We start from the raw sequence: 57,326 nt of genomic DNA, 5'->3' as shown, positions 1-57,326 counted from the left end.
CGGTGGCGAGCACCGCATCAGCAATTTCCTGTTGTGGCAGCTGGCCTATGCCGAGCTGTACTTCTCCGACCTGTTCTGGCCGGACTTCAAACACGAGGCCATGCGCACTGCGCTGGCCGATTACGCTTCGCGCCAGCGCCGCTTCGGGAAAACCAGCGAGCAGGTCGAAGCTGGAGCCCGTGCTTAATGCTTAAACAACGCATCATCACTGCGCTGATCCTGCTGCCAATCGCCCTCGGGGGCTTCTTCCTGCTCGATGGTGGGGACTTTGCCCTGTTCATTGGCCTGGTCGTTACCCTGGGTGCCTGGGAGTGGGCACGCCTGGCAGGGCTGGTGGCACAAACCGTGCGTGTGGCCTACGCCGCCGTGGTAGCCGGGCTGCTGATGCTGCTCTACCTGATGCCGGACCTGGCACCCTGGGTGTTGGGCGCTGCAGTTTTGTGGTGGGGTGTGGCGACCTGGCTGGTACTGACCTACCCACGGACCAGCGAGTTGTGGTCCAGCGTCGCCTGCCGTTTGCTCATCGGTCTGCTGATCCTGCTGCCTGCCTGGCAAGGCCTGGTGCTGCTCAAGCATTGGCCATTGGGCAATTGGTTGATCATGGCCGTCATGGTCCTGGTTTGGGGGGCGGACATTGGAGCCTACTTCTCTGGCCGTGCTTTCGGTAAGCGCAAGTTGGCCCCACAGGTGAGCCCGGGCAAGAGCTGGGAGGGCGTGTACGGTGGCCTTGCGCTTAGTCTGGTCATTACCCTGGTGGTCGGCCTGAATCGTGACTGGAGTGTCGCGCAGTTGCTACTGGGCCTGCTGGGTGCCGCAGTTGTGGTATTGGTTTCGGTGGTGGGTGATCTGACCGAGAGCATGTTCAAGCGTCGTTCCGGGATCAAGGACAGCAGCAACCTGCTGCCAGGGCATGGTGGCGTGCTTGACCGTATCGACAGCCTGACCGCCGCCATTCCGCTGTTTGCTGTGCTGCTTTGGGCAGCCAACTGGGGCGTGATGTGAGCAGTGTGCAGCGTATTACCGTTCTCGGTGCGACCGGCTCCATTGGGCTGAGTACCCTGGATGTCATTGCTCGCCACCCCGAGCATTATCGAGTGTTTGCCCTGAGCGGCTATTCCCGTCTGGATGAGTTGCTGGCACTGTGCCTGCGTCATGCGCCAAAGTTCGCCGTGGTGCCGTCGGCACAGGCGGCCGAACAGTTGCGTGCAGGCCTGGCGGCAGCCGGCTCGGCAACCGAGGTGCTGGAAGGCGAGGCTGGTTTGTGTCAGGTCGCAGCCGCCTCCGAAGTCGACGCGGTGATGGCAGCGATTGTCGGCGCGGCAGGCTTGCGTCCTACCCTGGCCGCTGTCGAAGCCGGCAAGAAGGTCCTGCTGGCCAACAAAGAGGCGCTGGTTATGTCCGGCGCACTGTTCATGCAGGCGGTGCAGCGCAGTGGCGCGGTATTGCTGCCAATCGACAGCGAGCACAATGCAATTTTTCAGTGCCTGCCGGGCGATTATGCTCGCGGCCTGTCGCAGGTAGGCGTACGGCGCATTCTGCTCACTGCATCCGGTGGGCCGTTTCGCGAAACGCCAGCAGCTGAACTGGCGCAAGTCAGCCCCGAGCAGGCGTGCGCTCACCCGAATTGGTCGATGGGTCGCAAAATCTCGGTCGATTCGGCGAGCATGATGAACAAAGGGCTTGAACTGATTGAGGCGTGCTGGTTATTCGATGCGCGCCCGAGTCAGGTCGAGGTGGTCGTGCATCCGCAGAGTGTGATTCACTCGCTGGTCGACTATGTCGATGGTTCGGTGTTGGCCCAGTTGGGCAATCCGGATATGCGCACGCCGATTGCCAACGCCCTGGCCTGGCCGAAGCGGATCGACTCCGGAGTGGCCCCGCTTGATTTGTTCGCCATTGCCCGCCTGGACTTCCAGGCGCCCGATGAACAACGTTTTCCATGCTTGCGCCTGGCGCGTCAGGCAGCCGAGGCGGGTAACAGTGCACCGGCGATGCTCAACGCTGCCAATGAAGTGGCAGTGGAGGCATTTCTGCAGCGGCGCATTCGCTTCCCGCAGATCGCGAGTATGATCGAACAAGTGCTCGACCAGGAACCGGTCGTAGCGGTGCAGACGCTCGACGCGGTATTTGCCGCTGATCAGCGGGCCCGGCAGTTGGCTGGGCAGTGGTTGAACCAGCACGGGTGCTGATGCAGGGCGTCTGGTTGGGCTGAACGTCATTCGGAGAAAGATATGAGTGCGCTCTACATGATTATCGGCACCCTGGTGGCATTGGGTGTGCTGGTCACCTTTCACGAATTCGGTCACTTCTGGGTGGCCAGGCGTTGTGGCGTCAAGGTTTTGCGTTTTTCCGTAGGTTTCGGTATGCCCCTGTTGCGCTGGCATGACCGCCACGGCACCGAGTTCGTGGTCGCGGCGATTCCGCTGGGTGGCTACGTAAAGATGCTCGACGAGCGTGAGGGCGAAGTTCCGCATGATCAGATCGAGCAGTCTTTCAATCGCAAGTCAGTACGCCAGCGCATTGCTATCGTGGCAGCCGGACCTATCGCCAACTTCCTCTTGGCCATTTTGTTTTTCTGGGTGTTGGCGATGCTCGGCACTCAGCAGGAGCGACCGGTCATTGGTGGCGTTGAGGCGGGTAGCATTGCTGAGACCGCTGGCCTGAAGGCTGGCCAGGAAATTGTTTCCATTGATGGCAAGGCGACCAATGGCTGGTCTGCTGTCAATTTGCAGTTGATTCGCCGTTTGGGCGAGAGCGGTCAATTGCACATCAATGTACGGGAAGAGGGCGCTACGGTAGATAGCGCTCATGTATTGACCCTCGACAACTGGCTCAAGGGGGCTGACGAACCCGATCCAATTCGTTCGTTGGGCCTGCGTCTGTGGCGGCCGGCGTTGCCACCGGTTCTGGCCGAGTTGGACCCTAAAGGGCCGGCCAAGGCTGCGGGCCTGCAACCCGGTGATCGCTTGTTGACGCTTGACGGCACTGCACTCAATGACTGGCAGCAGGTTGTCGATACCGTGCGCGGACGAGCAGGCAGCAAGGTCCTGCTACAAATCGAGCGCAACGGCGCGACGCTGGATGTTCCGGTTACGCTGGCCAGTCGTGGCGAGGGCAAGTCGGCGAGTGGTTACCTTGGGGCTGGCGTAAAGCCAGTGAAGTGGCCTGATGCCATGCTTCGCGAGGTCAGTTATGGGCCACTGGAGGCCGTGGGAGAGGGGCTTTCACGGACCTGGAACATGAGCATCCTTACCTTGGAATCGCTGAAGAAAATGCTGTTCGGCGAGCTCTCGGTAAAAAACTTGAGCGGACCGATAACCATTGCTAAAGTGGCGGGCGCTTCAGCCCAGTCAGGCGTTGGGGATTTCCTGAATTTCCTCGCCTACCTGAGCATTAGCCTGGGGGTTCTTAATTTGCTGCCCATTCCTGTACTGGATGGGGGGCATTTGCTGTTTTACCTGATCGAATGGGCGCGTGGTCGTCCGCTTTCGGATCGGGTGCAGGGTTGGGGGATTCAAATCGGTATCAGTTTGGTAGTCGGGGTGATGTTGCTTGCCCTGATCAACGATTTGGGTCGACTGTAAAGCTTCGCTCAATTGCGAACCTGTCGCGTCCCGCGACGGGTCGTTTATTGCCAGTTGGAATAAGAAAGGACTTCATGAAACGTCTGTTGCTAACTGCGGTTCTCGCCGTACTGATGATCGCTGAAGTTCACGCCGAGTCCTTCACCATCTCCGATATTCGTGTAAACGGTCTGCAGCGGGTATCCGCGGGCAGCGTTTTCGGTGCTCTGCCATTGAACGTCGGAGATGAAGCTGACGACCGTCGCCTGGTGGATTCCACCCGCGCGCTGTTCAAGACCGGCTTCTTTCAGGACATCCAACTGGGTCGTGACGGCAACGTCCTGATCATCACCGTGGTCGAGCGTCCTTCGGTCTCTAGTATCGAAATTGAAGGTAACAAGGCAATCAGCACTGAAGACCTGATGAAAGGTCTGAAGCAGTCTGGCCTGGCCGAAGGCGAGATCTTCCAGCGCGCTACCCTTGAGGGCGTACGTAACGAGCTGCAACGTCAATACGTTGCCCAAGGTCGTTACTCGGCTGAGGTAGAGACCGAAGTCGTGCCACAGCCGCGCAACCGTGTTGGCCTTAAGATCAAGATCAACGAAGGTACCGTTGCTGCCATCCAGCACATCAACGTGGTTGGTAACACTGTCTTCCCAGAAGAAGACCTTGTCGGACTGTTCGAGCTCAAGACCACCAACTGGCTGTCGTTCTTCAAAAACGATGACAAGTACGCCCGCGAAAAACTCTCCGGTGACCTGGAACGTCTGCGCTCCTACTACCTGGACCGCGGCTACATCAACATGGACATCGCTTCTACCCAGGTGTCGATCACCCCGGACAAAAAGCACGTCTACATCACTGTCAACGTCAACGAAGGCGAGAAGTACACCGTTCGTGACGTGAAACTGTCCGGTGATCTCAAAGTGCCGGAAGACCAGGTCAAGTCGTTGATGCTGGTGCAGCCAGGCCAGGTGTTCTCGCGTAAGGTGATGACCACCACTTCCGAACTGATCACCCGTCGTCTGGGTAACGAAGGCTATACCTTCGCCAACGTCAACGGCGTACCGCAGCCAAACGACCAGGACCATACCGTCGACATCACTTTCGTTGTCGATCCGGGTAAGCGTGCTTACGTCAACCGTATCAACTTCCGCGGCAACACCAAGTCTGAAGACGAAGTGCTGCGTCGCGAAATGCGCCAGATGGAAGGCGGCTGGGCGTCGACCTACCTGATCGACCAATCCAAGACTCGTCTGGAGCGTCTGGGCTTCTTCAAGGAAGCCAACGTCGAGACCCCGGCAGTTCCAGGTACCGACGACCAGATCGACGTCAACTACAGCGTTGAAGAACAAGCTTCCGGTTCGATCACCGCCAGTGTCGGTTTCGCCCAAAGCGCCGGTCTGATCCTCGGTGGTTCCATCAGCCAGAGCAACTTCCTGGGTACCGGTAACAAGGTTTCCCTCGGCCTGACCCGCAGTGAATACCAGAGCCGCTACAACTTCGGCTTCGTGGACCCCTACTGGACTGCCGATGGCGTCAGCCTGGGTTACAACGCCTTCTATCGCACCACTGACTACGACGACCTTGACGTAGACGTTGCCAGCTATGCGGTCGACAGCCTGGGTGCGGGCGTAAGCGTCGGCTACCCAATCAGCGAAACTTCGCGTCTGACCTTCGGCCTGACCGTACAGCAGGACGAGATCAAGACCGGTAAGTACACCGTCGACGAGATCTTCGACTTCGTTAACGAAGAAGGTGACAAGTACCTGAACTTCAAGGCGTCCGCCGGCTGGTCCGAGTCGACCCTGAACAAAGGTGTGCTGGCGACCCGTGGCCATTCTCAGAGCCTGGTGCTCGAGGCGACCACCCCAGGCAGCGACCTGTCGTTCTTCAAGCTCGACTACCGTGGCCAACTGTTCAAGCCAATCACCAACGACTACACCCTGCGCCTGCACACCGAGTTGGGCTATGGTGATGGTTTCGGTGGCACTTCGGGCCTGCCGTTCTACGAGAACTACTATGCCGGTGGTTTCAACTCGGTACGTGGCTTCAAGGACAGCAGCCTGGGTCCACGCAGTACCCCAAGTGACGGTCACAACCCGGGCACCATTGCCGACCCGGATCAGGATCCACTGCCGTTCGGTGGTAACGTTCTCGTACAGGGTGGTGTAGAACTGCTGTTCCCGCTGCCGTTCGTCAAGGACCAACGCTCGCTGCGCACCTCGGTATTCTGGGATGTGGGTAACGTGTTCGATACCAACTGCGGCTCCAAGCCTGATTGTGAGAAGGTCGGCCTGTCGGGTCTGGCCAGCTCCGTCGGCCTGGGCGTCACCTGGATTACCGCGCTCGGTCCGTTGAGCTTCAGCCTGGCAATGCCGGTCAAGAAGCCGGACGAAGCCGATACCCAGGTGTTCCAATTCTCTCTGGGCCAGACCTTCTAAGGTCTGCCCCTTGCTAACGACATCGGATTCTGTAGGAGTGCATCGTGCGTAAGTTGACCCAACTGGCAGTACTGGCTGCGACCCTGATCGCAACCCCGGCTTTCGCCGAAATGAAGGTTGCTGTCCTGAACTATCAAATGGCATTGCTGGAATCGGACGCGGCGAAGAAATACGCTGTCGATGCCGAGAAGAAATTCGGCCCGCAGCTGACCAAACTTAAAAACCTGGAAAGCAGCGCCAAGGGCATCGCCGACCGTATCCGTGCCGGTGGCGACAAGATGGCTCAACCAGAACGCGAGCGCCTGGAGCTTGAGTACAAGCAAAAGGCCCGTGACTTCCAGTTCCAGTCCAAGGAGCTGAACGAGTCCAAGGCTGTTGCCGACCGTGAAATGCTCAAGCAGCTGAAGCCAAAACTCGATGGCGCTGTTGAAGAAGTGATCAAGAAGGGCGGATTCGACCTGGTGCTCGAGCGTGGCGCGGTGATTGATGTCAAGCCTCAGTACGACATCACTCGCCAAGTCATCGAGCGCATGAATCAGTCCCGTTGAACATGACTGTGACCATGAAACTCGGTCAGTTGGCCGAGTTCCTCGGTGCCACTTGCAGTGGTCCCGAGGAGCTGGAAATCACTGGCCTGGCGACGCTTCAGGAAGCCGGGCCGGGACAGTTGAGCTTTCTTGCCAACCCGCAGTACCGCAAGTACCTCGCAGACAGCAAGGCGGCGGCGATTCTGCTCAAGGCAGCCGATGCCGAGGGTTTTGCCGGTAGCGCGCTCATTGTTCCAGACCCGTACCTCGCTTACGCGCGCATATCCCACCTGTTCGATCCAAAGCCCAAGGCTGTAGCGGGAATTCATCCCAGCGCCGTGGTTGCCGACGATGCGCAGGTCGATGCCAGTGCAAGTATTGGTGCTTGTGCGGTGATCGAAAGTGGCGCGCAAATCGGTCCGGGTGTGACGGTCGGTGCCCATTGCTTCATCGGTGCGCGGTGCGTGATCGGCGAAGGGGGCTGGCTGGCCCCGCGAGTGACCCTGTATCACGACGTACGCATCGGTAAGCGGGTTGTGATTCAGTCGGGAGCGGTTATCGGTGGCGAAGGCTTCGGCTTTGCCAACGAGAAAGGTGTCTGGCAGAAGATCGCTCAGATCGGTGGCGTCAGTATTGGCGATGATGTCGAGATCGGTGTGAACACCGCGGTCGACCGTGGCGCGCTGGCGGATACCCGCATCGGAAACGGGGTTAAGCTCGACAACCAGATCCAGATCGCCCATAACGTACAGATCGGTGATCACACGGCGATGGCGGCTTGCGTCGGCATTTCCGGTAGCACCAAGATTGGCAAGCACTGCACTATCGCCGGCGGCGTCGGCATGGTGGGACATATTGATGTCTGCGACGGTGTTTTCGTATCCGGCATGACCATGGTCACACGCTCTATCACCGAGCCTGGGGCCTATTCTTCTGGTACGGCGATGCAGCCGCTGGGCGAATGGCGCAAGAGCGCCGCACGTATTCGCCAGCTCGACGAAATGGCGAAACGTCTTCAACAGTTGGAAAAGCGTGTCGAGGTCGTGACCTCGGGCAGCCAGCCTTCATCAGAAGGCTGATACCATTTCCTGATCGAGAGTGAATAGCCGCAGGCTGACTCTTTGATTTTGCAAAAGGAGCACCTGGCAAAAGCAGGCGCTCCCTATCTTTACTACAGGCTTCCCCCCGAAATGATGGACATCAACGAGATTCGCGAATATTTGCCTCACCGTTACCCGTTCCTGCTGGTGGACCGGGTAGTGGAACTGGACGTAGAGGCTCAGCGCATTCGTGCCTACAAGAATGTCAGCATCAACGAACCTTTCTTCAATGGTCACTTTCCGGCGCACCCGATCATGCCGGGCGTGCTGATCATCGAAGCGATGGCCCAGGCAGCTGGTATCCTCGGCTTCAAGATGCTGGATGTTAAGCCTGCGGACGGTACGCTGTACTATTTCGTCGGTTCCGACAAGCTGCGGTTCCGTCAACCAGTACTGCCGGGCGATCAGTTGATCCTGGAAGCCAAGTTCATCAGCTGCAAACGTCAGATCTGGAAGTTTGAATGCCAGGCGTCGGTCGACGGCAAGCCTGTGTGCTCGGCCGAGATCATCTGTGCGGAACGCAAGCTATGAGTTTGATTGACCCTCGGGCAATCATCGATCCTTCGGCGAAGATCGCCGATGGCGTCGAGGTTGGCCCTTGGTCTATCGTCGGTGCTGGTGTAGAGATCGGGGAGGGGACCGTCATCGGTCCGCATGTAATCCTCAAGGGGCCCACGCGCATTGGTCGGCACAACCGCATCTACCAGTTCTCATCGGTAGGCGAAGACACTCCCGATCTCAAGTACAAGGGTGAAGCTACACGCCTGGTAATCGGTGATCATAATGTCATTCGTGAAGGCGTGACCATCCATCGTGGAACCGTGCAGGATCGTTCGGAAACCACCTTGGGTGATCACAATCTGATCATGGCCTACGCTCATATCGGCCATGACAGCGTCATCGGCAATCACTGCATCCTGGTCAACAATACGGCGTTGGCCGGGCATGTTCATGTCGATGACTGGGCGATTCTTTCCGGGTTTACCCTGGTGCATCAGTTTTGCCATATCGGCGCTCACAGCTTTTCCGGTATGGGCACCGCCATCGGCAAGGATGTACCGGCTTATGTCACCGTATTCGGCAACCCGGCCGAAGCACGCAGCATGAATTTCGAGGGTATGCGCCGTCGTGGATTCACTGAAGAAGCCATTCATGCCCTGCGCCGTGCCTACAAAGTTGTCTATCGTCAGGGACTGACGGTCGAGCAAGCGATTACCGAGCTGGCCGAGCCTGCATCTCAGTTCCCTGAAGTCGACGTTTTTCTCAAGTCGATCCAGAACTCTACCCGCGGCATCACGCGCTGATCATGGCCGAGTTATGTGTTGCGCTGGTGGCCGGCGAGGCCAGCGGCGATATTCTTGGCGCTGGTTTGATGCGCGCGCTCAAGTCCCGCCATCCTCAGGTACGTTTCATTGGTGTCGGCGGACCGCTGATGCAGGCCGAAGGGCTGGTGTCGTACTTCCCCATGGAGCGCTTGGCCGTCATGGGCCTGGTCGAGGTGCTGGGTCGCCTGCGTGAGCTGCTCAAGCGACGCAAGGTTTTGATCCAGACGCTGATCGAGGAACGCCCAGACGTGTTCATCGGTATCGACGCGCCAGATTTCACCCTCAACATCGAAATGAACCTGCGTAAGGCCGGGATCAAGACTGTGCATTATGTCAGCCCTTCGGTCTGGGCTTGGCGTCAGAAGCGTGTGCTGAAGATTCGTGAAGGCTGCGATCTGATGCTGACGTTGTTCCCCTTCGAGGCGAAGTTCTACGAAGAGAAGGGCGTGCCGGTGCGTTTTGTCGGTCATCCGTTGGCTGACAGCATCCCGTTGGAAGCTGATCGGCATGCTGCTCGTGAACAGCTGGGGCTTGGCGAAGGGCCGCTGGTCGCCCTCATGCCGGGAAGCCGTGGTGGTGAAGTGGGACGCCTCGGTGCCCTGTTCCTGGAAGCCGCCGAGCGCTTGCGTGAGCGTGTGCCGGGCGTGCGCTTCGTTTCGCCGTGTGCCAACGCCGAGCGCCGAGCGCAGTTGGAGCAGATGCTTGAAGGCCGTGACTTGCCGCTGACCCTGCTTGATGGTCAGTCCCACCAGGCTCTGGCCGCATGCGATGCGGTGTTGATCGCCTCCGGCACAGCAACCCTGGAAGCATTGTTGTTCAAGCGGCCGATGGTGGTCGCATATCGCCTCGCTCCGCTGACCTACTGGATTCTCAAACGACTGGTCAAAAGCCCTTACGTGTCGCTGCCCAACCTGCTAGCCCAGCGCATGCTGGTGCCTGAGTTGCTACAAGAAGCCGCTACTCCCGAAGCCCTGGCCCAGACGCTGGCGCCCTTGGTCGAAGGTGGCGCCCAGCAGACTGAAGGTTTTGACCAGATTCACCGTACCCTGCGCCGCGATGCCTCCAATCAGGCAGCTGAAGCAGTGCTGGCTCTGCTGGAAACTCGATAGATGCAAATAGGACTGGACTTCAACCTGGTCGAAGACCTGGTCGCTGGCGTCGACGAAGTCGGCCGTGGCCCTCTGTGTGGCGCGGTGGTGACGGCTGCGGTAATTCTTGATCCAGAGCGGCCTATTCTCGGCCTGAATGATTCGAAGAAGCTGACCGAAGCACGTCGTGAAAAGCTGTTCGATGAAATCTGCGAGAAAGCCCTGAGCTTCTGCATCGCCCGTGCTGAAGTCGAGGAAATCGACCAGTTGAACATCCTGCACGCCACCATGTTGGCTATGCAGCGTGCGGTCGAAGGCTTGAGTGTTACGCCGAAGTTGGCCTTGATCGACGGCAATCGCTGTCCCAAGCTGTCAGTGCCTGCAGCGCCGGTGGTCAAAGGTGATAGCCAGGTTCCGGCGATTGCTGCTGCGTCGATCCTGGCCAAGGTTACCCGTGACCGGGAAATGGCTGCTTTGGAGCTGATTTATCCAGGTTATGGCATCGGTGGTCACAAGGGCTACCCGACGCCGGTGCATCTTGAAGCGCTGGCGCGCCTTGGGCCGACGCCGATTCATCGGCGCTCCTTTGCCCCGGTGCGTGCGGCGTTCGAAGCGCGTGATGCACTTGCCAGCGGATTTGGAGAGGTGTGATCGGGTGAGGTAAATGTCAGCAGTCTGGTTCACTCTTCACAGGCTGCTGTTTTGATCAAGGCCCGGTACAATCCGGGCCTTGTTGTTTTGTGTTGCTATAGGATCATCATGTCGGCTTCTTTCGTTCATCTTCGCCTGCACACTGAATTCTCCCTGGTCGACGGCCTGGTGCGGATCAAGCCGCTGGCCAAGGCATTGGCGTCGATGAACATGCCGGCCGTAGCGGTTACCGACCAGAGCAACATGTGCTCGTTGGTCAAATTCTACAAAAACGCCATGGGCTCAGGCATCAAGCCGATTTGTGGGGCTGATCTGTGGTTGGCCAATAGCGATCCGGATGCCCCGCTGTCGCGAATCTGTTTTTTGGCCATGGATGCCCAGGGCTATCGCAATCTCACCGAGTTGATTTCCCGCGGTTGGGTCGAAGGCCAGCGCAACGGCCTGGTGATCATCGAGCGTGACTGGATCGCCCCTGCCAGTGAAGGCCTGATTGCCTTGTCGGCAGCCAGGGAGGGCGATATCGGCATGGCGTTGCTCAATGGCAACCCCGATGAAGCGCAGGCGCTGCTGCAAGACTGGATGGCGATGTTCCCGGACCGCTTCTACGTCGAAGTGCAGCGCACCAACCGCGCAGGTGACGAAGAATACCTGCATGCGGCTGTCGCCCTGGCCGACAAGCTGAATGCTCCGCTGGTTGCGACCAACGATGTGCGCTTTATCAAGCAGTCGGATTACGACGCCCATGAAACGCGCGTATGTATCGGCGAAGGCCGTGCCCTGGACGACCCGCGCCGTTCACGCAACTACAGCGACCAGCAATACCTGAAAAGCCCGGAAGAGATGGCCGAGCTGTTCAGCGACCTGCCCGATGCGTTGGCGAACACGGTAGAAATTGCCAAGCGCTGCAACATCCAAGTGCAACTGGGCAAGCATTTTCTACCTGATTTCCCCACCCCCAATGGCATGGGCATCGATGACTACCTTCGCCACGTTTCCCATGAGGGGCTGGAAGAGCGCCTGGCGGTGTTGTGGCCGAAAGAGACCACGCCCAATTACGAGGAAAAGCGCCAGGTCTACCTCGATCGCCTGAAATTCGAGCTGGATATCATCATCCAGATGGGGTTCCCCGGCTACTTCCTGATCGTTATGGACTTCATCAAATGGGCCAAGAACAACGGCGTGCCCGTGGGGCCTGGTCGCGGCTCGGGTGCAGGTTCGCTGGTCGCCTATGTACTGAAGATCACCGATCTCGATCCGCTCGCCTACGACCTGCTGTTCGAACGTTTCCTCAACCCGGAACGGGTATCGATGCCCGACTTCGACGTCGACTTCTGCATGGACGGCCGCGACCGGGTAATCGAGTACGTGGCCGATGCCTATGGTCGTAACGCGGTAAGTCAAATCATTACCTTCGGTACCATGGCTGCCAAGGCGGTGGTGCGCGATGTGGCGCGGGTGCAGGGCAAGTCCTATGGCTTGGCTGATCGTTTGTCGAAGATGATTCCTTTCGAAGTAGGCATGACGCTGGATAAAGCCTACGAGCAGGAAGAAGTGTTGCGCGACTTCCTCAAGACCGACGAGGACGCCAAGGAAATCTGGGACATGGCCCTCAAGCTTGAGGGTGTCTGCCGTGGTACCGGTAAGCACGCAGGTGGTGTGGTAATCGCACCGACCAAGCTTACCGACTTCTCGCCGATTGCCTGTGATGAAGAAGGCGGCGGCCTGGTCACCCAGTTCGACAAGGATGACGTTGAAGCCGCTGGTCTGGTGAAGTTCGACTTCCTCGGCCTGCGCACGCTGACGATCATCAAGTGGGCGATGGAGACCATCAACCGCGAGCAGGCCAAGCAGGGGCTGGAAGACCTGAACATCGATTTCATCCCGCTGGATGACAAGAAAACGTTCGACCTGTTGCAAAAGGCGGAAACCACTGCGGTGTTCCAGCTTGAGTCCAGGGGCATGAAGGAGCTGATCAAAAAGCTCAAACCCGACTGCCTGGAAGACCTTATTGCACTTGTGGCGCTGTTTCGTCCCGGCCCGCTGCAATCGGGGATGGTTGATGACTTCATCAACCGCAAGCACGGTCGCGCAGAGCTTGCGTATCCGCATTCCGACTATCAGTACGAAGGCCTCAAACCGGTACTGGCGCCCACATACGGCATCATCCTGTATCAAGAACAGGTGATGCAGATTGCCCAGGTCATGGCTGGTTACACCCTCGGTGGTGCGGACATGCTGCGTCGGGCCATGGGTAAGAAAAAACCCGAGGAAATGGCCAAGCAGCGTGGCGGTTTCATCGAAGGTTGTGCATCCAACAATATCGACCCAGATCTGGCGGGTAACATCTTCGATCTGGTGGAGAAGTTCGCGGGCTACGGCTTCAACAAATCTCACTCTGCAGCCTATGGCTTGGTGTCTTACCAGACCGCATGGTTGAAAACCCACTTCCCGGCACCGTTCATGGCAGCAGTGCTGTCGGCGGATATGCATAACACCGACAAGGTCGTTACGCTGATCGAGGAAGTTCGCAGCATGAAGCTGCGCCTGGATGCCCCGGATGTTAACTCTTCCGACTTCAAGTTCACGGTCAACGACGACGGCCGAATTGTCTACGGGCTCGGCGCAATCAAGGGCGTGGGCGAGGGGCCGGTAGAGGCTATCGTCGAAGCGCGGCGCAACGGGCCGTTCAAGGACCTGTTCGACTTTTGCGAGCGTGTCGATCTCAAACGCATCAACAAGCGCACGCTCGATGCCCTGGTGCGCAGCGGCGCCCTGGATCGCTTGGGGCCGTATTTCCATGATGAGCTCAAGGCTTACCAGGCGAACGTCGACCGCAATCGCGCGGTGTTGCTGGCGACCATGGAAGAGGCGATCAAGTCTGCCGAGCAGACTGCCCGTACCGCCGATAGCGGCCACGCCGACTTGTTCGGCGGGTTGTTTGTGGAAGAAGACGCGGATGTCTACGCCAAGCACCGCAATACACGGGAGTTGACCCTCAAGGAGCGCTTGCGAGGCGAGAAGGACACCCTGGGCCTGTACCTGACCGGGCACCCGATCGACGAATACGAAGGCGAGATCCGTCGGTTTGCCCGCCAGCGCATCATTGATCTGAAACCGGCCCGCGACACGCAGACGGTAGCCGGCATGATCATTGCGCTGCGGGTGATGAAGAATAAAAAGGGTGACAAGATGGGCTTTGTCACTCTTGATGACCGCTCCGGGCGGATCGAGGCCTCGTTGTTCGCCGATGCGTTCATGGCTGCCCAGCCCCTGTTGCAGACCGATGCGATGGTCGTCGTCGAAGGTGAAGTCAGCAATGATGACTTCTCCGGTGGTTTGCGCCTGCGGGTAAAACGGGTCATGAGCATGGAAGATGCGCGGACCAATTTGGCCGAGAGCCTGCGCCTGAAAGTGCACAGCGATGCCCTCAAGGGCGATCGTCTCACCTGGCTGGGCGAGCTGTTCAAGCGCCATCGTGGTGCCTGCCCGATTACCATGGAGTACACCGGTAGCGATGCCAAGGCGATGCTGCAGTTTGGAGAAGGCTGGCGGATCGACCCGGCAGATGGCCTGATTCAAGCCCTGCGTGACCAGTTCGGGCGTGAGAACGTCTTTTTGCAATATCGATGAATTTTTAATCTCGACCTGAATGCGCCTGATCCCTTAAGGTAGGGCGCCAAACGGATCAACCGGCCGGCCGCCTGGCCGTAGACCCAAGACGGATGCCTATGAACCCGAATTTTCTGGATTTCGAACAGCCGATTGCTGACCTGCAAGCCAAGATTGAAGAGCTGCGCTTGGTGGGTAATGACAACTCGCTGAACATCGGCGATGAAATCGCCCGTCTGCAAGACAAAAGCAGCACCCTGACCGAAAGCATCTTCGGCAACCTGACCAGTTGGCAGATTGCCCGCCTGGCGCGTCATCCTCGTCGTCCGTACACCCTGGACTACATCGATCACCTGTTCACCGAGTTCGACGAACTGCACGGCGATCGGCACTTCTCCGATGACGCAGCAATCGTTGGTGGTATTGCGCGCCTGGACGACAAGCCAGTCATGGTCATTGGTCATCAGAAAGGTCGTGAAGTGCGCGAAAAAGTTCGCCGCAACTTCGGCATGCCACGTCCAGAGGGCTACCGCAAAGCTTGTCGCCTGATGGAAATGGCCGAGCGTTTCAAGATGCCAATCCTGACCTTCATCGACACCCCAGGTGCTTATCCGGGTATCGACGCTGAAGAGCGCAACCAGAGCGAAGCAATTGCCTGGAACCTGCGCGTCATGGCTCGCCTGAAAACCCCGATCATCGCCACCGTTATTGGTGAGGGTGGTTCCGGCGGTGCGTTGGCCATCGGCGTATGCGATCAGTTGAACATGCTGCAGTATTCGACCTATTCGGTCATTTCGCCGGAAGGTTGCGCATCGATTCTGTGGAAAACCGCTGAGAAGGCGCCTGATGCCGCCGAGGCCATGGGGATTACTGCCGAGCGCCTCAAGGGCCTGGGTATTGTCGATAAAGTCATTGCCGAGCCTTTGGGCGGTGCCCATCGCGATCCGGCGAAGATGTCCGCGAGCATCCGTGGCGAACTGATCGAGCAGTTGGACATGCTCAAGAAGCTCGACAACGAGACATTGCTCAAGCGCCGTTATGATCGTCTGATGAGCTACGGGCTCTGATCTGAGCGTTTCGCGGGGCTCCATGGCCCCGCGATCACTGCCGAGCCTGCGCCGATGATTGATCTGAGCAGCAAGCTTTCTCCCTGGCTAAGTGCCCCTTCCTGGTGTGTCGCCTTCTCCGGCGGCCTGGACTCCACTGTCCTTTTGCATCTGTTGGCGAACCTGCCGCATAAGCCCGTCATTCGCGCCATCCATGTTCACCACGGCCTGCAGGCTGTCGCTGAGGCGTGGCCAAGCCATTGCCAGCAGCTGTGCGAAGGGCTGGGCGTTAACTTGCAGGTCATCCATGTCGAGGTGAGCGCCGGTGCCAGTCTTGAGCAGGCTGCCCGAGACGCCCGTTATGCCGCCTTCAACGCTGCGTTGCGGCCTGGAGAAGTGTTGCTGACCGGCCAGCACCGTGAAGATCAGGCGGAAACCCTGCTGTTTCGTTTGCTGCGCGGGGCGGGGGTGCGAGGCTTGGCGGCAATGCCGATTCAGCGCGCGCTGGGGCAAGGCGTGCTGCTGCGACCTTTTCTCGATGTCTCGCGAAAAGCACTGGAGGCCTACGCCCGAGAACATCAGCTGACATGGGTCGAGGATCCGAGTAACAGCGATACGCAGTACTCACGCAACTACCTGCGTCACGCAGTGTTCCCGACCTTGCGTCAACGTTGGCCGCAAGTTGCGCAGAACCTTGCACGTACAGCGGAGCATTTGAGCGAGGCCCAAGGCTTGCTCGACGAGTTGGCGCGACAGGATCTGGCACTTGCCTCGACGGCGAACGCCTATGACTGGCTCGGATTGGCGTCTCTGGATCTGCGCGTCATGCGCAGTTTGTCTCCCGCTCGTCAGCGTAATGCATTGCAATACTGGATGGCGCAGCGCACACGCCTGCCGGATGCAAGGCATTGGGCAGGCTGGGAGGCGCTACGTGATGCAGCAGGCGATGGCCGCCCGGTGTGGCGGCTCACCGACGGGGAACTGCACCGCAGCAATGAACGTGTCTGGTGGCTTTCTGGAGACTGGCTCAAAGCGCCGCAGGGGCCGCAGGTGTGGAGCGCTCCGAACGAAGCGCTGGTGTTGAGTGGAAATGGCCAGGTCAGCCTCAGCGGCACGTTGCCGCAGGGTGTATTGCACATTGCCTACCGCCAGGGCGGTGAGTCATTGCTTGTACACGGGCGAGGTCGACGTGATCTGAAACGCTTGCTCAACGAGCTGGAGGTGCCGGCTTTTGTTCGTTCGCGGTTGCCGCTGCTCTATTGTGACGACCAATTGGTGGCTGTCGCCAACCTGCCGGTCTTGAGTCGGCAGGGCGCCGATTTGAATTGGTGTCTACCGACGAGCGAGCAAGGTTTGAGATGAAAGGGACATTCCGGTAGACTACGCTCCCTTCTTGATACAACTTCTGTGGCTTCCCTCAGAACCGCAGTAGTTGCCGATTACCAAGCAGTTTTTTGCTGGGCGATTCTAAAAATGTGTAGCGAGCTCCGTACCGGGTCTAAAGCCCCCGGTCTGTCCAGGCGCGGCAGTTTTTTAAGTGGCACTGTGATTGACGCAGGTGATCGGGGGCTTCGGCCTTCCTTCGCTTTCCCCGGCGGCACTGACCGCTTTAACGCAGACTTCTAGGGTTTTTCATGACGCGCTACATATTCGTCACGGGCGGTGTTGTTTCTTCATTGGGGAAAGGCATTGCCTCGGCTTCATTGGCGGCTATCCTGGAGGCGCGGGGGCTCAAGGTCACCATGCTCAAGCTGGATCCGTACATCAACGTCGACCCGGGCACCATGAGCCCGTTCCAGCACGGCGAAGTGTTCGTCACCCACGACGGTGCCGAAACCGACCTGGACCTGGGCCACTATGAGCGGTTCATCCGCACGACGATGACCCAGAACAACAACTTCACCACAGGCCGCGTCTACGAGCACGTGCTGCGCAAAGAGCGTCGTGGTGACTATCTGGGCGCCACCATCCAGGTGATCCCGCACATTACCGACGAAATCAAGCGCCGCATCATCAAGGGTGCTGGCGATGCCGACGTGGCAATGGTCGAAATCGGCGGTACCGTGGGCGACATCGAGTCGCAACCGTTCCTCGAAGCCATCCGTCAGTTGCGTTTCGAAGTAGGCGCCAAACGCGCAATGCTGATGCACCTGACACTGGTACCGTACATCGCCACTGCAGGTGAGACCAAAACCAAGCCTACCCAGCACTCGGTCAAGGAGCTGCGCTCCATTGGCCTGCAACCAGACGTGCTGGTTTGCCGTTCCGATCACCCGATCGACAGCTCGTCGCGTCGCAAGATCGCACAGTTCACCAACGTTGAAGAACGTGCGGTGATCGCGCTGGAAGACGCCGATACCATCTACAAAATCCCGGGCATCCTGCATTCTCAGGGCCTGGACGATTTCGTCGTCGAGCGTTTCGGCCTGCAGTGCGAAAGTGCAGACTTGTCCGAGTGGGACGCTGTAGTCGATGCCAAGCTCAATCCAGAGCACGAAGTCACCATCGCCATGGTCGGCAAGTACATGGAGCTGCTGGATGCCTACAAGTCGCTGATCGAAGCGATGAGTCACGCCGGTATCAGCAACCGTACCAAGGTCAACCTGCGCTACATCGATTCCGAAGACATCGAGAACCAGGGCACCAGCCTGCTTGAAGGCGCCGATGCCATCCTGGTACCAGGCGGCTTTGGCCTGCGTGGTGTCGAAGGCAAGATCACTGCCGTGCAGTACGCTCGCGAGAACAAGGTCCCTTATTTGGGGATCTGCCTCGGTATGCAGGTAGCTGTCATCGAGTTCGCCCGTAACGTAATGGGCTGGAAAGATGCCAACTCCACCGAGTTCGATCGCAACAGCGGTCACCCGGTCGTCGGTCTGATCACCGAGTGGGAAGATGCTACCGGCGCGGTCGAAACCCGTACCGAAGCCTCCGACCTGGGTGGCACCATGCGTCTGGGTGCCCAGGAATGCCAGCTGGAAAGCGGCTCCAAGGTTCATGACTGCTACGCCAAGGATGTGATTGTCGAACGTCATCGCCATCGTTACGAAGTGAACAACAAGTTGCTGCCGCAGTTGATTGACGCCGGCTTGAAAGTTTCCGGTCGCTCCGGTGACGGTGCACTGGTAGAAGTGGTCGAGTCCCAGGATCATCCTTGGTTCGTCGCTTGCCAGTTCCACCCTGAGTTCACCTCGACTCCGCGTGACGGGCACCCGCTGTTCAGCGGCTTCGTCAAAGCGGCATTGGCTCAAAAGAACAAGGCCTGATACATGACCCAGAAGATCATTCGCGTCGGTAACATCGAGATCGCCAACGACAAGCCGTTCGTCCTGTTCGGCGGCATGAACGTGCTGGAATCCCGTGACCTGGCCATGAAGGTCTGCGAAGAATACGTACGGGTTACCGAGAAACTGGGTATCCCTTATGTCTTCAAGGCCAGCTTCGACAAGGCCAACCGTTCGTCGATCAACTCCTACCGTGGCCCTGGCCTGGAAGAGGGGATGAAGATCTTCGAAGAGATCAAGCGCACCTTCAATGTTCCGATTATCACCGACGTTCACGAGCCGCATCAGGCGCAAGCCGTGGCGAACGTCTGTGACATCATTCAGCTGCCGGCTTTCCTGTCGCGCCAGACTGACCTGGTGGTGGCGATGGCCAAGACCGGCGCAGTGATCAACATCAAGAAGGCCCAGTTCCTCGCACCCCAGGAAATGAAACACATCCTGACCAAGTGCGAAGAGGCCGGAAACGATCAGTTGATTCTCTGTGAGCGTGGTTCGAGCTTCGGCTACAACAACCTTGTGGTAGACATGCTCGGCTTCGGTATCATGAAGCAGTTCCAATACCCGGTGTTCTTCGATGTGACCCATGCCCTGCAGATGCCGGGTGGTCGCTCCGATTCCGCTGGTGGTCGCCGTGCCCAGGTCACCGACCTGGCCAAGGCTGGCCTGAGCCAGGGTCTGGCCGGGCTTTTCCTCGAAGCCCACCCAGACCCGGACAACGCCAAGTGCGACGGTCCATGCGCCCTGCGCCTGGACAAACTGGAGCCATTCCTGGCCCAGCTCAAGCAACTGGACGATCTGGTGAAGAGTTTTCCGACGGTAGAAACCGCGTAATCCTCAATTCTCCGGTAAAGTACCGCTCGTTCAATCCCTGACCCACGGGTCAGGGGTGTGTCTTCGTCGGGCCTGCCCTTTTTCAACAGCCAGGCGAACGGCAAGGATTTTTCTCAGCTGCGTTGTTTTCGTCAATTCTGGAGTGCTTACAACAATGGCAAAAATCGTCGACATCAAAGGTCGTGAAGTTCTCGATTCGCGTGGCAACCCCACCGTAGAAGCGGACGTACTGCTCGACAACGGCATCATCGGCAGTGCTTGCGCGCCGTCCGGTGCTTCCACTGGCTCGCGCGAAGCGCTGGAGCTGCGTGATGGCGACAAAAGCCGTTACATGGGCAAGGGCGTGCTGAAGGCTGTTGCCAACATCAACGGTCCGATCCGCGACCTGCTGCTGGGCAAAGACCCGGTTGACCAGAAAGCCCTCGACCGCGCCATGATCGACCTGGACGGTACCGAGAACAAAGCCAATCTGGGCGCCAACGCCATTCTGGCTGTATCCCTGGCCGCTGCCAAAGCTGCTGCCCAGGATCAGGACCTGCCGTTGTACGCGCACATCGCCAACCTGAACGGCACCCCGGGCCAGTATTCGATGCCGGTTCCGATGATGAACATCATCAACGGTGGCGAGCACGCCGATAATAACGTCGATATTCAGGAGTTCATGGTTCAGCCGGTAGGCGCCAAGACTTTCTCTGACGCGCTGCGCATGGGCACCGAAATTTTCCATCACCTCAAAGCTGTGCTCAAGGCTCGCGGCCTGAACACTGCAGTGGGTGACGAAGGTGGTTTCGCACCGAACCTGGCTTCCAACGAAGACGCTCTGTCGGCTATCGCCGAAGCTGTGGCCAATGCTGGCTACAAGCTGGGCACCGATGTAACTTTGGCGTTGGACTGCGCTGCCAGCGAGTTCTTTGAAGATGGCAAGTACAACCTGTCCGGCGAAGGCAAGTCCTTCGACGCTGCTGGTTTTGCCGACTACCTCAAGGGTCTCAGTGAGCGCTTCCCGATCATCTCGATCGAAGATGGCCTGGACGAGTCCGACTGGGCTGGCTGGAAGATCCTCACCGACAAGATCGGCGACAAGGTGCAGTTGGTCGGTGACGACTTGTTCGTAACCAACACCAAGATCCTCAAGGAAGGCATCGACAAGAACATTGCCAACTCGATCCTGATCAAGTTCAACCAGATCGGTTCGCTGACCGAAACCCTTGAAGCCATTCAGATGGCCAAGGCTGCCGGTTACACTGCAGTGATCTCGCACCGTTCGGGCGAAACCGAAGACTCGACCATTGCCGACCTGGCCGTGGGTACCGCTGCCGGCCAGATCAAGACCGGTTCGCTGTGCCGTTCCGACCGCGTTTCCAAGTACAACCAGTTGCTGCGTATCGAAGAGCAACTGGGCAGCAAGGCTGTGTACCGTGGTCGTGCCGAGTTTCGCGGCTAAGCAAGAGATGGTAAAAAGACAGCAGCCAAGGTTAGCTGAGCAGCCATACTGACTGTTCAGCAACTTGTGCAGCAGGTCTGTGTACACAAAGCCTGGCTTCGGTCAGGCTTCGTGCCATCAGTGCCCTGTACAGGCGGCGGTCTTTTTCCACTGGATACCCTGATGCGCAGTCCTTATTGGTTGTTCCTCGTCCTGCTCCTACTGCTCGGTGGCCTGCAGTATCGCCTGTGGGTGGGCAATGGCAGCCTAGCCCATGTCACCGAACTCAAGCAGCAAATTGCGGAACAGCACGCCGAAAACGAGCGGTTGCTGGAACGTAATCGTGTGCTTGATGCTGAAGTACTGGAGTTGAAGAAAGGTATGGAAACCGTCGAAGAACGGGCTCGCCATGAACTGGGTATGGTCAAAGAGGGTGAAACCCTCTACCAGCTTGCCCAATGAACCAGACCTTGCCGGCTTTCTGGGCCGTGATTCCTGCCGCGGGCGTTGGTGCCCGCATGGCTGCCGACCGTCCCAAGCAGTACCTGCAATTGGGTGGGCAGACCATTCTCGAGCATAGCCTCGATTGTTTTCTCGACCATCCCTGCGTAAAAGGGGTGGTGGTCAGTGTTGCCGCTGACGATCCTTACTGGCCCGGCCTGCGCTGCGCGAGCGATCCGCGCATTCAGCGTGCCGCTGGTGGCCTGGAGCGCGCCGACTCGGTGCTCAATGCCTTGTTGCTGTTACATGCACAGGGTGCTGCCGACAGCGATTGGGTGTTGGTACACGATGCCGCTCGGCCGAACCTTGCGCGCAGCGACCTTGATCGGCTGCTGTTTGAACTTGCTGACGACCCGGTTGGCGGGCTGCTGGCGGTGCCCGCACGCGATACGCTCAAGCGCGCCGATGGTAAGGGCCGGGTCAGTTCCACCATTGATCGCAGCATTGTTTGGCAGGCGTACACCCCGCAGATGTTTCGTTTGGGCCCCTTGCATCGGGCGCTGGCTGACAGCCTGGTGGCGGATGTGGCGATCACCGATGAGTCCTCGGCCATCGAATGGGCCGGACAGGCACCGCGCTTGATCGAAGGGCGCAATGACAACATCAAGGTCACTCGACCGGAAGACCTGGAATGGTTGCGCCAGCGCTGGGCCAAACGCTGCTGAAAGCCCCCGTCTGTAGCAGCGGGCTTGCCTGCGATCGTAACAGCCCATAAGCGAAGTTTTCCCTGAATACGCGGGAGCTGCTTCAGCCCGCGCGATACTCGGGTAGACGCGCCAACCCCTCGCGTAAATAATCCACCAGCTTGCGTACTTTCGGTGACAGGTGCCGTTGCTGTGGATACAGCGCCCAGACCGCGGTGTTGGGTGGTTGCTGGGCCTCAAGCAGCGACACCAATGTGCCCGTCTTCAAGTGTTCCAATACGTAGTAATCCGGAAGCTGACACAACCCTATGCCTTGCAATGCAGCGTCCAGCACCGCCTGGCCGCTGTTGCAGCGCCAATTGCCCTGTACCCGCAGAGCATGCTCACGGCCGTCCTGTTGCAGGGTCCACACATCCGAGCTGCCGATCAGGCAATTATGCCGTGCCAACTCCGAAAGGCTGTGCGGACGCCCGTAACGCTCGAGGTAGGCAGGCGATGCGCACACATACATGCGTCGCGCAGCCAAGCGGCTGGCGACCAGGCGCGAGTCCTGCAAACGGCCCAGACGAATGGCCAGATCCATGCCTTCATGGACCAGGTCCAGGGTGCGGTTGCTCAGTTCGATATCGACTCGTAACTGTGGGTATAACGCCATGAATCGCGTTACCAACGGAACAATGAAGCGCTCGCCATAGGCCACCGCACAAGTCATGCGCAGCAACCCCTTGGGTTCACTGGTGAGGTCGCCGATGGCGCGCAGCGCTTCCTCACGGCCATCTTGCAGGCGCTGGCAGTGTTGAAGAAAGGTTTGTCCGGCCTCGCTCAAGGTCACTTTTCGTGTGCTGCGGTACAGCAAGCGAGTTTGCAGGCGATCTTCCAGTCGGGCGATCTGGCGGCTGATATGCGAGGACGAAACCCCCAAACGCTCGGCTGCTGCAGTGAACTGGCCTGACTCCGCCACCGCGACGAATTCATCGATCCCTTCCCAGCGACTGCTCATTGATTATCCCTGTATGGCAATAATGTTTTGTCTTTGCCCGGATTATTAAGCAAAACAGGATGAATTACACTTCGAGCTTGAACCAACCTCTTGCTGGAGAAGATTGATGATCAAGTCCCGTGCCGCTGTTGCCTTCGAGGCGAAGAAACCGCTGGAAATCGTCGAAGTCGATGTGGCAATGCCCCAGGCTGGCGAAGTGCTGCTTCGCGTTGTTGCCAGCGGTGTCTGCCATACCGATGCGTACACGCTGTCCGGTGCGGACCCTGAAGGTATCTTTCCATCGATTCTGGGTCATGAAGGCGGAGCTATCGTCGAGGCCGTGGGCGAGGGCGTCACTTCGGTAGCCGTGGGTGATCATGTTATCCCGCTGTATACACCCGAATGTGGCCAGTGCAAATTCTGCCGTTCCGGCAAGACCAACCTGTGTCAGGCCATCCGTGCGACCCAGGGCAAAGGCCTGATGCCAGATGGCACAACACGTTTTTCCTACAAAGGTCAGCAGTTGTTCCATTACATGGGTACTTCGACTTTTTCCGAGTACACCGTGCTGCCGGAAATTTCCGTGGCCAAGATCCAGAAAGAAGCGCCGCTGGAAAAGGTCTGCCTGCTCGGCTGCGGCGTCACTACTGGCATCGGCGCAGTGCTCAACACCGCCAAGGTAAAGCCGGGTGACACCGTGGCTGTATTCGGTCTTGGCGGTATTGGTCTCTCGGCGATCATTGGTGCAGTCAAAGCCAAGGCTTCTCGGATCATTGCCGTAGACATCAACCCGAGCAAATTTGAAATCGCCCGGCAGTTGGGTGCTACCGACTGCGTCAACCCAAAGGATTACGATCGTCCGATCCAGGAGGTGATTGTCGATCTCACCGATGGCGGCGTGGACTTCTCGTTCGAATGCGTGGGCAACGTGCAACTGATGCGCGCAGCGCTGGAATGCTGCCACAAGGGTTGGGGTGAATCGGTGATCATTGGCGTTGCCGGTGCCGGCCAGGAGATCTCGACGCGTCCGTTCCAACTGGTTACGGGTCGGGTATGGCGCGGTTCGGCCTTCGGTGGCGTGCGTGGCCGCAGCGAGTTGCCAAGCTACGTTGAAATGTCGGAAAAAGGTGAGATTCCGCTGGATACGTTCATTACCCATACCATGGGTCTGGAAGATATCAACAAGGCTTTCGACCTGATGCATGAAGGCAAGAGCATTCGCAGCGTCATTCATTTCTGAGGTTAGCCATGAGCCTGGAAAACATTTCCTGCCAGAAAAGCTTTGGTGGCTGGCACAAGCGCTACCGCCACCGGTCCGAAGTGCTGGGTTGCGACATGGTGTTTGCCGTTTACCTACCACCTCAGGCAGAGCATGGCGGCAAGCTACCCGTGCTGTATTGGCTTAGCGGCCTGACCTGCACGGACGAAAACTTCATGCAGAAGGCTGGGGCACAGAAGCTTGCCGCCGAGTTGGGGTTGATCATCGTTGCGCCTGACACCAGCCCTCGTGGGCCGCAAGTGCCGACAGATCCGGAGGGTGCCTGGGACTTTGGCCTGGGGGCCGGTTTCTACCTCAATGCCAGCGAGCAGCCCTGGGCGCAGAACTATCGCATGCACGACTATGTTGTGCAGGAACTGCCAAAATTGGTCGAGGCGCATTTTCCAGCCTCCGATCTGCGCGGGATCAGTGGGCATTCGATGGGTGGGCACGGAGCGTTGGTCTGTGCGCTGCGCAATCCTGGGCGTTATCGCTCTGTGTCGGCGTTCTCACCGATCAGTAATCCAATGGATTGCCCATGGGGACAGAAGGCATTTTCGCGCTTCCTGGGCGAAGATCGGGCGCGCTGGCGCGAGTGGGATGCCAGTGTGTTGATAGCCGAGGCTCAACAGCGTTTACCGCTGCTGGTGGACCAGGGGGATCGTGACGACTTTCTTGAAAACCAGCTCAAGCCACAGGCATTGATCCAGGCCGCGCAAGCGGCAGGCCATCCACTGGATCTGCGCATGCAGCCAGGCTATGACCATAGTTACTACTTCATCGCCAGCTTTATCGATGAGCATTTGCGCCATCATGGAGTGGCACTGGGTTTGTTGTAGGCACCGTCTTACAAATCAGCCTAATGCCCGGCAAAGCAGGTAGAATCACGCCCTGACTCAATCAGGGCGTTTTTTTATGCGTATTGGCCACGGCTACGATGTGCACCGCTTCGCGGAAGGCGATTTCATCACCTTGGGTGGGGTGCGCATTGCGCACAAGTTCGGGCTGCTGGCCCATTCCGATGGCGACGTCGTGTTGCACGCCCTGAGCGATGCCTTGCTTGGGGCTGCGGCGCTGGGTGACATCGGTAAGCACTTTCCCGATACCGACCCTCAGTTCAAAGGCGCCGACAGTCGTGTATTGCTGCGCCATGTGCTCAATATCGTTCAGGCCAAAGGCTGGAAGGTTGGCAATGTCGACGCCACTATTGTCGCCCAGGCACCCAAAATGGCGCCGCACATCGACACCATGCGTGAACTGATTGCTCTGGACCTGCAGGTCGAGCTCGATCAGGTCAACGTCAAGGCCACCACTACCGAGAAGCTTGGCTTCACCGGTCGCGAGGAGGGCATTGCCGTACACGCTGTCGCCTTGTTGCTGCCAGCATGAACGAACTGCAACTGTTAGGCCCGCGCGCATCGGGCCCGGTACTCGGCAACGCCATTCTCAAGGCCACCGCGGAAGATTTTCAGGTCGATGAGGTGCTGGACATCCCGCTGTCCGGTAACGGTGAGCACTTGTGGCTGTGGGTCGAGAAGCGCGATCTCAACACTGAGGAGGCCGCCCGCCGTTTGGCCCGAGCCGCAGGTGTCCCGCTGCGCAACATCAGCTACGCCGGCCTGAAGGATCGCCAGGCACTGACCCGTCAATGGTTCAGTCTGCACCTGCCAGGCAAGGCCGACCCGGATCTAGGCGCGGCCGAAAACGAGACCCTGAGCATCCTCAAGCGCACCCGCCATTCACGCAAGCTGCAGCGCGGTGCGCATTCAGCCAACGGCTTCACCTTGCGCCTGACGGGCCTGAACGCCGATCACCCAGCCCTGGATGCACGCCTGGAGCAATTGCGTAGTCAGGGCGTCCCCAACTATTTCGGTACCCAGCGTTTTGGTCACGAAGGCGGCAACATTCATGACGCCCGTGACTGGGCTGGGCGCCAGGCTTTGCCAGAACAGCGCAACGTGCGTTCGCGACTGCTTTCCAGCGCGCGCAGCTACCTGTTCAATCAGGTATTGGCGCAACGGGTGGCCGACGGAAGTTGGCAGCACGCTCAGATCGGTGATCTTCTGGCCTTTACTGACAGTCGCAGTTTTTTCCCGGCGGGCGAGGCGGAGTGTTCCGATCCGCGTCTGGCAATTCTTGACGTGCATCCCACCGGTCCGATGTGGGGCGAGGGGCTGCCAGCTACCAGTGGCGCCCCTGGCGAACTGGAACAACGTCTCGGCGAACAGCACGCTTCGCTGTGCCAATGGCTGGCGCGGGCGGGCATGGCTCAAGAACGTCGTATCCTGCGACTGCCCATTGGCGGTCTGACGTGGCATTATCCCGAGCCTGATGTTCTGCAACTGGAATTCGTCCTGCCGGCCGGATGCTTTGCCACCGTCGTGGTGCGCGAGCTTGTTGAGCTGGTGTCGGTAGGGCAGACGGACAGCTAATGCATATTCTGATTTCGAACGACGACGGGGTTACCGCACCGGGGCTCGCCGCGCTGCACGCTGCGCTGGCCGATTATGCCGAATGTGTGGTCATAGCTCCCGACCAAGACAAAAGCGGCGCCAGCAGCTCGCTGACGCTCGACCGTCCACTGTGCCCGCAGACTTTGCCCAACGGCTATATCAGTCTCAATGGCACGCCTACCGACTGTGTGCACCTGGGGCTCAACGGCTTGCTCGAGCAAACGCCGGACATGGTGGTGTCGGGGATCAACCTGGGCGCCAACCTGGGTGATGACGTATTGTATTCCGGGACTGTCGCGGCAGCGCTGGAGGGGCGTTTCCTGGGCGGGACGTCTTTCGCGTTCTCGCTGCTGTCGCGCCTTCCAGACAATCTGCCGACTGCTGCCTATTTTGCCCGTAAGCTGGTTGAGGCGCACAAGAGCCTGGAATTGCCGCCGCGAACAGTGCTCAATGTAAACATTCCCAACCTGCCGCTGGAGCATATCCGTGGCATCCAGTTGACGCGCCTGGGGCACCGTGCCCGCGCTGCGGCACCTACCAAGGTGGTCAACCCAAGGGGCAAGGAAGGTTACTGGATCGCGGTAGCGGGTGACGCTGAAGATGGCGGCCCGGGCACCGATTTTCATGCGGTGATGCAGGGTTTCGTCTCGATCACACCATTGCAGCTAGACCGCACTTTCAACGATGCATTCGAGCGTCTGGATGGTTGGCTGGAGGGGCTGCTCTGATGCGCGAACAGGAGGATCTGATGCGCCATGGTATCGGTTTTACCTCTGAGCGAACTCGTGAACGTCTGATCAAGCGCCTGATGGAAGAAGGGGTGTCCAACCCCAAGGTGCTCGACGTATTACGGCGTACGCCACGTCACTTGTTTGTCGACGAGGCCCTGGCTCATCGCGCCTATGAAGACACTGCGCTGCCAATCGGCAACAATCAGACGATCTCCCAGCCGTTCATGGTTGCGCACATGAGTGAACTGTTGCTCGAAGCAGGTCCTCTGGACAAGGTGCTGGAGATCGGCACCGGTTCTGGCTATCAGACTGCAATCCTCGCCCAGTTGGTCGAACGGGTTTTTTCGGTTGAACGCATCAAAGTGCTTCAGGATCGCGCCAAGGAGCGACTGACCGAGCTGAACTTGCGCAATGTGGTGTTCCGCTGGGGGGATGGTTGTGAAGGCTGGCCGGCGCTCGCACCGTACAACGGCATCATCGTTACCGCCGTTGCTCCGGAAGTTCCGCAAGCCTTGCTTGACCAGTTGGCACCTGGTGGACGCATGGTCATCCCCGTAGGGCCAACGGGTGAAACCCAGCAGTTGATGCTGATCGTGCGCGAAGAGCATGGTTTTTCGCGACGAGTATTGGGCGCCGTGCGCTTCGTCCCCCTGCTGACCGGGCCGTTGGCCTGATCAGCTTTTTTTCGTAGCGGGCGAATTACTCCGGTATTGCTCTGTCTATCTGCCTGGCTGCCCCTAATCTGTCAGGGTTCACATTTGCGAAGACCCGGTGTCCGCAAGGTGCATGTGCTCGGTTATAATTGAAACACTATTGCATTTTCACAGCGTTCACCAAGAGAGGGAGCGGCGGGTGGGTCACACAATCATTCAGCAGCGCAGGGGATTTTCGAGCTTCAAGCTTCTGGTGATTGCACTTGCCGTGGGTTCACTATTGTCCGGCTGCTCCAGCACCTCCTCCAACAGTGCCCGAGTGGTAGACCGCAATGCACCGGCGGTAGCCAAGCGCCCAGCCACTACTAGTGGTCAGTATGTGGTGCGCCCCGGCGATACCTTGTTCTCTATCGCCTTTCGTTACGGTTGGGATTACAAGGACCTGGCTGCGCGTAACGGTATTGCGCCGCCCTATACCATCCGCCCCGGACAGGCTATTCGATTTGATAACCGTACGGGGGGCGCTGTTGCAGGTGCAACCAAGGTCGTTACTTCCTCCTCCTCTTCTTCAAGCAAAACCACCGTCACCACCCGCCCGGCAGGTACGCCTGCGAAGCCGCCGACAACGGCGCCAACCACTCCAGCGCCAGTGGTGAGCGCCACTACGGCGGCCCCGGTGCAGGTGCCTGCAACGGAGCGTGTAGTGGGCGGCTGGGCCTGGCCGGCTAGCGGTGTGTTGATTGGAAAATTTGCTTCAAACGGTAGTTTGAATAAAGGCATTGATATCGCCGGTGATTTGGGACAGCCTGTTTTTGCTGCGTCTGATGGTTCAGTTGTCTACGCCGGGAGTGGCTTGCGGGGCTACGGCGAGTTGGTAATCATCAAACACAGCGATACCTACGTCAGTGCCTACGGTCACAACCGCAGGCTTTTGGTTCGGGAGGGTCAGCAGGTCAAAGTAGGGCAGACAATTGCCGAAATGGGTTCCACGGGCACAGACCGGGTGAAGCTGCATTTTGAGATTCGCCGCCAGGGCAAACCTGTTGATCCGCTGCAGTTCCTGCCGCGTCGTTGATTGCTAGAACCCGGCCTGTTCCTCGCGTAGAGGGGACAGGCTCCAGCGCTGCCAAGGATATCGGCGTCGCTTGAGTCTGAGTTCGAACTCAGCAAAGGACTATAACAATGGCTCTCAGTAAAGAAGTGCCGGAGTTTGACATCGACGATGAAGTTCTCCTGATGGAGACCGGCATTGTTTTGGAAACGGATGCGGTGTCAGACGAACCTGCTGTATCTACGGTTCGGACCAAGGCTAAACAAGGCTCCTCACTCAAGCAGCACAAGTATATCGACTATACGCGCGCGCTTGATGCAACCCAGTTGTACCTCAATGAAATCGGCTTTTCGCCTTTACTCTCACCCGAGGAAGAGGTTCATTTTGCGCGCCTGTCGCAAAGTGGCGATCCGGCCGGGCGCAAGCGCATGATTGAGAGCAACCTGCGTCTGGTGGTGAAAATCGCCCGACGCTATGTCAATCGTGGGCTGTCGTTGCTGGACCTGATCGAGGAAGGCAACCTGGGGTTGATTCGTGCAGTCGAGAAATTCGACCCTGAACGTGGTTTCCGTTTCTCTACCTATGCTACCTGGTGGATTCGGCAAACTATCGAACGGGCAATCATGAACCAGACCCGTACGATTCGCTTGCCCATTCATGTGGTCAAGGAGCTTAACGTTTACCTGCGCGCTGCTCGCGAACTGACCCAGAAGCTCGATCACGAACCGTCCCCGGAAGAGATCGCCAGCCTCCTGGAAAAACCAGTTGGTGAAGTTAAACGCATGCTCGGGCTCAACGAGCGGGTATCGTCAGTGGATGTGTCCCTGGGGCCAGACTCTGACAAGACCTTGCTTGATACCCTGACCGATGACCGCCCCACTGACCCTTGTGAGTTGCTCCAGGATGACGACCTGTCCCAGAGCATCGATCAATGGTTGAGTGAACTGACCGACAAGCAGCGGGAAGTGGTGATTCGTCGTTTTGGCCTGCGGGGGCATGAAAGCAGTACCCTGGAGGATGTTGGACTGGAGATAGGCTTGACCCGTGAACGGGTTCGCCAGATCCAGGTAGAGGGGCTCAAGCGCCTGCGTGAGATCCTTGAGAAGAATGGCTTGTCCAGTGAGTCGCTGTTCCAGTAAGCATTGCTTGCAGCAAAGAACGCCTCGACATGATCGAGGCGTTTTTGTTTGTAGCGTTGCCCTGGTTGTTGCTAATGCTTGTGCCGCAGCGTAAAGCGTCTAAGGGTAAATGTTTCCTTTCAATACCAGTGAAACATTTGGACTCGACGGATGATGCCTTCCAAGGGTGTCTGAGTGCGTTTCCGTGTAGGCGTTTGCTTACGTACGGTGTAAGCCATCAGTAAGAATTCAAGTAAATTTATGCCGATTATTTCGTGATCGTTTTTGTAAGTTATTGAAAAATAAAATTATTCTTTTTTATTTCAGCAATGTTTCTGCAGCTTTTTGAGAGCTTTAAGCAGTTGCTGTAAATATTGCGCACGCTAGTATCTGAACTGTGTCTACGGACTGACACAGGCTTTCAAGGATGACGGCCAAGGACATCGCAGGACGCGATTCATCAGGACGATGACAGGGAATAAAGGGACTACGGAAAAAATGTGGGCGGGTCAAACCGCCCCTTTTTTTGCCCGCGATAAACATGAAAAAAGGCCCTTGAAGGGCCTTTTTTTGATCCGGAGCGCTTAGCGCTCCAGGTCTGCGATCTTGCCTGGCTTGCCATCCCACTCTTCAGCGTCTGGCAGGGGATCCTTACGCTCGGTGATGTTTGGCCAGATTTCTGCCAGCTCGGCATTGATCTCGATAAAGTTCTCCATGCCGCTTGGCACTTCGTCTTCCGAGAAAATGGCTTGGGCAGGGCATTCAGGCTCACAAAGTGCACAGTCGATGCACTCATCCGGGTGAATGACCAGGAAGTTCGGGCCTTCGTAAAAGCAGTCCACCGGACAGACTTCTACGCAGTCGGTGTACTTGCACTTGATGCAGTTGTCGGTGACGACGAAGGTCATTTCTAATTCTCTCCTCAGGCGACGGCAGCGATACCCTTCCAGACAGGGTCGCTCGGTTTGATCATCTGGCTGCAGGCCAGGCTAGTAACCTGCAGCACCGTCAAACCGCGCGGGATTCTATCAGCTTGTGCGGGCTCGCGTTATAACAGAGTCTTTAGTGTATAGAGCATTTCGATAGCTTGACGCGGCGTCATGTTGTCCAGGTCGAGCTTCCCGAGCTTCTCAATGGCCGGGTGAGGCAGGCTGGCAAACAAGTCGCTCTGGTGCGGAACATCAGGCGCACCTTTGGGCACAACGGGCATTTCATGGGGCAAACTGGCGGTTTCCAGCCTGCCCAGGTGTTCGCGTGCACGCTGGATTACCGGCGTTGGAACGCCGGCCAGCTGGGCCACGGCCAGACCGTAGCTCTGACTGGCAGGCCCCGGCAGCACATGGTGAAGAAAGACAATACGTTCGTTGTGCTCGGTTGCATTCAGGTGGACGTTGGCAACCAGTGGCTGGTTTTCCGGCAACACCGTAAGTTCGAAGTAGTGCGTGGCAAACAACGTATAGGCACGTAGCTGGGCCAGGCGCTCGGCCGCTGCCCAAGCCAGCGACAGGCCGTCGAAGGTGCTCGTCCCACGACCCACTTCGTCCATCAGCACCAAGCTGCGGTCGGTAGCGTTATGCAGGATGTTGGCGGTTTCACTCATCTCGACCATGAAGGTCGAACGCCCGCCGGCCAGGTCATCGCTGGAGCCGATACGGGTGAAAATCCGATCTACCAGTGACAGCTCGCAACTGGCGGCGGGTACAAAGCTGCCGATATGCGCCATCAGCACGATCAAGGCGGTCTGACGCATGTAAGTGGATTTACCACCCATGTTCGGGCCGGTGATCACCAGCATGCGGGTGTTGTCATCCAGGTTCAGGTCGTTGGCCACGAAAGGTGTGGTCAGTACCTGTTCGACGACTGGATGGCGACCCTGGTTGATGCGCATGCATGGTTCATCAACAAAGTTCGGGCAATTCAAGTCGAGATTCAGCGCGCGTTCGGCAAGATTGCTCAACACATCTAGTTCGGCCAAGGCCGCAGACGTGTCTTGCAGCGGCGCCAGATGGTCGATCAGGGTTTCGAGCAGGGCGTCGTAGAGCATCTTCTCGCGTGCAAGGGCGCGGCTCTTGGCCGACAGTGCCTTGTCTTCGAAGACTTTCAACTCAGGGGTGATAAAGCGCTCTGCGCCCTTGAGTGTCTGGCGACGGATATAGTCGGCGGGTGCCTGTTCGGCTTGTTTGCTCGGCAATTCGATGAAGTAGCCGTGCACACGGTTGTAGCCGACTTTCAGGTTGGCAAGGCCGGTGCGCGCTTTTTCCCGGGCTTCCAGATCGATGAGGAACTGGCCGGCGTTCTCGCTCATCGACAGCAGTTCGTCCAGCTCGCTGTCGTAACCGGTTTTCAGCACTCCGCCGTCACGAATGACAGCAGGTGGGTTGTCGATGATGGCTTTTTCCAGCAGGTCAGCCAATTCCGGGTAAGTCCCCGCAATGACCGCCAGGCGTGCCAGGTGAGGGGCTTCAAGCTCTGCCATGGCATTTTGCAGTTCCGGCAGGGCGCCGAGGGCATCGCGCAGTCGCGCCAGGTCGCGGGGACGGGCGTTACGCAAACCAATTCGGGCGAGAATCCGCTCTAGGTCGCCGATTTCCTTGAGCTGGGGCTGCAGCTTCTCGAAGCGGTAGCTATCGAGCAAGCAGCGAATCGAGCCCTGGCGCGCTTGCAGCACTTTCAGGTCGCGAAGCGGCCGGTTTAGCCAGCGCGTCAGAAGGCGGCTGCCCATGGCGGTCTGACAGCGGTCGATGACCGACTGCAAGGTGTTGTCGCGGCCACCGGCCAGGTTTACATCCAGCTCGAGGTTGCGGCGGCTGGCGCCGTCGAGCACCACGGTGTCGTCCAGGCGTTCATGCTTGAGACTGCGCAGATGCGGCAGGGCGGTACGCTGGGTTTCCTTGGCGTAACCCAACAAGCAGCCGGCGGCGCCGATGGCCAGGGTAAGCTTCTCGCAGCCAAAGCCTTTGAGGTCCTGGGTTGCGAACTGCTGGCACAGGCTCTTGCGTGCCGAGTCGCGATCAAAATCCCAAGGCGCACGGCGACGCGCGCCACGACGCTTTTCCGCCGGCAGGCCTTGCGGCCAGTCATCGGGAATCAGCAGCTCGACCGGATTGATACGTTCAAGCTCGGCCAGGAGGTTTTCCCAACCCTTGATTTCGACCACGGTGAAGTTGCCACTGGTGATATCCAGCACTGCCAGGCCGAACAGGCGCTCGTCCCCCAGCACCGCAGCAATCAGGTTGTCGCGACGCTCATCGAGCAGCGCTTCGTCACTGACCGTACCTGGCGTGATGATTCGCACAACCTGCCGTTCTACCGGCCCTTTGCTGGTGGCCGGATCGCCAACCTGCTCGCAGATCACCACCGACTCGCCCAACTTCACCAGCTTGGCCAAATACCCCTCGGCCGCGTGGAAGGGGATACCACACATGGGAATCGACTGGCCCGCCGATTGCCCGCGAGCAGTCAGGGTTATGTCCAGGAGTTTTGCGGCCTTCTTCGCATCTTCATAGAAGATTTCGTAGAAGTCGCCCATGCGGTAGAACATCAGTTGGTCTGGGTGCTGATTTTTCAGCTTCCAGTACTGCTGCATCATCGGGGTGTGCGCGGAAAGATCACTCATTACAGAAACATGGCTCGCAGTGTCGTTTAGACCTAAGGCAAGCGGACAATGTTACAGGGATTTTGCCGCGGATGCCGAGCCATCCTGCGCGCCGCGACCATTTGTCCATGCATTTTCGTGCCTCTCCTGCGCGCCTGGTGCTGCTCTGAAGATGTATGCCGCACAGGGCTGGTGTAGGGTAGGCAGCAGTCTTTCAAGGAGCTTGTCATGGATACGATCACTGCGCTTTCTGCCCGTTTGGGTGAGCACTTGCGGCGTTTCAATGCCCAGGTGACCTCCGCCGAATCCTGTACCGGGGGTGGCATCGCCGAAGCGATTACGCGGATCCCGGGCAGTTCCGCCTGGTTCGAAGCCGGCTATGTAACGTATTCCAACCGCCAGAAGACTCGACAGTTGTCAGTGCCTGAAATTCTTTTTGCTCAAGTTGGCGCCGTTAGCCAAGAAGTGGTCGAAGCCATGGTCCGTGGCGCCCGGGCCGCCAGTGGCGCACGCTTTGCCGTGGCGGTCAGTGGTGTGGCCGGGCCAGACGGTGGTTCGCCGGCAAAGCCGGTAGGTACCGTGTGGCTGGCCTGGGCCGATGGCGAGCGCGTGAGCAGTGAGCGCCGGCACTTCGATGGCGACCGCGACGAGGTACGCCGACAAACGGTAATCGCCGCGCTAGAGGGCTTGTTACAGCTTGGTGCAGAGTAAATCGCACTTCGGGGGTAGGCGGGAAGAAAACCCTGTGGAATAATACTGGCTACTTATACAGGTGTTCAGGCCGTCAGGCCCTATCGATTACGTGAGGACTTCAATGGACGACAACAAGAAGCGCGCCTTGGCTGCGGCCCTGGGGCAAATCGAGCGTCAATTCGGTAAAGGCGCGGTCATGCGCATGGGCGACCACGAGCGCCAAGCTATTCCGGCCATTTCCACCGGCTCCCTGGGCCTGGATATTGCCCTAGGCATTGGCGGTCTGCCAAAAGGTCGTATCGTCGAAATCTACGGTCCTGAGTCGTCGGGTAAAACCACGCTGACCCTGTCGGTTATCGCCCAGGCCCAAAAAATGGGGGCTACCTGTGCGTTCGTCGACGCCGAACACGCGCTCGACCCTGAGTACGCAGGCAAGCTGGGTGTCAATGTTGACGACCTGTTGGTCTCGCAGCCAGACACTGGCGAACAAGCCCTGGAAATCACCGACATGCTGGTGCGCTCCAACGCTGTCGACGTGATCATTGTCGACTCCGTAGCTGCGCTGGTACCCAAAGCTGAAATTGAAGGCGAAATGGGTGACATGCATGTGGGCCTGCAAGCTCGCTTGATGTCCCAGGCGCTGCGTAAAATCACCGGTAACATCAAGAACGCCAACTGCCTGGTTATCTTCATCAACCAGATTCGTATGAAAATCGGCGTGATGTTCGGCAGCCCGGAAACCACCACCGGTGGTAACGCGCTGAAGTTCTACGCTTCGGTCCGTCTGGACATCCGTCGTACTGGCGCGGTGAAGGAAGGTGACGAAGTCGTCGGTAGCGAAACCCGCGTCAAGATCGTCAAGAACAAGGTGGCACCTCCTTTCCGTCAGGCTGAATTCCAGATTCTCTACGGCAAGGGTATCTACCGCAACGGCGAGATCATCGACCTTGGCGTACTGCATGGTTTCCTGGAAAAAGCCGGCGCCTGGTATAGCTATCAGGGCAGCAAGATTGGTCAGGGTAAGGCCAACTCGGCCAAGTTCCTCCAGGACAATCCGGAAATCGCAGCCACCCTCGAGAAGCAGATTCGCGACAAGCTGCTGAACCCAGGTGCTGTTGAGGCTGCAGGCAAAGCTGCTGCGGTTAACGCCGAGCCTGAAGACGAAGCTGAAACTGAAGTTGGTTGATTTGTTTCCATGTCCGTTGTACTCGACACCCCCGTCGCCGTAAGGCGGACAGCCATGGACCTGCTCGCGCGTCGCGAGCATGGTCGAGTCGAGCTGACGCGCAAGTTGCGTCAGCGCGGCGCTCCCCCCGAATTGATTGATCAGGAGCTCGACCGTTTGACGGAAGAGGGCCTGCTCAGCGAAGCCCGCTACCTGGAAAGCTTTATCAGCTATCGCTCGCGATCTGGTTACGGTCCTGCACGCATTCGCGAAGAACTCAGCCAGCGCGGCCTGCAACGTGGCGACATCGACCAGGCCCTGCGCGAGAGCGGAGTGGACTGGGCGGGGCTGTTACAAGATACCTGGCAGCGAAAATTTTCCGGTCAGTTACCCAGCGACCCGCGTAGCCGTGCACAGCAAACCCGCTTTCTGGTCTACCGTGGTTTTTCCATGGAGATGGTCGGCCGCTTGTTGAGCGGCCGAGGTCTGGACGACTAGACGTGCACGCGCCTAAGTAACTTTGAGCGCTTCGCGGGCCCGTTGCGTCGTGTGCATGGGTTCGGGTTTGGCCCAGTTTTCCGACAGGTTGATAAAGTCCACCAGTTCGCGCAGGCGTCCCTGGTCACGGCCATTGAAGGCGAAGGAAAGCCGTGTCAAGTGACTGAACTTGGCTTCATCGTGGTGTTCTCCCGCGTAGGCGTGCTGGTGGTACTGGCCGCTCAGGCGCAGGTCGGCAAAGCCTTCTTGCAGATCGAACAGCGCACCCTCGTTAAGAGGATGGTGCATGCGAATCACAAACTGGTTTTTCAGCCAGCGACTGGAATGGTAGTTGCTGTAGAACTGATTGATTTCCTCTACAGCTTCCTCGGCACTCTGTACCAGGCGCAGCAGCTTCAGGTCGCTAGGTAGGATGTAGCGGTTTTCTTCCAACTGCCGGCTGATGAAGTTCAGGGCATCCTGCCAGAAGTTGCCGCCTGGCGAGTCCAGAAGCACCACAGGCACCAACGGGCTCTTGCCGGTCTGGATCAGGGTGAGCACTTCCAGCGCTTCGTCCAATGTGCCAAAGCCACCTGGGCAAAGTACCAGGGCATCGGCCTCCTTGACGAAGAACAGCTTGCGGATAAAAAAGAAATGGAATGGCAGCAGTTTGTCAGTGCCGTCCACGGTGGCATTGGCGTGCTGTTCGAACGGCAGCGTGATGTTGAAACCCAGGCTATTATCGACCCCTGCGCCTTCGTGGGCAGCGGCCATGATGCCGCCGCCAGCACCGGTAATGACCATCAGGTTCGAACGGGCAAGGGCTGCGCCCAGTTCCCTGGCCAGTGCATACATGGGGTGTTCGATGGGAGTACGGGCGGAGCCGAACACGGTGACCTTGCGCTTGCCCTTGTACTGTTCAAGGGTGCGGAAGGCGTGGTCCAGCTCGCGTAGCGCTTGCAGGGTGATCTTGGCATTCCAGCGGTTACTGTCGTCCTGGGCCATACGCAGGACGGTCAGCATCATGTCGCGGTACAGCGGCAGGTTGGGGCTATTCGGTGCAACCAGGTTCAGTTGTTCTTCCAGCTTGCTCAGATCGATTCCATTGCTTTTGAAATGACTGTAAAGCAGCTCATTCGGATGGTACGGCATTCAGCGTCTCCTTCTGCAGCAAAACCTCTGACCGGCCCCATTTTAGGGCTTCCGGCCGCGACACTGCATGTGTCGCTGGCTGCTGTGGCTCGAGTGTGCATCTCGAGCATTGCAGTAGACCTGCAAGGTCTCATTGCAGTAATGATGGGCTCTTTGTTGTTGTCGCTCGGCAATGCTGATGCAAGGCCTGGGCAGGCATCCCCCGGTGCTAGCCCCTGAACGGGCGGGCGCTTGCTATCAATTTAGACCCTGGCAGGGTTTTATGCAGAAAGGTTCGCTGTCGAGTTGTGCAGTAGCACTGCGCACCGCTCGTCAGTCGAGGATCTGCAGAGGCAAGGGAATGGTTAACTGGAAATCTGAATAGTTGTCGCGGTGCAGGGAGGCTGTCACATGCAACGGCTGAATCTGGAGCTCGATGCGCAATTGTTTGAGCAACTCGAGCGTTCGGCTCAGGACAACAATCTGAGCCTTGAAGAAGAGTGTCTGCGTCGTCTTGGGGGAGGAGAGCGACACTCACGTTACGTCCAGGCCCTGGTGGCTGAACTGCGCGCCGACGAAAAGCAACGGCGCGACAGTGAAGAAGAGGTGGTCTAGGGGTTTGAGGCTACTTGGTTACTTTCAGGCCGCAGCTTGCAGCATCAAAGGCCTGTTCACCGACCAGGCGATTGGTTTTGTACTCGGTGAAGCGATAGGTCAGCACCGCGCCTTTGGCCAGCAACTGGCGGAAGCCGGTGTTCTTGCAAACGCTGTCGCCCAGTTGGCTGCGCACCGTGTTCGGATCAGCCTGCATTTTTTCGGCATGGCTGGCGCGAACGCTCAGGTGGTTGATCAATTGCTTGCCTTCGACGGTATAACCTTGGTCGAGGATGTCTTCGTTGATCGCCCGCGGTGTGCCCACGCTGCTTTGGGTGGCAACTTTCTGCAGCATCTTGCTCAGTTCGTATTCCTGCTTGGAGGCGGCATTGGCAGCCAGGGGCAGGGCGAACAGTAGGCTCAGAGTCGGGGCGATGAAACGCAGCATGAATTTCTCCTGATTCGGTAACTGGCGATTTGACCGGCAACTGCGCACGGCGTTCCCTCAAGTGCGAAGTCGTGGTGCCAGTGGGTAGCGGCAGGGTGGGGATTATAAGGAGTCGCCGCTTAAGCTGCACGGCAAATACCGTCAGCCAATAGGGAAGCTCTGATAAACTGCACGGGTTTTCCTGTCTTGCCGAGTCCGCGCAGTGCCATCCCTTAATTGCCTACATAGTCTGCTGCCATGAGCCACGCCGTATCGCGCCTGCGCGCCGAACGCCTGGCGCGCAGTGTAAAACCTTTCGTTGCTCGTGGATCGCGGGCGCCACGCTGCCCGCAGTGTCGCGTCATTTTCAGTCACTGCCTATGTGCCTGGCGGCCGCAGTTGCCGTCCGACTCAGCCATGTGTCTGCTGATGCACGACACCGAGCCATTGAAACCGAGCAATACCGGCTGGCTGATTGCTGACCTGATCGCTGATACCTCGGCATTTGGCTGGCAACGTACTTCGGTTGATGAGGCCCTGTTGGCATTGCTGGATCAACCGCATTGGCAGCCTTACATCGTCTTTCCGGGGGAGTTTGTCGTGCCGCAAAGGGTGGTCAACGAGGTGGTCCGCGAGCCGGGTAAACGGCCGCTGTTCATTCTGTTGGATGCAACCTGGACCGAAGCCCGCAAAATGTTTCGCAAAAGCCCTTACCTCGATCGCTTCCCAGTACTGAGCCTGCAGCCGGAGCAGCTCTCGCGTTATCGTCTGCGTCGCTCCAAGCGTGACGACCATCTCTGTACCGCAGAAGTTGCGGCCTTGTGCCTTGACCTGGCGGGTGACCAACGCGCCTCCGAGGCGCTGGATGCTTACCTGGATGTATTCAGTACGCACTACCTCAGTGCCAAGCACCAAAGGCCGATTGACGAGCAGGACGCAGTACACCAGCGTTTGCATACCTTCCTATAGTACAAGGGGCAGGCACTGCACATTGCGTCATAATGGACGGGCTGGCGACCATTGCCTGCCTGCCCTGACCGGGCAATCAGCTTGACCACCCGGTTCTGGCTCGGCATTCTTGGCGCCGATTCGGGCATAGACAAGGCTTGAAACACTGCAATTCCTGGCCTTGAAGTGCCTTTTGGGTGCGCGGCAGTGCCGCCAATACCTTGAGTTGCCCGCCAGGCGCCTATTCTTCCTCCCTGCGCCTGCACAGAACAGGATCATTAGATCGATGGCCACGTACGAAATCCTGATTGCCGATGACCACCCGCTGTTTCGCAGTGCCCTGCGTCAAGCCGTAACCTTGGGCCTTGGGCCCGATGTTCGCCTGGTAGAAGTGGCAAGTATTGCCGAGCTTGAAACCCGTCTCGCTGAAAAGTCCGACTGGGACTTGGTGCTGCTCGATCTCAACATGCCGGGAGCCTACGGTTTCTCAGGCCTGGTTTTGCTGCGTGGACAATATCCACAGATTCCCGTGGTGATGGTTTCGGCTCAGGAAGAAGCCGCAGTGGTGGTGAAGTCGCGTGAATTCGGCGCCAGTGGCTTCATTCCTAAATCAAGTTCGCTGGAAGTCATTCAGGAAGCGGTGAAGAAGGTCCTCGATGGTGACATTTGGTGGCCGCCACAAGCGTTTGAAAAAGTCGATGTGTCGCCGGAGGCCAAAGCTGCCAGTGAGGGGCTGGCCAGCCTTACACCACAGCAGTTCAGGGTGCTGACCATGGTCTGCGAAGGTTTGCTGAACAAGCAGATCGCCTATGAACTGAGTGTGTCGGAAGCAACCATCAAGGCTCACGTAACGGCGATCTTCCGTAAACTCGGTGTACGTACCCGAACCCAGGCTGCGTTGCTGCTGCAACAGCTTGAATCGGTTTCGTCGAGCTGACGTCCCGATCTTCACGCTTTTTTGACTCAACTTGCATTAGGCTGCGCGCATTTTTTCAGTGGATGAAGTGACCTTCTATGTCATCGCCTTTCAAGGGTCAGACCGGCCTCAAACGTATTTTCAACGCTGCCGGCTATTCGTTCGACGGTCTGCGCGCAGCCTTTACCGGCGAGGCGGCTTTCCGCCAGTTGGTGCTGCTCAATGTAATATTGGTTCCGATAGCGTTCTGGCTGGACGTCAGTCGCGCCGAACGGGCGATTCTTATCGCCGTGTGCCTGTTAGGCCTGATCGTTGAATTGCTGAACTCCGCTATCGAGGCGGCAATCGATCGGATCTCCCTGGACCGCCACCCCCTGTCGAAAAACGCCAAGGATATGGGCAGCGCCGCTCAGCTCGTGGCCATGTCGATGGTGGGACTGATCTGGGCGGTCATCCTGCTCTAGGCAATGTTGGGCAAGACGATTTCGTCACTGCGCTGCACACCGGCGGTAAAGCTGCGGCATAGCTCAAGAAACTCTCGCATGGCAGAGGTTTGATACTTCTGCTTGTGCCAGATGAAGTAGAACTGCCGAGCCAAGTCCAGTTCTGGGGTTTCCACCGCTACGAGGCTACCGCGACGAAAAGCGTCGCGTAACGCCAGACGCGAAATGCAGCCGATCCCCAGTCCCGATTCCACCGCACGCTTGATGGCTTCGGTATGTTCAAGTTCCAGGCGGATGTTCAGGCTGGAGCGATGGTGACGCATGCCCTGATCGAAGGTCAGGCGGGTACCGGAGCCCTGTTCACGCAAGATCCAGGCTTCGTGGGTCAACTGTTCCAGGCTAGCCTGGCCGCGGCTCGCCAGCGGATGCTGCGGCGCGCAAAACACCACCAGTTCGTCCTCCACCCAAGGCTGAACTTCTATATCGGGATGGTTGCAGTCGCCCTCGATTAGACCCAGATCAATTTCATAATGGGCAACTTGTTGCACAATATGCGCAGTGTTTTGTACGTGCAGCTTTACCTGGCTTTCCGGGTGAACCTGCATGAAGCTGCCGATCAGCAAGGTGGCCAGGTAGTTACCGATGGTCAAGGTAGCGCCGACTGCCAGGGAGCCGAAGCCAGACTTGCCGTTGAACAAGTCTTCTATTTCTTTGGCCTGATCGAGCAGTGCCACAGCCTGTGGCAACAGTTGCTGGCCGAGAGCATTGAGGCTCAACCGTTTACCGGCGCGGTCAAATAGCTTGCAGCTGGACTGGCGCTCAAGCTCGGTGATCGAAGTACTGGCGGCCGACTGCGATAACGCCAGAATTCCTGCGGCTCGCGAGACGCTTTGGTACTGGGCTACGGCGACGAACACTTGGAGCTGACGGAGCGTAAATCGCATATCTATATAACCGATAAGACATATCTTGATAATTCAGTTAACAGATATTGTCGCTCGCACTAAACTATCGCGCAATCGCGCTCTAGGTTAGCGCTGCGTTTTATTTCAGGAGCCCGTACATGAGCAACATGAACCACGAACGTGTCCTCAGTGTTCATCACTGGAACGACACCCTGTTCAGCTTCAAGTGCACCCGCGATCCGGGTTTGCGCTTCGAGAACGGTCAGTTCGTGATGATCGGCCTGCAACAGCCCAACGGCCGCCCGCTCATGCGCGCCTACTCGATCGCCAGCCCGAACTGGGAAGAGCATCTGGAGTTCTTCAGCATCAAGGTGCAAGACGGCCCGCTGACCTCGCAGTTGCAACACCTGAAGGAAGGCGATGAGATCATCATCAGCAAGAAGCCTACTGGTACCCTGGTGCTGGACGACCTGAACCCGGGCAAGCACCTGTACCTGCTGAGCACCGGTACTGGCCTGGCGCCGTTCATGAGTGTCATCCAGGATCCGGAGACCTACGAGCGCTTTGAAAAGGTGATCCTCGTTCACGGTGTTCGTTACGTTAACGAAGTGGCTTACCGCGAGTTCATCACTGAGCACTTGCCTCAGAACGAATTCTTCGGCGAAGCACTGCGTGACAAACTCATCTACTACCCAACCGTTACGCGCGAGCCGTTCGAGAACCAGGGTCGCCTGACTGACTTGATGCGCAGTGGCAAACTGTTCAGTGATATTGGTTTGCCGCCAATCAATCCTCAGGATGACCGTGCGATGATCTGCGGTAGCCCAAGCATGCTGGATGAAACCAGTGAAGTGCTCGACAGCTTCGGTTTGAAGATCTCGGCGCGTATGCGTGAGCCGGGTGACTATCTGATCGAGCGTGCATTCGTCGAGAAATAAGCAGCGCTAGAACCAAAAAAACCGGCCAATAGAGCCGGTTTTTTCATGTCTGCAGACGCGGGCTCGCCTCGCGATTGTCATCGTCCCGCAGGGCAAGCCTGCGTCTACGCTGATATTTTCATCGATCCAGAACTACTTCCAGCACGCGAATCTCGTCCGCCTGCGGATAGTGCCAGCGCACCTGCACGTCCCAGAATTTCACTCCGTAGACGCGTTCGGGTGGTGGCATCTGGTAGGCCGGGCGCGGGTCTTGGGCCAGGCATTGTTCAATCAGTTCCACCAACGGCTCGGCAAGGCGCAAGGCGTGCTCGTGGGCCTGGGGCAGGGCGGTCTCGCTCCAGGCGACCGCGATCGATGCGGGGGGCGCACTGGCCATCTGGTTGGTCGCACCGCTGACCGCATCGGCATAGGGTACGTAGGGCTTGATGTCGAGCACCGGGGTGCCGTCGAGCAGGTCGATGCCTGACAGCGTCAGACGTCCGGCTTCCACCTTCTCCAGGCGCACTACCGACTGGCCGATGCCATTGGGTCGATGTGTCGCCCGGGTGGCAAACACGCCCATTGAGGTGTTGCCGCCCAGGCGCGGCGGGCGCACCTTGAGTCGTGGCTTGTCTTCAAGTGCCTGATGAAACAGGAACAACAGCCAGACATGGCTGACCTGCTCCAGTCCGGCTACCGCATCGCCACTGTTGAAGGGGGGGACTAATTCCAGGACGCCGCGTGCCGCCGGTGCCAGGTGCGGCTGGCGCGGAATGGCGAACTTTTCCTTGAAGCAGGAGCGGACGAAACCGATCGGTGCGACGCTGTAGCTCATAGATGGCTCAGCCACGCACTCGCAGGGTCAGGCCCTTGAGGAAGTTGCGCAGCAACTGGTCGCCACAGGGACGGTAGTTGTTGTGTCCAACCTTGCGGAACAAGGCGCTGAGCTCTGGCTTGGATACCGGGAAGTCGGCGGCCTTGAGAATTGCATGCAGGTCGTCTTCCTTCAGCTCGAACGCCACCCGCAGCTTTTTCATGATGATGTTGTTGGTCACTGGCAGTTCGACTGGCTGCGCAGGACGACTTTCGTCCTTGCCGCGCTTGAAGATCACCAGGCCATCAAGAAAGTGCGCGATGACCTCGTCAGGGCAGCGTACGAAGCCTTCTTCGTCTTCTTTCTTGAGGTACGAGACGACATCGCCGGTGGCAACTTCCAGGCCGCCGAGCTTGGTGATGTCAGTGAGTTTGGCGTCGTTGACGTCGAGCATATAGCGCAGGCTGCGCAGTACATCGTTGTGAATCATGGTGACAATCCTGTTCGGGGCGCAACCTGATTGGTTGCGCGGTGTTGCTAGAATTTTTCGGTGGCGGCCAGATAGCGCCATTGACCCAGTGGCAGCTTGCTCATGGAAACGCCGCCAAGGCGAATCCGCCGCATGCTTACCGGCGTGACCCCGACACTGCTGCACAGCAGGGCAATCAGGCCTGGCTGCGGGTTCTTAAGCACCATGCGCAGGCGAGTCTCGTTCTGCCAACTGGCTTTGATCTTCGGCAGTTCCTTGCCTTTCCAGGTGAAGCCACGATTCAGCCGTTCCAGGCCGTGAGCGATCATCTCGCCAGTGACTTCAACGACATATTCCTGCTCCAGTTTGCCTAGATCAGATTCGAGCTTGCGGGTGACTCGCCAGTCCTGGGTGAACACCTGCAGGCCACTGGCGCCTTGTTGCAACGGCGCTACGCAGTTCAGGCGAGCGAAATGGCCCTTGAGTGGGCGACGGCCGTGGCTGTGATCCTCAGACAGGCTGGCAGCATTGATGCTACTGCAAGCGCTGTCGACGTCCTGGTCGGCAGGTTGATGGAGCAGGAGGGTGACCGGCTCCAGCGCTTCGGCACGTGCGCCGTTCAGTAGTTCGACCTTTTGCTCGGACACCTTGAACTGCGGCTCATCGACCACAACGCCATCGACCGTCACCCAGCCGCCTTCGATATAGAGCTCGGCCTCCCGTCGGGAGCAACCGACCAGTTCGATAAGGCGTTTGGAAAGGCGAATGGGTTCAGACATGACGACAGCCGTAGGCATAGGGAAAGGTGCCCATTGTAACCGCCTGGGCGTGCCCTGGTCCGGCAACATTCGCCCATCGGGCTATTAATCTGCGATTTCGCTTGTTTCAGAAGGCTACGAGGCTGGCTGTCAGCCCAGTTGCGCCTCTTTTGCCTGGATGAGTCTAAGGTGCAGCAAGGGATAGGGTTGGCCCATGCCGTCGGTCTCTGAGCGCCCGATGACCTCGAAACCCTGGCGCAGGTAAAAGCCTAGCGCCTGCGGGTTCTGTTCGTTTACATCAAGCTGGTAGGCATTGAGTTCGTGGATCGCGTATTGCAGCAGACGTTTGCCTACACCTTGGCCGCGACTGTCTGGATCTATGAAGAGCATCTCCACCCGCCCGGCGGCAACACCGGCAAACCCGATGATCCGCTGCTTGGCATCCTTGCAGCAGATGAGCATCACCGCATCCAGGTATTGATCGAGCAACAGCTCGCGCAGCAGACATATATAGCTGTCCGGCAGGAAATCATGGGTTGCACGTACCGATGCCTCCCACACACGCACCAGCTCCGAGTAGTCGCTCAAACTTGGGGTCTGCACGTTGCTAGGCCTGTACATCGATCCGTTCTCCATGGACAACAGAAACAACGATAGTTGCAAAAAAAAGCCCCGCCAGGGTCGGCAGGGCTATTTTTCAGCAGATCAGGCCTGTAGAGGTTCGGCCCACATGTCGTACTCGTCGGCGTCAGTGACGCGGCAGCGTACGGTGTCGCCTGGCTTGAAGCCGTGGTTGCCGTCGATGAATACGTTACCGTCGATTTCCGGTGCGTCGAAGTAGCTGCGGCCTACCGAGCCTTCCTCCTCGACTTCATCGATCAGAACGTCGATTTCACGGCCGATGCGCAGTTGCAGACGGGCAGTACTGATTGCCTGCTGATGGGCCATGAATCGATCCCAGCGCTCTTGCTTGACCTCATCAGGAACGATATCCAGGCCCAGGTCGTTTGCCGGGGCGCCTTCAACCGGCGAGTACTGGAAGCAGCCTACGCGGTCGAGCTGGGCTTCGGTCAACCAGTCGAGCAGGTACTGGAAGTCTTCTTCGGTTTCACCTGGAAAGCCGACGATGAAGGTCGAGCGGATGATCAACTGCGGGCACTGTTCGCGCCAGCTTTTGATGCGTGCCAAGGTACGGTCTTCAAAAGCCGGACGCTTCATCGACTTGAGCACTTTCGGGCTGGCGTGCTGGAACGGGATATCCAGGTACGGCAGGATCTTGCCAGCCGCCATCAACGGAATGATGTCGTCGACATTCGGGTAGGGGTAAACGTAATGCAGGCGTACCCAGGCGCCCAGGCTGCTCAGTGCCTCGCACAGCTCAAGCATGCGCGTCTTGACCGGCCGACCGTTCCAGAAGTCGGTCTTGTACTTGACGTCGACACCATAGGCGCTGGTGTCCTGGGAAATTACCAGGATCTCCTTGACCCCGGCTTTGACCAGGCGTTCGGCTTCGCTCAGCACTTCACCAACCGGGCGGCTGACCAGCTTGCCACGCATCGACGGGATGATGCAGAAGCTGCAACTGTGGTTGCAGCCTTCGGAAATTTTCAGGTAGGCGTAATGACGGGGTGTCAGTTTGACGCCCTGTGGCGGTACCAGGTCGATCAACGGGTTGTGATCCTGACGCGGCGGCACCACTTCGTGCACGGCGGTAACCACCTGCTCGTACTGTTGTGGACCGGTTACAGCCAACACGCTTGGATGCACATCGCGGATGCTGCCTTCTTCGACACCCATGCAACCGGTGACGATGACCTTGCCGTTTTCCTTGATGGCTTCGCCGATCACTTCAAGGGATTCGGCCTTGGCGCTGTCGATGAAGCCGCAGGTGTTGACGACCACTACATCGGCGTCCTGGTAGGTCGGCACAACTTCATAGCCTTCCATGCGCAGTTGGGTCAGGATGCGCTCGGAATCGACCAGGGCCTTGGGGCAACCCAGAGATACGAAGCCGACCTTAGGCGTGGTTGGCGTAGGAGTGGTGGACATGACTAACCTCGGTGTAATGGGGACAGTCGTGCCACAAGCGCGCTGTCCTGGATGGGCGCTGGCAGCGCCTCTGATCAAAAAGTGCGCAATTCTAGCGGGCGCAAAGTCACTTGACCAGCAGAAAAGCGACGAACGCTAAGCTATGCTTCGCCCCAGCATGCCTGTGTTTGCATAGGGCCTGGCTAGCGATGGCGGCAGGGTGGCAATCATTTTAGCGTTCTACCAACTCATAGGCCTCGGTTGCGGGAGTGATGGATGGTTCAGGCAAGCGATCAGGCTGATTCCGGGCATTCGGCGGCGAAGCCGCTGAGCTTGTTGGTGGCGGCAGTAGGTGTGGTTTACGGCGACATTGGTACCAGTCCTCTTTATACCCTCAAGGAAGTGTTTTCCGGTGACTATGGGGTGCCGGTCAACCATGACGGCGTACTGGGCATTCTGGCGCTGATCCTTTGGTCGCTGATCTGGGTGGTTTCGCTCAAGTATGTGGTGTTCATCCTGCGCGCCGACAACCAGGGCGAGGGCGGCATCATGGCCCTGACCGCGCTGGCTCGCCGGGCCTCGGCGCCGTATCCCAAGCTGCGTACGCTGATGGTTGGCTGCGGCCTCATTGGCGCTGCGCTGTTTTATGGCGACAGCATGATCACCCCGGCCATTTCGGTGTTGTCGGCAGTGGAGGGCATGCAACTGGCCTTCGACGGTATCGACCATTGGGTGGTGCCTGTGGCGTTGGTGGTTCTGGTTGCGCTGTTTCTGATCCAGAAACACGGCACGGCGCGAATCGGCATTCTGTTCGGGCCGGTGATGGTCGTTTGGTTTGTCGTCCTGGCAGCGTTGGGCGTGCATGGTATTTCCCAAAGCCCCGAAGTGCTCAAGGCATTCAACCCGATCTGGGCGGTGCGGTTCTTCATTGTGCACCCTGGGATGGGCGTCGCCATTCTAGGCGCCGTGGTGCTGGCCTTGACCGGTGCCGAGGCGCTTTACGCCGACATGGGCCATTTCGGCCGTAAACCCATAGCCCGGGCGTGGTTCATCCTGGTGTTGCCAGCGCTTGTGCTCAACTACTTTGGCCAGGGGGCGATGTTGCTGCAGAACCCCGAGGCTGCGCGTAACCCTTTTTATCTGCTGGCGCCGGGCTGGGCGTTGATTCCCTTGGTTGGCCTGTCCACCCTGGCGACGGTGATCGCTTCCCAGGCGGTGATATCAGGGGCCTTCTCCCTGACGCGCCAGGCCATTCAACTGGGCTATGCGCCGCGCATGCAGATTCAGCACACCTCTAGTGACGAGCAGGGGCAGATCTACATTGGCACTGTGAACTGGGCGTTGATGGTGGGGGTAATCCTGTTGGTGATCGGGTTCGAATCTTCGGATGCGCTGGCATCAGCCTACGGCGTGGCGGTTACCGGGACCATGTTGATGACCACGTTGTTGGTATCCACTGTCATGCTGTTGCTGTGGAAGTGGCCCCCCGTGCTGGCGGTGCCGGTGCTTCTCGGCTTTTTGTTTGTCGATGGCCTGTTCTTCGCCGCCAACGTGCCCAAGGTTGTGCAAGGCGGTGCTTTTCCGGTTCTGGCGGGGATTGCTCTGTTCGTCCTGATGACCACCTGGAAGCGCGGCAAGCAGATCCTTGTCGAGCGCCTGGATGAAGGTAGCTTGCCGTTGCCCCTGTTTATCAGCAGCATTCGCGTGCAGCCACCGCACCGGGTTGAAGGCACCGCAGTGTTTCTGACGGCCCGGCCGGATGCAGTGCCTCATGCGTTGCTGCACAACATGTTGCACAACCAGGTGCTGCATAACCAGGTGGTGCTGTTGACCGTCGTCAGCGAGGACACGCCGAGGGTGCCAGCGCAGCAACAGTTTGAGGTCGAGGCCTATGGAGAAGGTTTTTACCGAGTCTTGCTGCACTTTGGCTTCATGGACGAGCCGGACGTCCCCGCCGCGCTCAAGCTGTGCCACCTTGAAGGCCTTGATTTCAGCCCGATGCGAACCACCTACTTCCTCAGTCGCGAGACGGTGATTCCCTCTCGGCTGGTAGGCATGAGCCGATGGCGGGCCATGCTCTTTGCGTTTTTGTTGAAGAACGCCAACGGCAACCTGCGCTTCTTTAACCTGCCGTTGAACCGAGTGATCGAGCTGGGCACCCAGGTCGAAATCTAGGAACGGGCAGCTGCGCGCCAAGGCGCGCATCAATTCTGTTCGGCGACGCTGGTTTTGCCCTGGCGGTTCTCGATGTCGCCGATAAGGCGTTTGGCCAGTGCTGGGTAATTCTCGTCAAAATGATGCCCGCCTGGAAGTTTCAGGCGTTCACCAACAGCGGTGTGCTCGGTGCAGCCACTTTCATCGGCTTCTTCTTCACCGTAGATACACACCACTTTGGCGGCCGGCAACTTGGCCATTTCCGGGCCGGTAGGGGCCTCTTTGCCGGCATTGCCCAGCCAGCCCTCGACTTCGATCTCGAAACTGCCACTGCGGGCGAAGGCCAAAAGGATGACTGCATCGATTCGTTTCTGGTCTTCGGCTGGAAGGCGGTTGTAGATAGCAGGCAGCACATCGGCTCCGAAGGAGTAGCCCGTGAGGACAAAGCGCTTGGTGCCCCATTTCTGGCGGTAGTGCTGCATCAGCTCCGACAGGTCGATGGCGCTTTGTTCGGGCGTCTTGTGTTGCCAGTAGTAGCGCAGGGTATCGATGCCGACCACTGGATAGCCAAGCTTGGCCATCTCGCCAGCTACATCGCGATCCAGGTCGCGCCAACCACCGTCACCCGACAGAAACAGGGTTACCGTGTCGGTGGTCTGGCCGGCCGGAACTTCAACTACAGGGATGCTCATGGCATTGCCTTCCTCGCCCACCAGCGCTTGGGTCAGTTGCGCCTTGAGCACTTGCGGCAAGTGGATGTCGTAATCGCTGATGCTGGTTTCGGCGTTCGGCTGGTCGCGTACAAAAGCTGCGCTGGCGTCATCCGGGTTGTCGTTCCAGGCCACGCTCCAATGGCCGTGGGCGGCCGACTTGGGCAGCGGTGTGGCGCAGCTGGGGCGTTCGATACTGAAATCCACCGAGATGGCCTGGGCCTTGTCATCGGTCTGTGTCGCGAGCCAGTCCCATGCTTGGGTGGCGCCTGGGCCGATACCTGCGACCAGCGTCGCGGGGCCCTGCAGGTGTTGCAGTGCTTGCTTGACAGCAGCCTGTTGCACGCTGCAGTCGCCGGGCGGCAGGATGACCTGGACCAGTTGCGCTTCCCCGCTCTGGCTCAAGTTCAACAATTGTTTGTCGGTCAAGGATTGGTCCTGGGCAACTGCGACAACCACGCGGGCTTTGGGGTGGGTGCCGGGGGTGGCCCGGGTCAGGCTGCTGCCATCGCCCAGCGTCAGATGCTCCAGGCGGGGTTCGGGGGCAGGGCGATTCCACAGCCAAAAGCCCAATGCGGCGGTGAACAAACCCAGTAGCAGCGTTGCCACAATATGCAGCCAATAGCGTCGAATCATCAGCGTTTCACCAAACCAGTCAGGCCGCCAGCGATCAGGGCGGCAGTGTCAGCCAGTGCCACCAACGGATCGAGTCCGGCGGGCACGGCCATGTATCGGGGCTCCCAGTCAGGCTGGAACTTGTCCTTGAAACGCCGCAGCCCCTGGAAGTTGTACAACTGCTCGCCTCGTTGGAACACCATCGAGCCCAGACGTTGGGTCAACGGTGCGCCACGGCGAGGTTGCAGGCCAGCAAGTGGCACCATGCCCAGGCTGAAACGGCTGTAAGCCTGATGCTTATAGTGCTGGATCAGGCCGATCATCATGAACTCCATGGTCAGCTTCGGTGCTTGCGGATGAGCGCGCATCAGGTCAATGCTGGCAAGCTCGCGGCTATGGGTTTCCAGTAAGTTGGCAAACGCCACCGGACGGCCTTCGAAGCGGATCAAGGCGATGCGAAAATGGTGCAGGTATTCGGGGCTGAAACGGCCCAGGGAGAAGCCCTTTTCGCGCACGTTCTTGCCGCTAAGCCAAGCATCGGAAATCACTTTCAGCTCTTCGAGTGGCGCTTGCCCTGGTTCGTGGATTTCCAGGGTCAGGCCATCGCGCCCGCCACGATTCCAGGTGTAGCGCAGGTCCTTCATTTCTTTGCCTTTGGCGTCCAGATCAAAGCGATCCAGATCGACGCGAGCCTCTTCACCCAGCTTGATGGCAGTCAGGCCAATGTCCATATAGAAAGGCAGATTCTCGGCGCGCACCTGGTAAAAGACTGGGCGGGCATGGTGCACATCACACAGGTCGCGAAATTGCCAGATCATCTCGGCACGCTTGTGCGCCGGCCCGATGGGGTCATACAGGGCTACCAGGCTACGACCACGTTGAGCATACATAAGGAACGCATCATCATCGGGATGGAACAGCAGTGCCTTGTCGCCGGTCAGCGCCAAGCCTCCATCTGGCTGGTCCGATGCCTGCAATATGCGATTGGCGCGCTGCAGTTCTTCCTCATTAGGCAAATGAATCACCGGGCGTGCGGTGCGAAGTAGCCAGGTCAGCGCGAACGCCACCAACAGTACCGCGCTACCTAGCGCCGAGCGCAGTCCTCGAGGGGCATCGGCGTCCAGCGTGAATTGCCACCATAACTGGTGGCTATAGGGCACGTCCTGGTAGGCGAACAGCAATAGCCAGATCGATGCACCCAGCACGCAGGTGCTGGCTGCCAGGTAAACCGGAGAAAAAGGCAGTTCCAGCAAGCGGCTGGGCCGGTAGAAAGCGCGGCGGAACAGCGCCAGTAGGCAGGCAGTGAAGGTCAGGATACTGGCCTCTTCCCAGTCAAAACCTTTGAGCAACGAGAGCAGGGCGCCGACCAGCAACAGAATGGTGGTCAGCATCCAGGCCGCGGAGAGACGGCGGCGCAAGCCTTGAGCCAACAGCAGGCACAGTACGCCAATCAGGCTGGCGCCAAAATGCGAAGCGTCGATCAGGCGATGGGGAATGAGAAAGCCCAGGTGCTGGAGACGTTCGTCGATCTCCGGTGTCGCGCCGGAAAACAGCAGCACTACACCGGAAAGAAATACCAGTACAGCGAGCACTGGAGCGGCAAGTCCTGATGCCACCTTGATTGCCTGGCTGGCGACTTTGTATCGACGCGCCTCACTGAACAGCAGCACGGCGCAGGCAAGCAGCAACGGCAATACCACATAGATCAGGCGATATAGCAGCAGCGCAGCAGCCAGAGGCGCGGCACCCAGTTGATCGGCGAACGCTGCCAGAAGAATTGCCTCGAATACCCCGACACCACCTGGCACATGACTCAGCACCCCGGCAGCCAGCGCCAGTAGGTACACCAGCAGGAAGGCGCCAAAGGGCGGCGCCTCGGGCAGCAGCAAGTACAGCACGGTCGCTGCGGCAGCGACATCCAGTGCAGTAATCAGCACTTGTAGAAGTGTCAGGCGGGCACCCGGCAAACGCAGGGTGCGACGACCCACCCTGACCAGCAAATTGTCAGCATGAGGCTGTTCTGGCAGGCGTCGACGGTACAGCCCGTAGACCATCAGCATGGCCAGGCCTAGTACTGCCAATGCAATACCGGCTAGCAGTGTTGATGAGAGGCGCAGGGCGGAAGCGGCCGCAGGCAGATTGCTCAGTGTCGCCAGAGCAGCCAGCGGCGGCAGCGCACATCCCAACGACAAGCTGGCGAACAGGGTCATACGCGCGACTTCGGTAGCACTGACACCCTGACGGACATAAAGTCGGTAGCGCACTGATCCACCGGAAAGCAGCGACAGGCCTATGGCATTGCCAATGGCAAAGGCGCTGAAGCCCCCCATGATCAGCGTACGCGCCGGTAGCTGTACGCCGGCATAGCGACTGGCAGACCATTCGTACCCCAGCAGGATGATGAAACCGACAGCAGTCGTCAGTAGGGCTCCGGCAAGCGAAGAAGGCGGAACGCTCAGTAACGAATCATGCAGTGCATAGATATCCAGCTCGCTCAGCAGGTGGCGGCAGGCGATCAAGGCAATGGTGAATAGCAATAGTGTCAAAGCCAGGCCGATGGCTTGGCGATAACGGCTAAAGCGGTCGAGCCAACGCAACTGGCGTTTGGCATTGGGCAAGGTTGCGGTAACAGGCGCTTCTGTCTCGGATATCTGGCTGCGCATCAAATACCTCGTGGGTGGTGCACGCCAGGACGAACGTATTCAGCCAAGGTACCAATCCCTATGGAAAGTAGTGACGGCTATGATCGGGCCGCTGCCTTCCTTGAGGATAGTTAAAGAAAATTTATGTTGCCGCGTGGAGGGGAGGGCGGAGATGAGAGGCGAATCGCAGATGCAAAAAAGGCCACTTTATTCAAAGTGGCCTTTTCTGTTGTTTGGTTGCGGGAGCCGGATTTGAACCGACGACCTTCGGGTTATGAGCCCGACGAGCTACCAGGCTGCTCCATCCCGCGTCTGATGCGGCGAATTCTACAGCCTTTGAGAAAGCTGTCAATGCTTAATTATTGATTTTCAATAAATTTATGTGCCAACACTTTATTTCGGACAAAGAAAAAGGCCACTCCGAAGAGTGGCCTTTCCTGAATCTGGTTGCGGGAGCCGGATTTGAACCGACGACCTTCGGGTTATGAGCCCGACGAGCTACCAGGCTGCTCCATCCCGCGCCTGTGAGGTGAATTCTACAGTTATGCGCCAGGGTGTCAAGCACTCATTTTGAGAAAACCTTTTTTCTTCAAGCGCTTAGCGGTTGTCTGGAGGATAGCGGGGCTTCTGGTGTGGGGCTGTAGGTTATGCGGGTGTATATTTATCCAGTGCGGATGGTCGTGGCTACCTTGTGGTGAGATACTGCCTACACCTTTATACCCGTGGTTACGGTTGCTGATGTCCCAGCGCAAGATCATCCATATAGATTGCGATTGCTTCTATGCCGCTATTGAAATGCGTGACGATCCACGTCTGTCTGGGCGACCTCTGGCCGTGGGGGGCTCTGCCGAGCGGCGCGGTGTAATTGCAACGTGCAACTATGAGGCGCGAGCGTATGGCGTGCGTTCGGCGATGTCGTCTCGCCATGCACTCAACCTGTGTCCCGACCTGTTGATCGTGAAGCCACGAATGGATGCTTATAAAGAAGCCTCCAGGGAAATTCATACTATCTTTCGTGACTACACCGATCAGATCGAGCCGTTGTCACTGGATGAAGCCTACCTTGATGTGTCGGACAGTTCCTGGTTTGCCGGCAGTGCGACGCGTATTGCCGCTGATATTCGTCGTCGAGTTGCCCAGCAGTTGCATATCACGGTGTCAGCCGGCGTGGCACCGAACAAGTTCCTGGCCAAGATTGCCAGTGATTGGCGCAAACCCAATGGCTTGTTCGTGATCACCCCGGATCAAGTCGAAGCGTTCGTGGCGCAATTGCCAGTCAGCAAGTTGCACGGTGTGGGCAAGGTCACTGCCGATAAGTTGAGTCGCCTGGGCATCAGCAATTGTCTGGATTTGCGCGATTGGAGCCGACTGTCTCTGGCTCGCGAGTTTGGAAGTTTTGGTGAGCGATTGTGGGGGTTGGCGCGCGGCATTGATGATCGGGCAGTCCATAATGACAGTCGCCGTCAGTCGGTCAGTGTTGAAAACACCTACGATGTCGATTTGCCTGATCTGGCCAGCTGTTTAAGCAAATTGCCGGAGCTGATGCAAACCCTGGCCGGGCGTATGCAGCGTATCGACGATAGCTATCGGCCAGGCAAGCCGTTCGTCAAAGTGAAGTTTCACGATTTCACCCAGACGACCTTGGAACAGGCTGGCGCTGGACGAGACTTGGTTAGCTATCAGCAGTTGCTCAGTCAAGCCTTTGCCCGTGGTGGCAAGCCGGTGAGGCTGCTGGGAATCGGCGTGCGCTTGCAGGACTTGCGTGCTGGGCACGAGCAGTTGGAGCTTTTCAGTCGAGATTAAGAAAAAACGCCAGCAAGCTGGCGTTTTTTCAAGGCCCAGGCAATCAATGCACGCCAGGGTCGGCAACCAGACGACCGGCATCCTTGGTCAAAGACTGGAGAAACTCCTGCTGCAGCTCGGGATCGTTGCGGGTGAGCTCGATCAGGCTTTGTTCCAGCTCGCTGGCTTCTTCCTCCAGGCCCAATTCGGACAGGCGCTTGACTCGGTGTACCCACTGACTGACTTCATCGTCCTCAAGGTCGTCGAAAATCAGGTCGTGGGCTTCAACCAGCTTGCTACGCAAGGTGCCGCTGATCAGCAGGCTGGCATCGCCACGTACATCGTTGTCCTCATCGGCGACTTGCAGATGCAGAGTGCCGATATGGGTAAGGTTCTGCTCCGAAAACGGGCTATCGAGCAAATTCAACAGCAGCACGCCGTTGCGGTCGGTAGTCAGCGTGTGGGTGACCTTGCCAGCCTTGACTTCAACCGGACGATCACTCCACGGCAGACTCGCATACTCCTTGCGCTTGTCTTTCTGTACCTCGGTGATCCCGGCAAGGTTCTGCTGGGCGCGGCCATTGGACTGGGCGTTCATGAATGGATTGAGACCATCGATGCCGTAGCTGAACCAGTCGCGGGTGACACTGTCGGGCAGATTGCCCAGCGCAAAGATGTTAACCACGTTGGCGCCGACCCCGGCAACCACAGCTACCGCGCCGAGGGGGATCTCGTAGACTTCCCGCCAGGGTTGGTAGGGCGTGTAGCGATCATAACGACGGGTCACTTCAAATTCGGTGACTTCGAAGTTTTTCTGTTCATGAATACGCACACGCCGCTGGGGCAGCTCGAGTACCTTGGGGTCCCCGACATCTATCTGCAGGCTGTGCTCGAGCAGCTTGCGCTCGATGCGTTCCTCGTGCTCGCTGCGCTGGGACATCTGGTTGGCGCAGCCGCTGAGCAACAGGGCGCCGCACAGTGCGGCGCCCCCCAGGGAGTAGGTACTTCGCTTGAACATGATTACTCTTGCGTTGACTTAGCGGCGGATGCGGGCTTGCAGGAACGACAGCACCTCAGCCACTGGCAGTGGTTGCGCGTCACGTTCGGTGCGGTGCTTGTATTCCAGGTTGCCTTCGGCCAGGCCGCGGTCGCTGACGACGATGCGGTGTGGAATGCCGATCAGTTCCATGTCTGCGAACTTGATGCCTGGGCTGGTTTTCTTGTCACGGTCGTCCAGTAGCACTTCGAAACCAGCCGCGGTCAGCTCGGCATAGAGCTTGTCGGTGGCTTCGCGAACCTGCTCGGTTTCGTAGCGCAGCGGTACCAGGGCAATCTGGAATGGGGCCAGGGCATCGCTCCAGATAATGCCGTTGTCATCGTAGTTCTGCTCGATGGCCGCAGCTACCACGCGCGATACACCAATACCGTAGCAACCCATGCTCAGGGTTACGGGTTTGCCGTTATCGCCCAGTACCTGGCACTTGAGCGCCTCGCTGTACTTGGTGCCCAGTTGGAAGATGTGCCCAACTTCGATGCCGCGCTTGATCACCAGGGTGCCTTGGCCATCAGGGCTTGGGTCACCGGCAACAACGTTGCGCAGGTCGGCTACCTGTGGAACGGGCAGGTCACGCTCCCAGTTGACGCCGAAATAGTGCTTGTCGTCGATGTTGGCGCCGATACCGAAATCGCTCATCAAGGCCACCGAGCGGTCGATGATGCACGGCAGTGGCAGGTTCAGCGGGCCAAGGGAGCCTGCACCTGCGCCGATGGCGTCACGCAGTTCTTCGTCGCTGGCCATGACCAGAGGGCTGGCAATTTCTGGCAGGTTGGCGGCCTTGATTTCGTTCAGCTCGTGGTCACCGCGAACGACCAGGGCAATCAACTTGCCTTCTTCGGCAGCATGAACGATCAGGGTCTTGACGGTCTTCTCGATCGCCAGATTGTAGTTCTCTACCAGTTGCGCGATGGTCTTGGCGTCGGGGGTGTCGACCAGGCGTAGCTCTTCGGTAGGTGCAGGGCGCACGGTTTCCCGTGGAATCGCCTCGGCTTTCTCGATGTTGGCGGCATAATCGGAGCTGTCGCTGAAGATCACGTCGTCTTCACCGGACTCGGCCAGTACATGGAATTCGTGGGAGTAGCTGCCGCCGATCGAACCGGTGTCGGCTTGCACTGGACGGAAGTCCAGGCCCAGGCGTGTGAATATGTTGCTGTAAGCCAGGTGCATGCGGTCGTAGGTTTCCTGCAGGGAAGCCTGGTCGGCATGGAACGAGTAAGCGTCCTTCATGATGAATTCGCGACCGCGCATCAGACCGAAGCGTGGACGGATTTCGTCACGAAATTTGGTTTGGATCTGGTACATGTTCAACGGCAGCTGTTTGTAGCTGTTGAGCTCGTTGCGGGCGAGGTCGGTGATGACCTCTTCGTGGGTTGGTCCCACGCAGAACTCGCGGCCGTGACGGTCTTTCAGGCGCAGCAGTTCAGGGCCGTACTGCTCCCAACGACCGGACTCCTGCCACAGCTCTGCAGGCTGGATGCTTGGCATCAGCACTTCCAGGGCGCCGGCGGCGTCCATTTCCTCGCGGACCACGGTCTCAACCTTGCGCATTACCCGAAGGCCCATCGGCAGCCAGGTATAAAGGCCGGAGGCGAGCTTGCGGATCATGCCGGCACGCAGCATGAGCTGGTGGCTGATGACGACCGCGTCGGACGGGGTTTCTTTCTGGGTAGCGAGCAAATATTGACTGGTGCGCATGGTAGGCCGTTGTCGGTTGCTTAAGACTTAAAATGACCCCGCATTGTACGGGGGCGATTCGGTGGCGTACAGGATGCCGGAGCACGAAGGCGTTGTCAGCCCGGTTCAAGACAAG

The 57,326-nt window shown here is 58.4% G+C and carries 52 protein-coding genes and 2 tRNA genes (1 of these 54 cut by a window edge); 37 read left to right on the top strand and 17 right to left on the bottom strand.

All coding sequences use genetic code 11. The features are described 5' to 3' along the window. The 19 genes from uppS to ispD form a co-directional block, all read left to right on the top strand. A protein-coding gene (gene uppS / locus V0R60_RS12575) for a polyprenyl diphosphate synthase (RefSeq protein WP_136477823.1) crosses the window boundary here: on the top strand, positions 1–187 show its end. Its footprint begins 569 nt before the window's first position; only the last 187 of its 756 coding nucleotides appear in the window; its start codon lies off the left edge, out of view; it ends in the stop codon at positions 185–187. Continuing rightward, positions 187–1,002: a phosphatidate cytidylyltransferase gene (locus V0R60_RS12570; protein WP_136477822.1), complete on the top strand. Its 816-nt coding sequence runs from the start codon at positions 187–189 to the stop codon at positions 1,000–1,002. The genes uppS and V0R60_RS12570 overlap by 1 nt, the downstream gene beginning before the upstream one ends. Beyond that, positions 999–2,189, top strand: a complete 1,191-nt coding sequence (gene ispC, locus V0R60_RS12565) for a 1-deoxy-D-xylulose-5-phosphate reductoisomerase (RefSeq protein WP_136477821.1) — start codon at positions 999–1,001, stop codon at positions 2,187–2,189. The genes V0R60_RS12570 and ispC overlap by 4 nt, the downstream gene beginning before the upstream one ends. Positions 2,190–2,231: 42 nt before the next feature. Further along, on the top strand, positions 2,232–3,584 hold the full coding sequence (gene rseP / locus V0R60_RS12560; protein ID WP_136477820.1) for an RIP metalloprotease RseP: 1,353 nt from the start codon (positions 2,232–2,234) through the stop codon (positions 3,582–3,584). A 74-nt stretch (positions 3,585–3,658) separates the two neighbouring features. Next, positions 3,659–6,007, top strand: coding sequence for an outer membrane protein assembly factor BamA (gene bamA / locus V0R60_RS12555; RefSeq protein WP_136477819.1), 2,349 nt, complete (start codon positions 3,659–3,661; stop codon positions 6,005–6,007). A gap of 44 nt (positions 6,008–6,051) precedes the next feature. After that, complete coding sequence (locus V0R60_RS12550; RefSeq protein ID WP_038996736.1) at positions 6,052–6,555, top strand: OmpH family outer membrane protein; 504 nt, start codon at positions 6,052–6,054, stop codon at positions 6,553–6,555. A gap of 2 nt (positions 6,556–6,557) precedes the next feature. Continuing rightward, positions 6,558–7,613: a UDP-3-O-(3-hydroxymyristoyl)glucosamine N-acyltransferase gene (gene lpxD / locus V0R60_RS12545; protein WP_136479015.1), complete on the top strand. Its 1,056-nt coding sequence runs from the start codon at positions 6,558–6,560 to the stop codon at positions 7,611–7,613. Positions 7,614–7,724: 111 nt separating this feature from the next. Beyond that, positions 7,725–8,165, top strand: a complete 441-nt coding sequence (gene fabZ, locus V0R60_RS12540; RefSeq protein ID WP_010224833.1) for a 3-hydroxyacyl-ACP dehydratase FabZ — start codon at positions 7,725–7,727, stop codon at positions 8,163–8,165. After that, complete coding sequence (lpxA, locus tag V0R60_RS12535) at positions 8,162–8,938, top strand: acyl-ACP--UDP-N-acetylglucosamine O-acyltransferase (protein ID WP_136477818.1); 777 nt, start codon at positions 8,162–8,164, stop codon at positions 8,936–8,938. Before fabZ ends, lpxA begins: the two co-directional genes overlap by 4 nt. 2 nt (positions 8,939–8,940) lie before the next feature. Further along, positions 8,941–10,068 (top strand): lipid-A-disaccharide synthase, encoded by a 1,128-nt coding sequence (gene lpxB / locus V0R60_RS12530; protein WP_136477817.1) that lies wholly within the window; start codon positions 8,941–8,943, stop codon positions 10,066–10,068. Next, a complete protein-coding gene (gene rnhB / locus V0R60_RS12525; RefSeq protein WP_136477816.1) occupies positions 10,069–10,698 on the top strand; it encodes a ribonuclease HII in 630 nt (209 codons plus the stop codon). It begins immediately after the preceding gene. Between the two features lie 108 nt (positions 10,699–10,806). Beyond that, on the top strand, positions 10,807–14,328 hold the full coding sequence (gene dnaE / locus V0R60_RS12520) for a DNA polymerase III subunit alpha (RefSeq protein ID WP_330079808.1): 3,522 nt from the start codon (positions 10,807–10,809) through the stop codon (positions 14,326–14,328). A gap of 98 nt (positions 14,329–14,426) precedes the next feature. Continuing rightward, positions 14,427–15,374, top strand: coding sequence for an acetyl-CoA carboxylase carboxyltransferase subunit alpha (locus V0R60_RS12515; RefSeq protein WP_136477814.1), 948 nt, complete (start codon positions 14,427–14,429; stop codon positions 15,372–15,374). Positions 15,375–15,428: 54 nt separating this feature from the next. Next, positions 15,429–16,715, top strand: coding sequence for a tRNA lysidine(34) synthetase TilS (gene tilS / locus V0R60_RS12510; RefSeq protein WP_136477813.1), 1,287 nt, complete (start codon positions 15,429–15,431; stop codon positions 16,713–16,715). A 272-nt stretch (positions 16,716–16,987) separates the two neighbouring features. Further along, complete coding sequence (locus tag V0R60_RS12505; RefSeq protein WP_136477812.1) at positions 16,988–18,616, top strand: CTP synthase; 1,629 nt, start codon at positions 16,988–16,990, stop codon at positions 18,614–18,616. A gap of 3 nt (positions 18,617–18,619) precedes the next feature. Next, positions 18,620–19,465 carry a 3-deoxy-8-phosphooctulonate synthase gene (kdsA, locus tag V0R60_RS12500; RefSeq protein ID WP_136477811.1) on the top strand — a complete coding sequence of 282 codons (846 nt, stop codon included), beginning with the start codon at positions 18,620–18,622 and terminating at the stop codon, positions 19,463–19,465. A 154-nt stretch (positions 19,466–19,619) separates the two neighbouring features. After that, positions 19,620–20,909 carry a phosphopyruvate hydratase gene (gene eno / locus V0R60_RS12495; protein WP_136477810.1) on the top strand — a complete coding sequence of 430 codons (1,290 nt, stop codon included), beginning with the start codon at positions 19,620–19,622 and terminating at the stop codon, positions 20,907–20,909. 162 nt (positions 20,910–21,071) lie between these two features. Continuing rightward, the gene (gene ftsB / locus V0R60_RS12490) at positions 21,072–21,350 is read left to right on the top strand and encodes a cell division protein FtsB (protein WP_136477809.1); all 279 of its coding nucleotides are present in this window, start codon (positions 21,072–21,074) and stop codon (positions 21,348–21,350) included. Then, a complete protein-coding gene (gene ispD, locus V0R60_RS12485) occupies positions 21,347–22,054 on the top strand; it encodes a 2-C-methyl-D-erythritol 4-phosphate cytidylyltransferase (RefSeq protein WP_330079807.1) in 708 nt (235 codons plus the stop codon). The genes ftsB and ispD overlap by 4 nt, the downstream gene beginning before the upstream one ends. Positions 22,055–22,136: 82 nt before the next feature. Here the strand turns inward: ispD and V0R60_RS12480 are convergent, their stop codons facing one another. Further along, a complete protein-coding gene (locus V0R60_RS12480; protein ID WP_136477807.1) occupies positions 22,137–23,033 on the bottom strand; it encodes a LysR substrate-binding domain-containing protein in 897 nt (298 codons plus the stop codon). Positions 23,034–23,139: 106 nt separating this feature from the next. Here V0R60_RS12480 and V0R60_RS12475 point away from each other — a divergent pair, with 106 nt between their 5' ends. From V0R60_RS12475 to rpoS, 8 genes are all read left to right on the top strand, one after another. Next, entirely contained in the window at positions 23,140–24,252 is a 1,113-nt protein-coding gene (locus V0R60_RS12475) for an S-(hydroxymethyl)glutathione dehydrogenase/class III alcohol dehydrogenase (RefSeq protein WP_136477806.1), read from the top strand. Positions 24,253–24,260: 8 nt separating this feature from the next. Continuing rightward, on the top strand, positions 24,261–25,109 hold the full coding sequence (gene fghA, locus V0R60_RS12470) for an S-formylglutathione hydrolase (protein ID WP_136477805.1): 849 nt from the start codon (positions 24,261–24,263) through the stop codon (positions 25,107–25,109). A 76-nt stretch (positions 25,110–25,185) separates the two neighbouring features. Continuing rightward, on the top strand, positions 25,186–25,659 hold the full coding sequence (gene ispF / locus V0R60_RS12465; protein ID WP_136477804.1) for a 2-C-methyl-D-erythritol 2,4-cyclodiphosphate synthase: 474 nt from the start codon (positions 25,186–25,188) through the stop codon (positions 25,657–25,659). Further along, positions 25,656–26,702: a tRNA pseudouridine(13) synthase TruD gene (truD, locus tag V0R60_RS12460; protein WP_330079806.1), complete on the top strand. Its 1,047-nt coding sequence runs from the start codon at positions 25,656–25,658 to the stop codon at positions 26,700–26,702. Before ispF ends, truD begins: the two co-directional genes overlap by 4 nt. After that, positions 26,702–27,451, top strand: a complete 750-nt coding sequence (surE, locus tag V0R60_RS12455) for a 5'/3'-nucleotidase SurE (protein ID WP_136477802.1) — start codon at positions 26,702–26,704, stop codon at positions 27,449–27,451. Before truD ends, surE begins: the two co-directional genes overlap by 1 nt. Then, positions 27,451–28,128, top strand: a complete 678-nt coding sequence (locus V0R60_RS12450) for a protein-L-isoaspartate(D-aspartate) O-methyltransferase (protein ID WP_136477801.1) — start codon at positions 27,451–27,453, stop codon at positions 28,126–28,128. The genes surE and V0R60_RS12450 overlap by 1 nt, the downstream gene beginning before the upstream one ends. 178 nt (positions 28,129–28,306) lie before the next feature. Further along, on the top strand, positions 28,307–29,182 hold the full coding sequence (locus V0R60_RS12445; protein WP_136479014.1) for a peptidoglycan DD-metalloendopeptidase family protein: 876 nt from the start codon (positions 28,307–28,309) through the stop codon (positions 29,180–29,182). A 107-nt stretch (positions 29,183–29,289) separates the two neighbouring features. Next, positions 29,290–30,297, top strand: coding sequence for an RNA polymerase sigma factor RpoS (rpoS, locus tag V0R60_RS12440; RefSeq protein WP_136477800.1), 1,008 nt, complete (start codon positions 29,290–29,292; stop codon positions 30,295–30,297). Positions 30,298–30,860: 563 nt separating this feature from the next. Here rpoS and fdxA read toward each other — a convergent pair. Together fdxA and mutS are read right to left on the bottom strand one after the other, a co-directional pair. Continuing rightward, positions 30,861–31,184, bottom strand: a complete 324-nt coding sequence (fdxA, locus tag V0R60_RS12435) for a ferredoxin FdxA (RefSeq protein WP_136477799.1) — start codon at positions 31,182–31,184, stop codon at positions 30,861–30,863. A 140-nt stretch (positions 31,185–31,324) separates the two neighbouring features. Beyond that, positions 31,325–33,892, bottom strand: a complete 2,568-nt coding sequence (gene mutS / locus V0R60_RS12430; RefSeq protein ID WP_136477798.1) for a DNA mismatch repair protein MutS — start codon at positions 33,890–33,892, stop codon at positions 31,325–31,327. Between the two features lie 207 nt (positions 33,893–34,099). Between mutS and V0R60_RS12425 the strand changes: the two genes are divergently transcribed. The 3 genes from V0R60_RS12425 to recX all read left to right on the top strand — a co-directional run bounded on the left by V0R60_RS12425 (position 34,100) and on the right by recX (position 36,227). Further along, positions 34,100–34,582, top strand: coding sequence for a CinA family protein (locus tag V0R60_RS12425; protein ID WP_330079805.1), 483 nt, complete (start codon positions 34,100–34,102; stop codon positions 34,580–34,582). Positions 34,583–34,685: 103 nt separating this feature from the next. After that, complete coding sequence (gene recA, locus V0R60_RS12420; RefSeq protein ID WP_136477796.1) at positions 34,686–35,750, top strand: recombinase RecA; 1,065 nt, start codon at positions 34,686–34,688, stop codon at positions 35,748–35,750. 9 nt (positions 35,751–35,759) lie between these two features. After that, positions 35,760–36,227, top strand: a complete 468-nt coding sequence (gene recX / locus V0R60_RS12415) for a recombination regulator RecX (protein ID WP_136477795.1) — start codon at positions 35,760–35,762, stop codon at positions 36,225–36,227. A gap of 12 nt (positions 36,228–36,239) precedes the next feature. Here recX and V0R60_RS12410 read toward each other — a convergent pair whose 3' ends face one another. Beyond that, entirely contained in the window at positions 36,240–37,358 is a 1,119-nt protein-coding gene (locus V0R60_RS12410; protein ID WP_330079804.1) for an LOG family protein, read from the bottom strand. A 390-nt stretch (positions 37,359–37,748) separates the two neighbouring features. Between V0R60_RS12410 and V0R60_RS12405 the strand changes: the two genes are divergently transcribed. Then, on the top strand, positions 37,749–37,952 hold the full coding sequence (locus tag V0R60_RS12405) for a hypothetical protein (RefSeq protein ID WP_136477793.1): 204 nt from the start codon (positions 37,749–37,751) through the stop codon (positions 37,950–37,952). Positions 37,953–37,962: 10 nt separating this feature from the next. Here the strand turns inward: V0R60_RS12405 and V0R60_RS12400 are convergent, their stop codons facing one another. Then, positions 37,963–38,379, bottom strand: a complete 417-nt coding sequence (locus V0R60_RS12400) for a quorum-sensing-regulated virulence factor family protein (RefSeq protein WP_136477792.1) — start codon at positions 38,377–38,379, stop codon at positions 37,963–37,965. Positions 38,380–38,616: 237 nt separating this feature from the next. On the opposite strand from V0R60_RS12400, the gene V0R60_RS12395 reads away from it, so the two are divergent. The 3 genes from V0R60_RS12395 to V0R60_RS12385 all read left to right on the top strand — a co-directional run bounded on the left by V0R60_RS12395 (position 38,617) and on the right by V0R60_RS12385 (position 40,686). Next, positions 38,617–39,327 (top strand): tRNA-uridine aminocarboxypropyltransferase, encoded by a 711-nt coding sequence (locus tag V0R60_RS12395; RefSeq protein ID WP_136477791.1) that lies wholly within the window; start codon positions 38,617–38,619, stop codon positions 39,325–39,327. Positions 39,328–39,592: 265 nt separating this feature from the next. Next, complete coding sequence (gene erdR, locus V0R60_RS12390) at positions 39,593–40,243, top strand: response regulator transcription factor ErdR (protein ID WP_136477790.1); 651 nt, start codon at positions 39,593–39,595, stop codon at positions 40,241–40,243. A gap of 77 nt (positions 40,244–40,320) precedes the next feature. Beyond that, the gene (locus V0R60_RS12385; RefSeq protein WP_136477789.1) at positions 40,321–40,686 is read left to right on the top strand and encodes a diacylglycerol kinase; all 366 of its coding nucleotides are present in this window, start codon (positions 40,321–40,323) and stop codon (positions 40,684–40,686) included. Here the strand turns inward: V0R60_RS12385 and V0R60_RS12380 are convergent. Further along, entirely contained in the window at positions 40,683–41,609 is a 927-nt protein-coding gene (locus V0R60_RS12380; protein WP_168198491.1) for a LysR family transcriptional regulator, read from the bottom strand. The genes V0R60_RS12385 and V0R60_RS12380 overlap by 4 nt on opposite strands. Before the next feature lie 119 nt (positions 41,610–41,728). On the opposite strand from V0R60_RS12380, the gene fpr reads away from it, so the two are divergent. Further along, complete coding sequence (gene fpr, locus V0R60_RS12375) at positions 41,729–42,508, top strand: ferredoxin-NADP reductase (RefSeq protein WP_007908723.1); 780 nt, start codon at positions 41,729–41,731, stop codon at positions 42,506–42,508. A gap of 118 nt (positions 42,509–42,626) precedes the next feature. Here fpr and tsaA read toward each other — a convergent pair whose 3' ends face one another. The 5 genes from tsaA to rimO all read right to left on the bottom strand — a co-directional run bounded on the left by tsaA (position 42,627) and on the right by rimO (position 46,577). Further along, positions 42,627–43,322 carry a tRNA (N6-threonylcarbamoyladenosine(37)-N6)-methyltransferase TrmO gene (tsaA, locus tag V0R60_RS12370; RefSeq protein WP_136477788.1) on the bottom strand — a complete coding sequence of 232 codons (696 nt, stop codon included), beginning with the start codon at positions 43,320–43,322 and terminating at the stop codon, positions 42,627–42,629. Positions 43,323–43,329: 7 nt separating this feature from the next. Continuing rightward, positions 43,330–43,791, bottom strand: coding sequence for a YehS family protein (locus V0R60_RS12365; RefSeq protein WP_136477787.1), 462 nt, complete (start codon positions 43,789–43,791; stop codon positions 43,330–43,332). Positions 43,792–43,838: 47 nt separating this feature from the next. Further along, entirely contained in the window at positions 43,839–44,549 is a 711-nt protein-coding gene (locus tag V0R60_RS12360; protein WP_203475999.1) for an rRNA pseudouridine synthase, read from the bottom strand. 129 nt (positions 44,550–44,678) lie between these two features. Continuing rightward, positions 44,679–45,149, bottom strand: coding sequence for a GNAT family N-acetyltransferase (locus V0R60_RS12355; protein ID WP_136477785.1), 471 nt, complete (start codon positions 45,147–45,149; stop codon positions 44,679–44,681). Between the two features lie 84 nt (positions 45,150–45,233). Then, the gene (gene rimO, locus V0R60_RS12350; protein ID WP_136477784.1) at positions 45,234–46,577 is read right to left on the bottom strand and encodes a 30S ribosomal protein S12 methylthiotransferase RimO; all 1,344 of its coding nucleotides are present in this window, start codon (positions 46,575–46,577) and stop codon (positions 45,234–45,236) included. A 255-nt stretch (positions 46,578–46,832) separates the two neighbouring features. On the opposite strand from rimO, the gene V0R60_RS12345 reads away from it, so the two are divergent. Continuing rightward, complete coding sequence (locus V0R60_RS12345; RefSeq protein ID WP_203542010.1) at positions 46,833–48,731, top strand: potassium transporter Kup; 1,899 nt, start codon at positions 46,833–46,835, stop codon at positions 48,729–48,731. A gap of 29 nt (positions 48,732–48,760) precedes the next feature. On the opposite strand, the gene V0R60_RS12340 is transcribed toward V0R60_RS12345, so the two are convergent. From V0R60_RS12340 to V0R60_RS12325, 4 genes are all read right to left on the bottom strand, one after another. Beyond that, complete coding sequence (locus V0R60_RS12340) at positions 48,761–50,056, bottom strand: virulence factor family protein (RefSeq protein ID WP_330079803.1); 1,296 nt, start codon at positions 50,054–50,056, stop codon at positions 48,761–48,763. Then, the gene (mprF, locus tag V0R60_RS12335) at positions 50,056–52,698 is read right to left on the bottom strand and encodes a bifunctional lysylphosphatidylglycerol flippase/synthetase MprF (RefSeq protein WP_330079802.1); all 2,643 of its coding nucleotides are present in this window, start codon (positions 52,696–52,698) and stop codon (positions 50,056–50,058) included. The genes V0R60_RS12340 and mprF overlap by 1 nt, the downstream gene beginning before the upstream one ends. Positions 52,699–52,911: 213 nt before the next feature. Next, a tRNA-Met gene (locus V0R60_RS12330) sits at positions 52,912–52,988 on the bottom strand. Between the two features lie 133 nt (positions 52,989–53,121). Further along, positions 53,122–53,198 (bottom strand) — tRNA-Met (locus V0R60_RS12325). A 217-nt stretch (positions 53,199–53,415) separates the two neighbouring features. Here V0R60_RS12325 and dinB point away from each other — a divergent pair. After that, a complete protein-coding gene (gene dinB / locus V0R60_RS12320) occupies positions 53,416–54,480 on the top strand; it encodes a DNA polymerase IV (RefSeq protein ID WP_136477780.1) in 1,065 nt (354 codons plus the stop codon). Positions 54,481–54,523: 43 nt separating this feature from the next. On the opposite strand, the gene V0R60_RS12315 is transcribed toward dinB, so the two are convergent. Both V0R60_RS12315 and V0R60_RS12310 read right to left on the bottom strand, forming a co-directional pair. After that, the gene (locus V0R60_RS12315; RefSeq protein WP_136477779.1) at positions 54,524–55,477 is read right to left on the bottom strand and encodes a hypothetical protein; all 954 of its coding nucleotides are present in this window, start codon (positions 55,475–55,477) and stop codon (positions 54,524–54,526) included. 18 nt (positions 55,478–55,495) lie between these two features. Further along, positions 55,496–57,211: a proline--tRNA ligase gene (locus V0R60_RS12310; protein WP_136477778.1), complete on the bottom strand. Its 1,716-nt coding sequence runs from the start codon at positions 57,209–57,211 to the stop codon at positions 55,496–55,498. Positions 57,212–57,326: the final 115 nt, after the last annotated feature.

The sequence above is a fragment of the Pseudomonas auratipiscis genome (genome assembly GCF_036324085.1).
In the GTDB taxonomy this organism is placed as follows: Bacteria; Pseudomonadota; Gammaproteobacteria; order Pseudomonadales; family Pseudomonadaceae; genus Aquipseudomonas; species Aquipseudomonas auratipiscis.
This window is presented reverse-complemented; position numbering and strand designations above follow the sequence as displayed.

Coding starts and splice junctions, on each gene's coding strand:
- V0R60_RS12570 (WP_136477822.1), top strand. CDS start 187: ATGCTTAAACAACGCATCATCACTGCGCTGATCCTGCTGCCAATCGCC.
- rseP (WP_136477820.1), top strand. CDS start 2,232: ATGAGTGCGCTCTACATGATTATCGGCACCCTGGTGGCATTGGGTGTG.
- bamA (WP_136477819.1), top strand. CDS start 3,659: ATGAAACGTCTGTTGCTAACTGCGGTTCTCGCCGTACTGATGATCGCT.
- lpxD (WP_136479015.1), top strand. CDS start 6,558: ATGACTGTGACCATGAAACTCGGTCAGTTGGCCGAGTTCCTCGGTGCC.
- fabZ (WP_010224833.1), top strand. CDS start 7,725: ATGATGGACATCAACGAGATTCGCGAATATTTGCCTCACCGTTACCCG.
- lpxA (WP_136477818.1), top strand. CDS start 8,162: ATGAGTTTGATTGACCCTCGGGCAATCATCGATCCTTCGGCGAAGATC.
- lpxB (WP_136477817.1), top strand. CDS start 8,941: ATGGCCGAGTTATGTGTTGCGCTGGTGGCCGGCGAGGCCAGCGGCGAT.
- rnhB (WP_136477816.1), top strand. CDS start 10,069: ATGCAAATAGGACTGGACTTCAACCTGGTCGAAGACCTGGTCGCTGGC.
- dnaE (WP_330079808.1), top strand. CDS start 10,807: ATGTCGGCTTCTTTCGTTCATCTTCGCCTGCACACTGAATTCTCCCTG.
- V0R60_RS12515 (WP_136477814.1), top strand. CDS start 14,427: ATGAACCCGAATTTTCTGGATTTCGAACAGCCGATTGCTGACCTGCAA.
- tilS (WP_136477813.1), top strand. CDS start 15,429: ATGATTGATCTGAGCAGCAAGCTTTCTCCCTGGCTAAGTGCCCCTTCC.
- V0R60_RS12505 (WP_136477812.1), top strand. CDS start 16,988: ATGACGCGCTACATATTCGTCACGGGCGGTGTTGTTTCTTCATTGGGG.
- kdsA (WP_136477811.1), top strand. CDS start 18,620: ATGACCCAGAAGATCATTCGCGTCGGTAACATCGAGATCGCCAACGAC.
- eno (WP_136477810.1), top strand. CDS start 19,620: ATGGCAAAAATCGTCGACATCAAAGGTCGTGAAGTTCTCGATTCGCGT.
- ftsB (WP_136477809.1), top strand. CDS start 21,072: ATGCGCAGTCCTTATTGGTTGTTCCTCGTCCTGCTCCTACTGCTCGGT.
- ispD (WP_330079807.1), top strand. CDS start 21,347: ATGAACCAGACCTTGCCGGCTTTCTGGGCCGTGATTCCTGCCGCGGGC.
- V0R60_RS12480 (WP_136477807.1), bottom strand. CDS start 23,033: ATGAGCAGTCGCTGGGAAGGGATCGATGAATTCGTCGCGGTGGCGGAG.
- V0R60_RS12475 (WP_136477806.1), top strand. CDS start 23,140: ATGATCAAGTCCCGTGCCGCTGTTGCCTTCGAGGCGAAGAAACCGCTG.
- fghA (WP_136477805.1), top strand. CDS start 24,261: ATGAGCCTGGAAAACATTTCCTGCCAGAAAAGCTTTGGTGGCTGGCAC.
- ispF (WP_136477804.1), top strand. CDS start 25,186: ATGCGTATTGGCCACGGCTACGATGTGCACCGCTTCGCGGAAGGCGAT.
- truD (WP_330079806.1), top strand. CDS start 25,656: ATGAACGAACTGCAACTGTTAGGCCCGCGCGCATCGGGCCCGGTACTC.
- surE (WP_136477802.1), top strand. CDS start 26,702: ATGCATATTCTGATTTCGAACGACGACGGGGTTACCGCACCGGGGCTC.
- V0R60_RS12450 (WP_136477801.1), top strand. CDS start 27,451: ATGCGCGAACAGGAGGATCTGATGCGCCATGGTATCGGTTTTACCTCT.
- rpoS (WP_136477800.1), top strand. CDS start 29,290: ATGGCTCTCAGTAAAGAAGTGCCGGAGTTTGACATCGACGATGAAGTT.
- fdxA (WP_136477799.1), bottom strand. CDS start 31,184: ATGACCTTCGTCGTCACCGACAACTGCATCAAGTGCAAGTACACCGAC.
- mutS (WP_136477798.1), bottom strand. CDS start 33,892: ATGAGTGATCTTTCCGCGCACACCCCGATGATGCAGCAGTACTGGAAG.
- V0R60_RS12425 (WP_330079805.1), top strand. CDS start 34,100: ATGGATACGATCACTGCGCTTTCTGCCCGTTTGGGTGAGCACTTGCGG.
- recA (WP_136477796.1), top strand. CDS start 34,686: ATGGACGACAACAAGAAGCGCGCCTTGGCTGCGGCCCTGGGGCAAATC.
- recX (WP_136477795.1), top strand. CDS start 35,760: ATGTCCGTTGTACTCGACACCCCCGTCGCCGTAAGGCGGACAGCCATG.
- V0R60_RS12410 (WP_330079804.1), bottom strand. CDS start 37,358: ATGCCGTACCATCCGAATGAGCTGCTTTACAGTCATTTCAAAAGCAAT.
- V0R60_RS12405 (WP_136477793.1), top strand. CDS start 37,749: ATGCAACGGCTGAATCTGGAGCTCGATGCGCAATTGTTTGAGCAACTC.
- V0R60_RS12400 (WP_136477792.1), bottom strand. CDS start 38,379: ATGCTGCGTTTCATCGCCCCGACTCTGAGCCTACTGTTCGCCCTGCCC.
- V0R60_RS12395 (WP_136477791.1), top strand. CDS start 38,617: ATGAGCCACGCCGTATCGCGCCTGCGCGCCGAACGCCTGGCGCGCAGT.
- erdR (WP_136477790.1), top strand. CDS start 39,593: ATGGCCACGTACGAAATCCTGATTGCCGATGACCACCCGCTGTTTCGC.
- V0R60_RS12385 (WP_136477789.1), top strand. CDS start 40,321: ATGTCATCGCCTTTCAAGGGTCAGACCGGCCTCAAACGTATTTTCAAC.
- V0R60_RS12380 (WP_168198491.1), bottom strand. CDS start 41,609: ATGCGATTTACGCTCCGTCAGCTCCAAGTGTTCGTCGCCGTAGCCCAG.
- fpr (WP_007908723.1), top strand. CDS start 41,729: ATGAGCAACATGAACCACGAACGTGTCCTCAGTGTTCATCACTGGAAC.
- tsaA (WP_136477788.1), bottom strand. CDS start 43,322: ATGAGCTACAGCGTCGCACCGATCGGTTTCGTCCGCTCCTGCTTCAAG.
- V0R60_RS12365 (WP_136477787.1), bottom strand. CDS start 43,791: ATGATTCACAACGATGTACTGCGCAGCCTGCGCTATATGCTCGACGTC.
- V0R60_RS12360 (WP_203475999.1), bottom strand. CDS start 44,549: ATGTCTGAACCCATTCGCCTTTCCAAACGCCTTATCGAACTGGTCGGT.
- V0R60_RS12355 (WP_136477785.1), bottom strand. CDS start 45,149: ATGTACAGGCCTAGCAACGTGCAGACCCCAAGTTTGAGCGACTACTCG.
- rimO (WP_136477784.1), bottom strand. CDS start 46,577: ATGTCCACCACTCCTACGCCAACCACGCCTAAGGTCGGCTTCGTATCT.
- V0R60_RS12345 (WP_203542010.1), top strand. CDS start 46,833: ATGGTTCAGGCAAGCGATCAGGCTGATTCCGGGCATTCGGCGGCGAAG.
- V0R60_RS12340 (WP_330079803.1), bottom strand. CDS start 50,056: ATGATTCGACGCTATTGGCTGCATATTGTGGCAACGCTGCTACTGGGT.
- mprF (WP_330079802.1), bottom strand. CDS start 52,698: ATGCGCAGCCAGATATCCGAGACAGAAGCGCCTGTTACCGCAACCTTG.
- dinB (WP_136477780.1), top strand. CDS start 53,416: ATGTCCCAGCGCAAGATCATCCATATAGATTGCGATTGCTTCTATGCC.
- V0R60_RS12315 (WP_136477779.1), bottom strand. CDS start 55,477: ATGTTCAAGCGAAGTACCTACTCCCTGGGGGGCGCCGCACTGTGCGGC.
- V0R60_RS12310 (WP_136477778.1), bottom strand. CDS start 57,211: ATGCGCACCAGTCAATATTTGCTCGCTACCCAGAAAGAAACCCCGTCC.